At 71.1% G+C, this 55946-nt stretch carries 48 protein-coding genes and 1 tRNA gene (2 of these 49 only partly in view); 21 read left to right on the top strand and 28 right to left on the bottom strand.

The features are described 5' to 3' along the window. The 3 genes from CKCBHOJB_RS01005 to CKCBHOJB_RS00995 form a co-directional block, all read left to right on the top strand. Positions 1 to 951, top strand: the 3' end of a protein-coding gene (locus CKCBHOJB_RS01005) for a penicillin acylase family protein (protein ID WP_281050222.1). The gene continues 1551 nt to the left of window position 1, outside the view; the window shows 951 of its 2502 coding nt (coding positions 1552–2502); its start codon lies beyond the left edge, outside the window; the stop codon is at positions 949 to 951. Between the two features lie 271 nt (positions 952 to 1222). Next, positions 1223 to 2968: an arylsulfatase gene (locus tag CKCBHOJB_RS01000; RefSeq protein WP_281050221.1), complete on the top strand. Its 1746-nt coding sequence runs from the start codon at positions 1223 to 1225 to the stop codon at positions 2966 to 2968. An 8-nt stretch (positions 2969 to 2976) separates the two neighbouring features. After that, positions 2977 to 5037, top strand: coding sequence for a multiheme c-type cytochrome (locus CKCBHOJB_RS00995; protein WP_281050220.1), 2061 nt, complete (start codon positions 2977 to 2979; stop codon positions 5035 to 5037). 18 nt (positions 5038 to 5055) lie between these two features. On the opposite strand, the gene CKCBHOJB_RS00990 is transcribed toward CKCBHOJB_RS00995, so the two are convergent. Beyond that, positions 5056 to 5874 carry a helix-turn-helix domain-containing protein gene (locus CKCBHOJB_RS00990; RefSeq protein ID WP_281050219.1) on the bottom strand — a complete coding sequence of 273 codons (819 nt, stop codon included), beginning with the start codon at positions 5872 to 5874 and terminating at the stop codon, positions 5056 to 5058. Between the two features lie 122 nt (positions 5875 to 5996). Here CKCBHOJB_RS00990 and yegQ point away from each other — a divergent pair, with 122 nt between their 5' ends. From yegQ to CKCBHOJB_RS00975, 3 genes are all read left to right on the top strand, one after another. Then, positions 5997 to 7412, top strand: coding sequence for a tRNA 5-hydroxyuridine modification protein YegQ (gene yegQ, locus CKCBHOJB_RS00985; RefSeq protein ID WP_281050218.1), 1416 nt, complete (start codon positions 5997 to 5999; stop codon positions 7410 to 7412). Positions 7413 to 7471: 59 nt separating this feature from the next. Then, a complete protein-coding gene (locus tag CKCBHOJB_RS00980) occupies positions 7472 to 8140 on the top strand; it encodes a DsbA family oxidoreductase (protein ID WP_281050217.1) in 669 nt (222 codons plus the stop codon). 118 nt (positions 8141 to 8258) lie between these two features. Then, on the top strand, positions 8259 to 9107 hold the full coding sequence (locus CKCBHOJB_RS00975; RefSeq protein WP_281050216.1) for an EcsC family protein: 849 nt from the start codon (positions 8259 to 8261) through the stop codon (positions 9105 to 9107). A 24-nt stretch (positions 9108 to 9131) separates the two neighbouring features. Here the strand turns inward: CKCBHOJB_RS00975 and CKCBHOJB_RS00970 are convergent, their stop codons facing one another. Next, positions 9132 to 11699, bottom strand: a complete 2568-nt coding sequence (locus CKCBHOJB_RS00970; protein WP_281050215.1) for an EAL domain-containing protein — start codon at positions 11697 to 11699, stop codon at positions 9132 to 9134. 175 nt (positions 11700 to 11874) lie between these two features. Between CKCBHOJB_RS00970 and CKCBHOJB_RS00965 the strand changes: the two genes are divergently transcribed. From CKCBHOJB_RS00965 to CKCBHOJB_RS00950, 4 genes are all read left to right on the top strand, one after another. Then, positions 11875 to 13029, top strand: a complete 1155-nt coding sequence (locus CKCBHOJB_RS00965; protein WP_281050214.1) for a glycosyltransferase — start codon at positions 11875 to 11877, stop codon at positions 13027 to 13029. A gap of 84 nt (positions 13030 to 13113) precedes the next feature. Continuing rightward, on the top strand, positions 13114 to 14517 hold the full coding sequence (locus tag CKCBHOJB_RS00960; protein ID WP_281050213.1) for a 3'-5' exonuclease family protein: 1404 nt from the start codon (positions 13114 to 13116) through the stop codon (positions 14515 to 14517). A gap of 118 nt (positions 14518 to 14635) precedes the next feature. Continuing rightward, a complete protein-coding gene (locus CKCBHOJB_RS00955; protein ID WP_281050212.1) occupies positions 14636 to 15022 on the top strand; it encodes a group II truncated hemoglobin in 387 nt (128 codons plus the stop codon). A gap of 6 nt (positions 15023 to 15028) precedes the next feature. Beyond that, positions 15029 to 15952 carry a DMT family transporter gene (locus CKCBHOJB_RS00950; protein WP_281050211.1) on the top strand — a complete coding sequence of 308 codons (924 nt, stop codon included), beginning with the start codon at positions 15029 to 15031 and terminating at the stop codon, positions 15950 to 15952. Positions 15953 to 16025: 73 nt separating this feature from the next. Here the strand turns inward: CKCBHOJB_RS00950 and CKCBHOJB_RS00945 are convergent, their stop codons facing one another. Genes CKCBHOJB_RS00945 through CKCBHOJB_RS00930 form a run of 4 tightly spaced genes read right to left on the bottom strand, consistent with a single transcriptional unit; the run spans position 16026 to position 20139 of the window. Beyond that, entirely contained in the window at positions 16026 to 17390 is a 1365-nt protein-coding gene (locus CKCBHOJB_RS00945) for a DASH family cryptochrome (RefSeq protein ID WP_281050210.1), read from the bottom strand. Next, positions 17342 to 17497 (bottom strand): DUF2256 domain-containing protein, encoded by a 156-nt coding sequence (locus tag CKCBHOJB_RS00940; RefSeq protein WP_348634854.1) that lies wholly within the window; start codon positions 17495 to 17497, stop codon positions 17342 to 17344. The genes CKCBHOJB_RS00945 and CKCBHOJB_RS00940 overlap by 49 nt, the downstream gene beginning before the upstream one ends. A 12-nt stretch (positions 17498 to 17509) precedes the next feature. Next, positions 17510 to 19084, bottom strand: coding sequence for an FAD-binding domain-containing protein (locus CKCBHOJB_RS00935; RefSeq protein ID WP_281050208.1), 1575 nt, complete (start codon positions 19082 to 19084; stop codon positions 17510 to 17512). A gap of 50 nt (positions 19085 to 19134) precedes the next feature. Then, entirely contained in the window at positions 19135 to 20139 is a 1005-nt protein-coding gene (locus tag CKCBHOJB_RS00930) for an FAD-dependent oxidoreductase (protein WP_281050207.1), read from the bottom strand. 157 nt (positions 20140 to 20296) lie between these two features. On the opposite strand from CKCBHOJB_RS00930, the gene CKCBHOJB_RS00925 reads away from it, so the two are divergent. The 3 genes from CKCBHOJB_RS00925 (at position 20297) to CKCBHOJB_RS00915 (ending at position 24919) form a co-directional block, all read left to right on the top strand. Then, positions 20297 to 20812, top strand: coding sequence for a DUF3429 domain-containing protein (locus CKCBHOJB_RS00925; RefSeq protein ID WP_281050206.1), 516 nt, complete (start codon positions 20297 to 20299; stop codon positions 20810 to 20812). Positions 20813 to 20850: 38 nt separating this feature from the next. Further along, positions 20851 to 22176, top strand: coding sequence for an AarF/ABC1/UbiB kinase family protein (locus CKCBHOJB_RS00920; protein WP_281050205.1), 1326 nt, complete (start codon positions 20851 to 20853; stop codon positions 22174 to 22176). An 88-nt stretch (positions 22177 to 22264) separates the two neighbouring features. Then, entirely contained in the window at positions 22265 to 24919 is a 2655-nt protein-coding gene (locus CKCBHOJB_RS00915) for an EAL domain-containing protein (protein ID WP_281050204.1), read from the top strand. Positions 24920 to 24978: 59 nt separating this feature from the next. On the opposite strand, the gene CKCBHOJB_RS00910 is transcribed toward CKCBHOJB_RS00915, so the two are convergent. Together CKCBHOJB_RS00910 and CKCBHOJB_RS00905 are read right to left on the bottom strand one after the other, a co-directional pair. Further along, positions 24979 to 26175 carry an FIST N-terminal domain-containing protein gene (locus CKCBHOJB_RS00910; RefSeq protein ID WP_281050203.1) on the bottom strand — a complete coding sequence of 399 codons (1197 nt, stop codon included), beginning with the start codon at positions 26173 to 26175 and terminating at the stop codon, positions 24979 to 24981. After that, positions 26172 to 27077, bottom strand: a complete 906-nt coding sequence (locus CKCBHOJB_RS00905; RefSeq protein WP_281050202.1) for an alpha/beta hydrolase — start codon at positions 27075 to 27077, stop codon at positions 26172 to 26174. Before CKCBHOJB_RS00905 ends, CKCBHOJB_RS00910 begins: the two co-directional genes overlap by 4 nt. 114 nt (positions 27078 to 27191) lie before the next feature. Between CKCBHOJB_RS00905 and CKCBHOJB_RS00900 the strand changes: the two genes are divergently transcribed. From CKCBHOJB_RS00900 to CKCBHOJB_RS00890, 3 genes are read left to right on the top strand one after another with little or no spacing between them, the layout of a single operon-like run. After that, positions 27192 to 27905: a 2'-5' RNA ligase family protein gene (locus CKCBHOJB_RS00900; RefSeq protein ID WP_281050201.1), complete on the top strand. Its 714-nt coding sequence runs from the start codon at positions 27192 to 27194 to the stop codon at positions 27903 to 27905. Then, positions 27902 to 28525, top strand: a complete 624-nt coding sequence (locus tag CKCBHOJB_RS00895) for a chromate transporter (RefSeq protein WP_281050200.1) — start codon at positions 27902 to 27904, stop codon at positions 28523 to 28525. The genes CKCBHOJB_RS00900 and CKCBHOJB_RS00895 overlap by 4 nt, the downstream gene beginning before the upstream one ends. Beyond that, on the top strand, positions 28522 to 29070 hold the full coding sequence (locus CKCBHOJB_RS00890) for a chromate transporter (RefSeq protein WP_348634874.1): 549 nt from the start codon (positions 28522 to 28524) through the stop codon (positions 29068 to 29070). Before CKCBHOJB_RS00895 ends, CKCBHOJB_RS00890 begins: the two co-directional genes overlap by 4 nt. Positions 29071 to 29093: 23 nt before the next feature. On the opposite strand, the gene CKCBHOJB_RS00885 is transcribed toward CKCBHOJB_RS00890, so the two are convergent. The 5 genes from CKCBHOJB_RS00885 to CKCBHOJB_RS00865 form a co-directional block, all read right to left on the bottom strand. After that, the gene (locus CKCBHOJB_RS00885; protein ID WP_281050198.1) at positions 29094 to 30434 is read right to left on the bottom strand and encodes a sigma-54 dependent transcriptional regulator; all 1341 of its coding nucleotides are present in this window, start codon (positions 30432 to 30434) and stop codon (positions 29094 to 29096) included. Beyond that, positions 30431 to 32236 carry an ATP-binding protein gene (locus CKCBHOJB_RS00880; protein WP_281050197.1) on the bottom strand — a complete coding sequence of 602 codons (1806 nt, stop codon included), beginning with the start codon at positions 32234 to 32236 and terminating at the stop codon, positions 30431 to 30433. Before CKCBHOJB_RS00880 ends, CKCBHOJB_RS00885 begins: the two co-directional genes overlap by 4 nt. 10 nt (positions 32237 to 32246) lie before the next feature. Continuing rightward, on the bottom strand, positions 32247 to 32627 hold the full coding sequence (locus CKCBHOJB_RS00875; protein WP_281050196.1) for a DUF1850 domain-containing protein: 381 nt from the start codon (positions 32625 to 32627) through the stop codon (positions 32247 to 32249). Continuing rightward, positions 32627 to 34660: a TRAP transporter permease gene (locus tag CKCBHOJB_RS00870; protein ID WP_281050195.1), complete on the bottom strand. Its 2034-nt coding sequence runs from the start codon at positions 34658 to 34660 to the stop codon at positions 32627 to 32629. Before CKCBHOJB_RS00870 ends, CKCBHOJB_RS00875 begins: the two co-directional genes overlap by 1 nt. 75 nt (positions 34661 to 34735) lie before the next feature. Further along, complete coding sequence (locus tag CKCBHOJB_RS00865; RefSeq protein WP_281050194.1) at positions 34736 to 35686, bottom strand: TAXI family TRAP transporter solute-binding subunit; 951 nt, start codon at positions 35684 to 35686, stop codon at positions 34736 to 34738. Positions 35687 to 36045: 359 nt separating this feature from the next. Between CKCBHOJB_RS00865 and CKCBHOJB_RS00860 the strand changes: the two genes are divergently transcribed. Next, on the top strand, positions 36046 to 37158 hold the full coding sequence (locus tag CKCBHOJB_RS00860; RefSeq protein ID WP_281050193.1) for an NAD(P)/FAD-dependent oxidoreductase: 1113 nt from the start codon (positions 36046 to 36048) through the stop codon (positions 37156 to 37158). 61 nt (positions 37159 to 37219) lie between these two features. Here CKCBHOJB_RS00860 and CKCBHOJB_RS00855 read toward each other — a convergent pair whose 3' ends face one another. From CKCBHOJB_RS00855 to CKCBHOJB_RS00845, 3 genes are all read right to left on the bottom strand, one after another. Further along, positions 37220 to 37828 (bottom strand): MarC family protein, encoded by a 609-nt coding sequence (locus CKCBHOJB_RS00855; RefSeq protein WP_281050192.1) that lies wholly within the window; start codon positions 37826 to 37828, stop codon positions 37220 to 37222. A gap of 130 nt (positions 37829 to 37958) precedes the next feature. Next, entirely contained in the window at positions 37959 to 39182 is a 1224-nt protein-coding gene (locus tag CKCBHOJB_RS00850; protein ID WP_281050191.1) for a CaiB/BaiF CoA-transferase family protein, read from the bottom strand. Positions 39183 to 39198: 16 nt separating this feature from the next. Beyond that, on the bottom strand, positions 39199 to 40386 hold the full coding sequence (locus tag CKCBHOJB_RS00845; RefSeq protein ID WP_281050190.1) for an acyl-CoA dehydrogenase: 1188 nt from the start codon (positions 40384 to 40386) through the stop codon (positions 39199 to 39201). Positions 40387 to 40521: 135 nt separating this feature from the next. Here CKCBHOJB_RS00845 and CKCBHOJB_RS00840 point away from each other — a divergent pair, with 135 nt between their 5' ends. Further along, positions 40522 to 41415 carry a LysR family transcriptional regulator gene (locus CKCBHOJB_RS00840; protein ID WP_281050189.1) on the top strand — a complete coding sequence of 298 codons (894 nt, stop codon included), beginning with the start codon at positions 40522 to 40524 and terminating at the stop codon, positions 41413 to 41415. Between the two features lie 26 nt (positions 41416 to 41441). Here CKCBHOJB_RS00840 and CKCBHOJB_RS00835 read toward each other — a convergent pair whose 3' ends face one another. The 9 genes from CKCBHOJB_RS00835 to CKCBHOJB_RS00795 form a co-directional block, all read right to left on the bottom strand. Then, positions 41442 to 41810, bottom strand: a complete 369-nt coding sequence (locus tag CKCBHOJB_RS00835; protein ID WP_281050188.1) for a hemerythrin domain-containing protein — start codon at positions 41808 to 41810, stop codon at positions 41442 to 41444. Positions 41811 to 41830: 20 nt separating this feature from the next. Continuing rightward, on the bottom strand, positions 41831 to 42496 hold the full coding sequence (locus CKCBHOJB_RS00830) for an LUD domain-containing protein (RefSeq protein ID WP_281050187.1): 666 nt from the start codon (positions 42494 to 42496) through the stop codon (positions 41831 to 41833). Then, positions 42493 to 43902, bottom strand: coding sequence for a lactate utilization protein B (locus CKCBHOJB_RS00825; RefSeq protein ID WP_281050186.1), 1410 nt, complete (start codon positions 43900 to 43902; stop codon positions 42493 to 42495). Before CKCBHOJB_RS00825 ends, CKCBHOJB_RS00830 begins: the two co-directional genes overlap by 4 nt. 3 nt (positions 43903 to 43905) lie before the next feature. Next, the gene (locus CKCBHOJB_RS00820; RefSeq protein ID WP_281050185.1) at positions 43906 to 44694 is read right to left on the bottom strand and encodes a (Fe-S)-binding protein; all 789 of its coding nucleotides are present in this window, start codon (positions 44692 to 44694) and stop codon (positions 43906 to 43908) included. A 154-nt stretch (positions 44695 to 44848) separates the two neighbouring features. Then, entirely contained in the window at positions 44849 to 46264 is a 1416-nt protein-coding gene (pntB, locus tag CKCBHOJB_RS00815; RefSeq protein ID WP_281050184.1) for a Re/Si-specific NAD(P)(+) transhydrogenase subunit beta, read from the bottom strand. Between the two features lie 10 nt (positions 46265 to 46274). Continuing rightward, entirely contained in the window at positions 46275 to 47858 is a 1584-nt protein-coding gene (locus CKCBHOJB_RS00810) for a Re/Si-specific NAD(P)(+) transhydrogenase subunit alpha (protein WP_281050183.1), read from the bottom strand. Positions 47859 to 47878: 20 nt separating this feature from the next. After that, positions 47879 to 48208: a hypothetical protein gene (locus CKCBHOJB_RS00805; protein WP_281051732.1), complete on the bottom strand. Its 330-nt coding sequence runs from the start codon at positions 48206 to 48208 to the stop codon at positions 47879 to 47881. A gap of 108 nt (positions 48209 to 48316) precedes the next feature. After that, positions 48317 to 49228 (bottom strand): glutathione S-transferase C-terminal domain-containing protein, encoded by a 912-nt coding sequence (locus CKCBHOJB_RS00800; RefSeq protein WP_281050182.1) that lies wholly within the window; start codon positions 49226 to 49228, stop codon positions 48317 to 48319. A gap of 153 nt (positions 49229 to 49381) precedes the next feature. After that, a complete protein-coding gene (locus CKCBHOJB_RS00795; protein ID WP_281050181.1) occupies positions 49382 to 50281 on the bottom strand; it encodes a LysR family transcriptional regulator in 900 nt (299 codons plus the stop codon). Positions 50282 to 50425: 144 nt separating this feature from the next. Between CKCBHOJB_RS00795 and CKCBHOJB_RS00790 the strand changes: the two genes are divergently transcribed. Further along, positions 50426 to 51259, top strand: coding sequence for a class III extradiol ring-cleavage dioxygenase (locus CKCBHOJB_RS00790; RefSeq protein ID WP_281050180.1), 834 nt, complete (start codon positions 50426 to 50428; stop codon positions 51257 to 51259). A gap of 2 nt (positions 51260 to 51261) precedes the next feature. Then, a complete protein-coding gene (gene ypfH, locus CKCBHOJB_RS00785) occupies positions 51262 to 51882 on the top strand; it encodes an esterase (RefSeq protein WP_281050179.1) in 621 nt (206 codons plus the stop codon). A 1-nt stretch (position 51883) separates the two neighbouring features. Here ypfH and CKCBHOJB_RS00780 read toward each other — a convergent pair whose 3' ends face one another. The 3 genes from CKCBHOJB_RS00780 to CKCBHOJB_RS00770 form a co-directional block, all read right to left on the bottom strand. Further along, on the bottom strand, positions 51884 to 52957 hold the full coding sequence (locus tag CKCBHOJB_RS00780; protein ID WP_281050178.1) for a PepSY-associated TM helix domain-containing protein: 1074 nt from the start codon (positions 52955 to 52957) through the stop codon (positions 51884 to 51886). A gap of 7 nt (positions 52958 to 52964) precedes the next feature. Beyond that, a complete protein-coding gene (locus CKCBHOJB_RS00775; RefSeq protein WP_281050177.1) occupies positions 52965 to 55169 on the bottom strand; it encodes a TonB-dependent receptor in 2205 nt (734 codons plus the stop codon). Between the two features lie 283 nt (positions 55170 to 55452). Continuing rightward, a tRNA-Arg gene (locus tag CKCBHOJB_RS00770) sits at positions 55453 to 55529 on the bottom strand. 151 nt (positions 55530 to 55680) lie between these two features. On the opposite strand from CKCBHOJB_RS00770, the gene CKCBHOJB_RS00765 reads away from it, so the two are divergent. Continuing rightward, on the top strand, positions 55681 to 55946 hold the 5' portion of the coding sequence (locus CKCBHOJB_RS00765) for a c-type cytochrome (protein WP_281050176.1). It continues 184 nt past the right edge of the window; the window shows 266 of its 450 coding nt (coding positions 1–266); it begins with the start codon at positions 55681 to 55683; its stop codon lies beyond the right edge, outside the window.

Below are 55946 nucleotides of genomic sequence, written 5' to 3'. Positions count from 1 at the left end.
AACCCGGCACAAGACTACGTTGTGAACTGGAACAACCAGGCTGGCCCGGGCACGCTGACCGACTTCGGAAATTATTCCATTGTCGACCGGGTGAACGAGTTGTCCACCCGTATCGAGGCGAAGTCGAAACTCAGCCGTCAGGACGTGCTGGACCTGAACAAGTCGGGGTCGTTCGCTGACCTCAATGCGCGTTATGTTCTTCCGACGCTTCTGGACGCTACGACCGACCTCCCTGCCGGCTCCACTGCGCGTATCGTTCGCGATCATCTTGCCGCGTGGAATTGGGAGAGTGTCGATGCAAACGACGACGGCTACTACGATGATGTACCGGCTACCTTGATGCGCAAGTGGGTACCCTTGCTCATCGAGCGCGTACTCAAGGACGACCTGCCGGCCGAAGTCTTTGCGCTCTATGCTTCCGCGGGCTATCCGGCCGTTGGCAACGCTGGCAGCCCGCGCCCTGCAGCCGGCCTCAAACTGGTGTACAACGCGATGCTTGGTCCGCGGGCCGGAGTGCCACAGACAGTCGATTTCTTTAATGGCGAGGTCCCCGCCACGGTGCTGAAGGAGACCTTCCTCGCGGCCATCGCTGCACTGGAGAGCCAGTTCGGTAGCAATCCCGCAGAATGGAAGACTCCCGTCGCGACCCACCTGTTCAGGCCTCAGAATTTCCTCGGAATCCCGCAGGCAAACGCGGATGAGGGCATTACCCTCGCTCCATTCATGAATCGCGGGACCGAGAATAATCTCGTCGTCTTCAAGGGCGGAAAGGCCGTGAGCCTGTGTACCGTTGCACCTCCGGGTCAAAGCGGCTTCGTCAATCCGAATGGGGTGAAATCGCCGCATTACGCCGATCAGCTGGAACTCTACAAGTCCTTCGGCTGCAAGGAGGAGCATCTCGACCAGGGTGCCGTCCGCGCTGACGCCAAGAACGTCAAGGTGCTCAACTGACCCATCCGGCGGTGTGGGCGCTGTTGTAGATCGTTGCGACAGCGCCAGTCGGAGCGGGACATTGCACCCCGCTCCAAGTCAATTTCGCAGAAAGGCCAACCTCCGTCGGGTTGGCCTTTTTGTTTTTCAGCGTCTATCGGGGTTACCGAAACCGAACGCGCGCGCGACTCGTTCTGCAGAGTGGAACGAGTCGAGCTTGGCCAGATTTTCTCGAGATTTCGATTAGATTATTAGAACCTGCAACAAGCAGGACTAATCGAAGGAGACAGCAATGAAAGCACGCCTCGCGTCGCTGCTGGTGCCCCTGGCCGCGCTCGGCCTCGGCATCCAGCCCGGCCACGCCGCCGCGCCGGCCCAGCAGGACCGCCCCAACATCCTGCTCATCATGGCCGACGACCTCGGCTACACCGACCTCGGCAGCTACGGCAGCGAGATCGCCACCCCCAACCTCGACACGCTGGCCGACACCGGGGTCAAGATGACCCAGTTCTACGCCTCGCCGTTCTGCTCGCCGACGCGCGCGATGCTGATGTCGGGCAGCGACAACCACCTCGTCGGCTTCGGCGACATGGTCGAGCTGATGCTCCCCGAGCAGCGCGGCAAGCCCGGCTACGAGGGCTACCTCAACGAGCGCGTGGTGCCGATGGCGCAGGTGCTCAAGGACGCCGGCTACCGCACGCTGATGACCGGCAAGTGGCACCTCGGCGTGCCCGAGCAGTACAGCCCCGCCACCCGCGGCTTCGAGCAGTCCTACGCGCTGGTGCATGGCGGCTCCAGCCACTGGAGCGACCAGGCCGGCATCGTCGCGATCGATCCGGCCAAGCCGCCGAAGGCGATCTACCGCGAGAACGGCGCCGCGGTCGATGTGCCGAAGGACTTCTTCTCGTCCGACTTCTTCACCAGCAAGCTGATCGACTACATCGAGTCCGGCAAGGACTCGGGCAAGCCCTTCTTCGCCTACCTCGCCTTCACCGCGCCGCACTGGCCGCTCCACGCCCACGACGCCGACATCGCCAGGTACGAGGCGCGCTACAAGGCGGGCTACGACGCGCTGCGCAAGGAGCGCTTGGAGCGCATGAAGAAGCTCGGCCTGGTCGCCGCCGACACGCCGGTGTTCGAGGGCCACCCGTCGTGGCCGAAGTGGAAAAGCCTGAGCGAGGCGGAGAAGGCCTCCGAAGCCAGGCGCATGGCGGTGTATGCGGCCATGGTCGACAACATGGACCAGAACATCGGCCGCATGCTCGACTACCTGAAGAAGACCGGCCAGCTCGACAACACCTTCATCTTCTTCCTGTCCGACAACGGCGCCGACGGCAACTCGGTGTATGACGTGGCCCGCACCCGCGAGTGGATCCACAAGGACATGGACAACAGCATCGCCCACATCGGCAAGTCCGGCTCCTACGCCGAGTACGGGCCGGGCTGGGCGCAGGTGGGCTCGACGCCGTTCCGACTGTACAAGTCCTTCATGTACGAAGGGGGCATCGCGGTGCCGGCGATCGCCTGGGGTCCGGGCGTCAAGGGCGGCGCAGTCAAGCGCGCCATGGCGCATGTGACCGACATCGCGCCGACGCTGTTCGAGCTCGCCGGCACCCGCCACCCGGGCACCGAGTACCAGGGCAAGCCGGTGCTGCCGCTGCGCGGCAAGTCGATGCTGCCCTACCTGCAGGGCCAGGCCAAAGCGGTCCGTGGAGACAGCGACACCGTGGGCTGGGAGCTCGGCGGCCGCAAGGCGCTGCGCAAGGGCGACTGGAAGATCGTGTTCTCCAACGCGCCCTGGGGCACCAACGACTGGGAGCTGTACAACGTCGCCGAAGACCGCAGCGAGAGCCGCAACCTCGCCGCCGCCAACCCGCAGAAGCTGGGCGAGATGCTGGTGGCCTGGCGCGACTACGTGCGCGAAACCGGCACGCTGGAGATCCCCGGCCTCGCCGACCGCCCCGGCTACAGCAACGGCGCCAAGTACTACGAGGACCTGAAGTACGAGGCCACCCTCGAGCCGCGCGCCGCGCGCTGACGCAGACCATGCGCCTGCCCGCCTGCCTGGCGACCCTGTGCCTGACGGCGTCGGTGGCGTTCGCCACTCCGCCGCAGGCCGAGGCCCGCGCCGGGGCCGACCCCGGCGCTCGTGCTATCGCCGACCACATCGCCGATGGTGAATGCCTGGCCTGCCACACCGACCAGGCGCGGCTGTGGTCCGGCTCCAAGCACCAGCTGGCGATGCAGCCGGCGACGCCGGACAGCGCGCTCGGCGATTTCGCCGACGCGCGTTTCACCGGCAAGGGCGAGGCGGCGCACTTCCTGCGCCGCGGCGACGCCTTCTTCGTCGCCACCGAGGGCGCGGACGGGCAGCACGTGGAATTCCCCGTCACCCACACCTTCGGCATCCGGCCGCTGCAGCAGGTGCTGCTGCCGCAGCCGGGCGGCCGACTGCAGGCGTTCACGATCGCCTGGGATACCGAGCGCAAGACCTGGTTCTCGCTCTACCCCAAGGGCGCCAACGTCCCCGGCAGCACCCTGCACTGGAGCGGCCGCTATCAGAACTGGAACCTGATGTGTGGCGAGTGCCACACCACCGCCTACCGCAAGGGCTACGACGACGCGCAGGACAGCTATCGCACCACCTGGGCCGAGGCCAATGTGGGCTGCCAGGCCTGCCATGGCGGCGGTCGCGTCCACGCCGAGAGCGCACGCGCGGTTGCCGCCGCCGGCCAGGGCACGCCTAAGCCGACCGCGAACCGCGCGCTCGCCGGCGCCCACACCCAGGTCGACCAGTGCGCAGCCTGCCACGCGCGCCGCACCCGGCTGGTCGAGGACGCCGTCGCCGGCGCGCCGCTGCTCGACCAGTTCATGCCCGACAACCTGCGCGCCGACCTCCACCACGCCGACGGCCAGCAGCTCGAGGAGGTCTTCGAGTACGGCTCCTACCGCCAGAGCCGCATGTACCAGGCCGGCGTCGCCTGCACGGATTGCCACGACCCGCACAGCGGCAAGCGCCGCGCCGAGGGCAACGCGCTGTGCACCGCGTGCCACAATCCGTCGCCCGACCGCGCGCGCTTTCCCGGCCTGCTGGCGAAGGACTACGACGGCCCGGCCCACCACTTCCACAGCGCGGGCCAGGCCGGCAGCCAGTGCGTGGACTGCCACATGCCCAGCCGCGACTACATGGTGGTCCATGGCCGCCGCGACCATGCGATCCGCATCCCGCGCCCGGACCTGAGCGCGAAGCTCGGCACGCCCAACGCCTGCCAGGACTGCCACGCCGAGCGCACCGCCGAGTGGGCGGCCCAGGCGATCGGTCGCCACTTCGGCCCCCGCCAGCATCCGCCGCACTACGGCGAACTCCTCGCCGCCGCGCGCCGCGGCGAACCCGGCGCCGCGCAGCCCCTGCGCACCCTGACCACGGACCTGGCGCAGCCCGCCATCGTGCGCGCCACCGCGGTCGAGGCGCTCGCTGCACTGGGCAGCGTGCCGCCCGCGGCGCTGCAGGATCCCGACCCGGTGGTGCGCGCGACCGCCGCCGCCGCGCTCGCCGCACGCCCACCGGAAGAACGCCTCGCCCAGCTGCCCGCCCTGCTCTCCGACCCGCTGCGCGCGGTGCGCATCGCCGCCGCGCGCGGACTTGCCGACATCGACGAAGGGCGCCTGAACGCCGATCAGCGCACCCAACTGCACGCCGGCCTCGCCGCCTTCGTCGCCGCCCAGCAGGCCATGGCCGACATGCCGAGCGCGCAGCTCAACCTGGCCGGCCTCGCCGCCGCCCGCCGCGATCCGGCCGGCGCCGAACGCCACTACCGCCGCGCCCTGGCCCAGGACGCACAGGTGCAGGCGGCACGCCTGGGCCTCGCCACCCTGCTCGCCGGCAGCGCGCGCGAGGAGGAGGCCGAGCGCGTGCTGCGCGAGGGTCTTTCCGGCTCGGCGCAGCCCGGCGAGCTGCACTTCGCCCTCGGCCTGCTCGCGGGCCAGCGCAAGCAATGGGAAAAGGCCGCGCACGAGCTGCGCGCCGCCGCCGCGCTGATGCCCGATCACCCGCGGGTGCGCCGCAACCTCGACGCGGTCGAGCGCTACCTGCAGCAGCGCCGCTGAGCGCCCGCGCGCCGGCGCTCAGCCCGCCTGCGCGGCGTCGAAGGCCTGGCCGATCGCCTCGGCGGTGGCGATCAGTTCGTGGAGGTTGGCCTCGACCACCTTGGCGCGCAGGTCGTAGCGCCGCGGCCACACCAGGTTGATCGCCGCATGCACGCCGGTGGCCGTCGGCACCGGCACCGCGATCGCGTCGAGGCCGTCGTCGAACGCGCTCATCGCCTCTTCGGAGCCGCCGAAGATCGCGTCGCGCACCGCGTAGCCCTGGCGCCGGGTCTGCTCCAGGATGGCGCCGATCTCGTGCCGGAACACCGCCGCACTGCGCGGATTGGCGGGCGGGTGATCGCGAAAGTACGCCATCGCCGCCTCACGCTCGGCCTCGGTGCAGAACGCCAGCCAGGCCCGCCCGGGCGCGGACAGGAACAGCTCGACCCGGTAGCCGACATGGTAGCGGGGGTTCATCGCCAGGCCGGACAGCCGGCGCGAGCTCTCCACGAGCACCATCGCAAAGTCGCGATACACCAGCAGATCCGAAGGCCACAGCACGCTGCGCTGCAGCGCCACCAGCTTCGGCGCGGCGATTTCGGCCAGCTGCTGGTCGGCGACACTGGCCAATGGCGGCGGCGCCCATACGGCCGCGCGCCGCCATTGGCCGTCGAACATCGAGCGCCGCGCCAGGCCGCCGCGCTCCAGCGTGTGCAGGATGCGCAGCAGCGTGGGCTTGGGCAGCCCGGTGGCGGCATGCAGGGCGCGCAGCTCGGTCCCCTCGTGGGTGCGCAGCAGCCGCAGCACCTCGATGCCGCGCTCGAGCGCCCGGATCGACGGGCTGCTATCGCTGCTCATGGTTTCTCACGCTCCGGATCCGCTGTGGCCGCCCGCGACGGCGCCACGGGTGGTGGTCGCGCGCTCCGCTAGAATGCGGGCCTCGTCCGCTCGCCTCTTGCCTCTCGACCAAGCCGTATCGCATGCCTGCCTCCACTTCGCCCCCCCGCCCCGAACTCCTCGCCCCCGCCGGCACCCTCGACATGATGCGCACCGCCTTCGCCTACGGCGCGGACGCAGTGTATGCCGGCCAGCCGCGCTATTCGCTGCGCGTGCGCAACAACAGCTTCGGCCAGCTCGACACGCTCGCCGCCGGCATGGCCGAGGCTCACGCCGCCGGCAAGCTGTTCTACCTGGTCGCCAACATCACCCCGCACAACGCCAAGCTGCGCACCTTCGAGGAGGACATGGCGCCGGTCATCGCGCTGAAGCCGGACGCGCTGATCATGGCCGACCCGGGCCTGATCATGATGGTGCGCGAGCGCTGGCCCGAGGTGCCGATCCACCTCTCGGTGCAGGCCAACACCACCAACTACGCCTCGGTGCGCTTCTGGCAGTCGGTGGGGGTCAAGCGCATCATCCTGTCGCGCGAGCTGTCGCTGGACGAGGTCGCCGAGATCCGCGACGCCTGCCCGGACATGGAGCTCGAGGTCTTCGTGCACGGCGCGCTGTGCATTGCGTATTCGGGACGCTGCCTGCTGTCGGGCTATTTCAACCACCGCGACCCCAACCAGGGCAGCTGCACCAACAGCTGCCGCTGGGACTACAAGCTGCACGAGGCCGGAGAAAACGGCGCCGGCGACGTGCACGCCCGCGGCGCCATGCCGATCGGCAACCCGAAGGGCGCCGGCGCGGTCGGCACCGCCACCCGCAGCGCGCTCGACACCGCGCAGGGCCTGGCGCTCGGCGGCGGCCCGCGCCACATCGGCGGCAGCAAGGTGTGGCTGCTCGAGGAAGGCACGCGCCCCGGCGAGCTGATGCCGATCGAGGAAGACGAGCACGGCACCTACATCCTCAACTCCAGGGACCTGCGCGCGATCGAGCACGTGCAGCGCCTGGTGGACATCGGCGTCGATTCGCTGAAGATCGAGGGCCGCACCAAGAGCCCCTACTACGTCGCCCGCGCCGCCCAGGGCTACCGGCGCGCGATCGAGGACGCGGTCGCGGGGCGGCCCTTCGATACGCGCCTGCTCGGCGAGCTCGAAGGCCTCGCCAGCCGCGGCTACACCGACGGCTTCTACCAGCGCCACTCCACCCCCGAGCAGCAGAACTACCTGCGCGGCCATTCGGAGTCCGGGCGCAGCCTGCTGGTGGGCGAGGTGGTCGGCTTCGATGCCGCGCGCGGCCTGGCCGAGGTCGAGGTCAAGAACGGCTTCGGCGTCGGCGACCGCCTCGAGTTCGTGCAGCCGGGCGCCAACCACGAACTGCGGCTCGACCGCCTCTTCGCCGCCGACGGCAGCGCGCTGGAGCGCGTCCCCGGCAGCGGCCGGCGCGTGTGGCTGCCGCTGCCGGCGCAGGCCGACCCGGCGCACCCCTGCTTCATCGCACGCTTCCTCTGACCCGGCGCGGCAGAACGGCTACCCTGTCGCCTTCCGTCCGCCGCCTACGACCCCCCGCCATGATCCTGAACATCGACCTCGTTTCCGACTTCGTCTGCCCCTGGTGCTTCCTCGGCAAGGTCCGCCTCGACCGCGCCCTCGCCGACCTGAAGGCCTCGCGCCCCGACATCGACGTGCGCATCAACTGGCTGCCCTTCTTCCTCAACCCCGATACGCCGCCGGAAGGCGAGCCCTATCGCGCATTCCTGGAGGCCAAGTTCGGCGGCCCGATCAAGGCCGAGGCGGTGCTGGACACGGTGCGCGAGGCCGCGGCCGGCGACGGCCTGCAGTACGCCTTCGAACGCATCCAGACCCGCCCCAACACCCTCGCCGCCCACCGCCTGATGTACCGCGCCCAGGCCCAGGGGCAGAAGCCCGAGCGCATCCAGGCCCTGGCGCAGGCCCTGTTCGCCGCGCATTTCCAGGAAGGGCGCGACATCGGCGACCTCGACACCCTGGCCGACATCGCCGCCGCCTGCGGCGAGCGCCGCGAGGCGGTGCGCGAGTGGCTGGACGGTCGCGGCAGCATCGACGCGGTCGAGCGCATGGCCGAAGGCGTGCGCCGGCAGGGCATCCAGGGCGTGCCCTTCTTCATCCTCAACCGCAAGCTGGCGGTCTCGGGCGCGCAGTCGGCCGCCGTGCTGGGCGCGGCGATCCTGCAATCGCTGGAGGCGGACAAGCCGTCCTGAGCGCCGGACACCCTGTGGGAGCGGGCGTGCCCGCTCCCACCGCATCCTTGGGAACACCGGCAGCTGCTGCGGCGTCTGAGACCTCATCACGCCTGCCCACGACGGGAGCCCCATCGCCATGACCGAGCCCCTCATCCTCGCCGACACCGACCTGCGCGCGCTCGCCGAGGCGCGCCTGCTGCTCGAGCGCCCCAGCCTGGCCGCGCGCCTGTCGAGCTTCATCGGCAGCCCGCTGGAGAAGGGCATGGCCCGGCTGCCGGCGAGCTGGCGCGGCAAGGTCGGCGCACTGGCGCACGACGCGCTGTTGAAGGCGATGGAGACCGCGGCCAGGACGCTGCAGCCCGCCCCGCGCGAGGCCTCGCCGCGGCTGCACAAGCTGCTCGGCTCGGTCAGCGGCGCAGGCGGGGGCGCCTTCGGGCTGGCGGGACTGACGGTGGAAGTCCCGCTGTCGACGGTGCTGATCATGCGCGCCATCCTCGACATCGCGCGCGGCGAGGGCGAGGACGTCTCCGCGTCGCAGACCCGGCTGGCGGCGCTGGAGGTGTTCGCGCTCGGCGGCAACGCGAGTGCCGACGACGCCACCGAATCCGGCTACTACGCGGTGCGCGCGGCGCTGGCGAGCACGGTGAGCGAGGCCGCGCGCCACTTCGCGCAGCGCGGACTCAGCAGCGAGGGCGCACCGGCGCTGGCGCGGCTGATCACGCTGGTGGCGGCGCGCTACAAGGTGCAGCTCACCCAGAAGGCCGCCGGCATGCTGGTGCCGGGCATCGGCGCGGCGGCGGGGGCGACCATCAACCTCATGTTCATGAACCACTTCCAGGACGTCAGCCGCGGCCACTTCACCGTGCGCAGGCTCGAACGCCAGTACGGCGCCGACGCGGTGCACTCCGCCTGGCAGGCCCTGCAGGCGCAGGACGCGCGTGCGCGCGGCCGGGCGCGCGCCTTCCACACCGACACCACGCGCTGAACGCGCGTCGCGACGCAGGCGGGCTCAGGCCCCCGGCCCGTAGCCGGCGACGAACGCCGGCCACGGCAGCGGCGCGCTGAAGTGGAAGCCCTGGGCGAGATCGCAACCCTCGTGCTGCAACATCGCGAGCTGGCCCGGCGTCTCCACGCCCTCGGCCACCACCCGCAGGCCGAGGCTGTGGCCGAGCGAGATGATCGCCGCCACCAGCGCACCGTCGCGCGTCTCGCGGTCGATGCCGCGCACGAACAGGCGGTCGATCTTCAGTTCGTCGATCGGGAAGCGCTTGAGGTAGGCGAGCGAGGAATAGCCGGTGCCGAAGTCGTCGATCGCCAGGCCGACGCCGAGCGCGCGCAGCTGCTCGAGGCGGGCGATGGTGCGCTCGGTGCCGTCCATCAGCATGCTTTCGGTCAACTCCAGGGTCAGGCATGCGGGCGGCATCGCGGTCTCGGCGAGCACGCTGCCGACCATGGCGAGGAAGCCCTCGTCGCGGAACTGGCGCGCCGAGATGTTCACCATCATGCGCAGCGGCGTCCCGCCCGCCTCGCGCCAGGCGCGATGGTGCTCGCAGGCGCTGCGCAGCACCCATTCGCCGATCGGCACGATCAGCCCGGTTTCCTCGGCGAGCGGGATGAAGTCGGCCGGCGACACCAGGTCGAGGTCGGGATGCTGCCAGCGCAGCAGGGCCTCGGCGGCGACCAGGCGGCCGTCGGCGGCATCGACCAGGGGCTGGAAGTGGAGCAGCAGCTCCTTGCGCGGCAGCGCGCGATGGAGCGCGGTCTCCAGCGCGAGATGCTCCAGGCTGCGCGCGTTCATCGCCGGCTCGAAGAGCTGGAAGCTGTTGCGGCCCTCGTCCTTGGCGCGGTACATCGCCACGTCGGCGTGCTTGATCAGGGTGTCGGCGTCCTGCGAGTCGTCGGGGTAGATGCTGACGCCCAGGCTGGTGGTCACCACCAGCTCCCGCCCCTCGATGTGCACCGGACGGCGCAGCGCGCCCACCAGCCGGCGCGCGGTCATCGCCGCCTCGTCCGGCCCGGCGAGGTTGTTGAGGATGACCAGGAACTCGTCGCCGCCCATGCGCGCCACGGTGTCGTCCTCGCGCAGGCTGCCGCGCAGGCGGGCGGCGATCTCGACCAGCAGCTTGTCGCCGACCGAATGGCCGAGGCTGTCGTTGATGCGCTTGAAGCGGTCGAGGTCGACGAACAGCACCGCCAGCCGGCAGCGCAGGCGCGCGGCGTGCCCGATCTCGACCTGCAGGCGATCCTCGAGCAGGCGGCGGTTGGGCAGGCCGGTGAGCGGATCGTAGTAGGCGAGGTCGCGGATGCGCGCCTCGGTCTCCTTGAGCCGGCTGATGTCGGTGAACAGCGCGGCATAGTGGGTCAGCCTGCCGTCGCGGTCGCGGATCGCGGTGATGTGCAGCAGCTGCGGATACACCTCGCCCGACTTGCGCCGGTTCCACACCTCGCCCTGCCACTTGCCCTCCGCCACCAGGCCTTCCCACATGCGGGCGTAGAAAGCCGGGCTCTGGCGGCCGGAATTGAGCAGCGAGGGACTGCGGCCGATGACCTCCTCCGGGGTATAGCCGGTCATGTGGGTGAAGGCGGGATTCACCGACAGGATGCGGGCCTCGGCGTCGGTGACCATGATGCCCTCGAGCGAGCTCTCGATGACCTTCCCGGCGAGGTAGAGGTTGCGCTGCGAGGATTTCAGCGCCAGGTCGCGCGCCTGCAGCGCATGCTGCAGCTCGTGCACATAGGCCAGCTCCATGCCGCTGAGGATGTCCTTGAAGCTGATCAGGTCGATCAGCCCGCCGTCGGCGGCGAGCACGCCGATGTGGCGGATGTGGCGCTCGGCGAGCCGGGCGCGCACGCGGTAAAGGCTGTCGTGCTCGGCGCACACCACCAGCGGCCGGGTGGCGAGCGCGCCCAGCGCACGGTCGCCGGTGCGCTGCGCCACCAGGCGGGTGATGTCGCGCTCGGTGACGATGCCGTAGCGGCCCTCGACGGTCGTGGCCGCGTCGGCGCCATGGTCGACCACCACCGCGTCGAGCCCGGCCTCGCGCATGAGGAGCGCGGCCTCGCGGGCGCCGGCGGTCGCCGGCAGCACATGCAGCCCGCCCTTGACCAGCGAGCCGACCGTGCGCAGCTTCAGGTAGTGCTCGATGCCCTGGTTCAGCACCACGTCCGATTGCGACACGATGCCGATGCGCCGCCCGTCCGCGTCCACCACCAGGTAGTGGCGCAGGTGCTCCTCGCGCAGGCGCACCGCCATCTCGTGCAACCGCATCGTGCCGGGCACGGTGCGCACCGGCGCGCTCATCGCCGCGCGCACCGCGAGCGTGAAGGTGAGGGGATCGTCGAAATCGACCGCGAGCGCATCGCGTTCGGTCCAGATGCCGAGCACCACGTCGTCCTCGACCACCAGGATGGAGCTGACGCCGCGCTCGCTCATCCGCGCGGCGGCCTCGTGCAGCGGCACTTCGGGTCCGCATTCGAGCAGGTCGCGCGCGACGATCTCGCTGACGCAGACCTCCTCCGCGTGCGGAAAGGGGAGGATCTCGTCGACGAGCGGGAGGAGGGGTTCGGGGTGGTTCATGAGTGTACGGCGATGACTGACAGGCGGGCCCGGCATAAACGACGGCCGCCGCAAACCGCGACGACGCGGACGACCAACGCGCGCATTGTCGCACCCCGCGGCCGCGGACCAGGTCGAACACTTCACGCCGGCGCTGCTTCACCGTGCGGTAACAGGCGGCGCGCATGCTCGACCCATGATCCGCGTGCTGATGATCTCCGACGTCTACTTCCCGCGCGTGAATGGGGTGTCCACGTCGATCGCCACCTTCCGCCGCGCCCTGTCCGCCTGCGACGTGGACGTGCGCCTGATCGCGCCGCGCTACGGCGACGAGGCCGACGTCCCCGGCATCGTGCGCGTCCCCGGCCGGCGCCTGCCCTTCGACCCAGAAGACCGCCTGATGCGGCTGCGCGCGATGGACGAGGCGGTGCGGCGCGAGGCGGCGGAATGCGACCTGGTGCACATCCAGACCCCGTTCGCCGCCCATCGCTACGGCCTGCGCAGCGCGCGCGCCTGCGGCCGGCCGGTGCTGCTGACCTACCACACCTTCTTCGAGGAATACCTCCACCACTACGCCCCCTTCCTGCCCGCGACCGCGCTGCGCGGCCTGGCGCGGCGGGTGTCGCGCACGCAGTGCAACGCGGTCGACGCGGTGGTCGTGCCCTCGACCGCGATGCGCGACCGCCTGGCCGGCTACGGCGTGCGCACACCGATGGAGATCCTGCCCACCGGCATCCCGGTGCAGGACTTCGCCGGCGGCGACGGCCTGCATTTCCGCCGCCTGTACGACATCCCGGAACATGCGCCGATGGCGCTCTACATCGGCCGCGTCGCGCACGAGAAGAACATCGCCTTCCTGCTCGAGGTCGCCGCGCTGATGAAGGCGCAGCGGCCCGATTTCGTGCTCGTGCTCGCCGGCGAAGGCCCGGCCACGCCCAGCCTGCAGCGCCAGGTGCTGCGCAAGGGCCTCGCCGGCACGGTGCGCTTCGTCGGCTACCTGGAGCGCCGCAGGCGCCTGCCCGCGTGCTACGCCGCCGCCGACGTGTTCGTGTTCGCCTCGCGCACCGAGACCCAGGGCCTGGTGCTGCTCGAGGCCATGGCGGCCGGGCTGCCTGTGGTCGCACTGGCGGCGATGGGCACCACCGACATCCTCGCCTCCGAGCGCGGCGCGCGCATCGCCCCCGACTCGCCCGCCGGCTTCGCGGCGGTGGTCGAGGACGTGATCGCCAACGGCCGCCTGCGCAAGCAGCTCGCCGCCGAGGCCCGCGCGCACGCCGCCGAATGGGCCGACAACCTGATGGCCGAGCGCCTCGCCGCGCTCTACCGCCGCCAGCTCGAAGGCCGCGCCTGAGAACGGGCTGAGGCTGCCGGCGCGGGAACCCGCGTCGCGGGGACGCGATCGAAGCGCGCATCGCATCCGGCCACCCGCCCCATCTTGCCCCCCACCCTCCGCCACTTCCCCGGCGGCCTCGCCTTCGTCGACATCGAGACCACCGGCGGCCCCGCCCAGCGCGAATCGATCACCGAGATCGGCATCGTCCAGGTCGACGCGGACGGCGTGCGCGAGTGGTCCACGCTGGTCCGGCCCGAGTCGCGCATCCCCGACTACATCCAGCGCCTGACCGGCATCGACGACGCCATGGTCGCGGGCGCGCCGCGCTTCGCCGAGATCGCCGACGAGGTCTTCGACCGCCTCGACGGCCGCCTCTTCGTCGCCCACAACGCACGCTTCGACCACGGCCACCTGCGCGCCGCCTTCCGCCGCGCCGGACTCGACATCCGGCCGCAGGTGCTGTGTACCGTCAAGCTGTCGCGCCGGCTGTTTCCCGAGTACCGCCGCCACGGTCTCGACCACCTGATCGAGCGCCACGGCCTGGTGGTGGCCGACCGCCACCGCGCGCTCGGCGACGCCCAGCTGCTGTGGCAGTTCTGGCAGAAGCTGCATGAACGCTTCGCGCCCGGACACATCGAGGCCATGGTGCGCGAGCTGATCGGCCACCCCAGCCTGCCGCCCCACCTCGACCCCGAACACATCGCCGGCCTGCCCGACACACCCGGCGTGTATCTGTTCTACGGCGAGCGCGGCGATGCGACGGGTGGCGAGCTGCCGCTCTACATCGGCAAGAGCACCCGCCTGCGCAGCCGCGTGCTGTCGCACTTCGCCGCCGACCACACCAGCGACCGCGAGCTGAGCCTCAGCCAGCAGGTGCGCCACATCGAGTGGATAGCGACCGCCGGCGAGATCGGCGCCCTGCTGAAGGAGGCCGAACTCGTCAAGCGCCTGCAGCCCACCCACAATCGCCAGCTGCGCCGCAACCGCGAGCTGTGCACCTGGCGGCTGGCCACCGACATCGTCGGCGACCGGCGGCTCGAACTGGTGCACGCCGGCGACCTCGACTTCGGCCGCCGCGACGACCTCTACGGCTTCTTCCGCTCCCGCCGCGAAGCCACCAACCGCCTGCGCGCACTCGCCCGCGACCACGCCCTGTGCCCGCCCCTGCTCGGCCTGGACAAGCACCCCCAGGGCGCGCGCTGCTTCGACTTCCAGCTCAAGCGCTGCCGCGGTGCCTGCCACGGCGGCGAATCCCCCCAGGCCCACGCCCTGCGCCTGATCGAGGCCCTGCACGCGCTGAAGGTCGAGCACTGGACCTGGCCGGGCCCGATCGGCCTGCGCGAGGGCGAGGCCATCCACGTCGTCGACGCTTGGCGCTGGCTCGGCACCGCCACCGACGAGGCCATGCTCGCCGACCTCCTGGAAAGCGGCCGCCCCGCCTTCGATCTCGACATCTACAAGATCCTGGTCAAGGCGGCGAAACGGCTGCCGATCCTCCAGCTCTGACCGGTGGGACCGCAAGCGCCGCGACGCCGCGAACACCCAACGCCCAACCGCCGTCCGACTCTGCGACAATCTCGGCAAACGCGCCCGCCTCGAAGCGCCCCTCACCCCGCGACCCCCGATGGAACAACAGACCACCTACGACAGGATCGGCGGCGAACCCACCGTCGCCCGCCTCTGCGACCGCTTCTACGGCCTGATGGCCGAAACCCCGCAGTTCGCCGAACTGCGCGCCATGCACCCCGAAGACCTGCAGGGCTCGCGCGACAAGCTGTTCATGTTCCTGTCCGGCTGGCTCGGCGGGCCGGACCTATTCGTGCAGCAGTTCGGCCACCCGCGCCTGCGCGCGCGCCACATGCCGTTCGCGATCGGCACGCGCGAGCGCGACCAGTGGGTGGCCTGCATGCTGCTGGCGATGGAAGAAGTCGGTATCGAGGAAGGCATCCGCGAGCGCCTGCTGCAGAACTTCTTCAACACCGCAGACTTCATGCGCAACAAGGCAGGCTGAACCGAATTGACACAGAACCACCCCTCCCACTCCGACGCCGTCCGCGGCCTGCTCGCCGCGCTCGCCGTCGTGGTGTTCTGGTCCGGCTTCAACCTCGTGTCGCGCTTCGGCGCCACCACCAGCTTCACGCCCTTCGACATCGCCGCGATGCGCTACGGCGTCTCGGGCACGATCGCCCTGCCCTTCTTCCTGCGCTTCGTGCCCATGCGCGACTGGCCGCGCCACGCGGTGCTCGCCTGCGTCGGCGGGCTGGCCTACGGGCTGTGCGTGTACTGGGGCTTCGCCTTCGCCCCGAGCGCGCATGCCGGCGTGTTCGTCAATGGCGGCATCCCGTTCTGGACCATCGTCATCATGGCGGTGACCAGCGGCTTCCGCATCGCCCGCCCGACCGTCGTCGCGCTGCTGCTGTCGACCGCCGGCCTGCTGCTGATCGGCTTCGAGAGCCTGCTCGCCCCGGCGCGCGCCAACGAGTGGATCGGCGACCTGCTCTTCCTCACCGCCGCGCTGGCGTGGGCGATCTTCGGCCTGCTGATGCGGCGCTGGCAGGTCAAGCCGCAGTTCGGCATCCTCGGCATCGCGAGCTTCTCGGCGCTGGTGTTCATGCCGATCTACCTGCTGTGGCTGCCGTCCAGCATCGGCGCCGCGAGCTGGGGCGAGATCGCGCTGCAGTGCGTGTATCAGGGCGTGATCGCCTCCATGCTCGCCGCCGGCTTCTACAGCTACGCGGTGCAGAAGGTCGGCGCCGGCGAGGCGTCGATGATGCTGGCGCTGGTGCCCGCGTTCACCGCCATCGGCGCCTTCCTGATCCTCGACGAGGCGCTCGGCGCGACCACCATCGTCGGCATCGTCGTGGTGTCGGTCGGCGCCCTGCTCGGCGCGCTGCCGCCCGGTGCGATCGCCAGGCTGCGGGCCGCCGGCCCCCGGCGCTGAACGTCCGCTCGGCGCGCATCCGGCGCGCGAGCGGCGCGGGCGGGACCGGCGCCGGCCCGCACCGCCGCCCCGCTCAGCCGCCGGCGCCCCACAGCGCGCGGTAGCGGCCGTCCGCGTCGTGCATCGCCGCCTGCCGGTCGGGATCGAAACGCCGCCCGCCGCGCGGATCGGTGCCGCGGCCGGCGATGTAGAGCCAGTTGCCCTGGTTGCTGTACACGTCGTAGTCGACGAGCTGCGCCTCGAACCACGCCGCGCCGGCACGCCAGTCGCAGCCGAGGTCGTGGATCAGGTAGCTGGCGACCACCTGGCGCATGCGGTTGGACAGCCAGCCGCTGGCGGCGAGCTCGCGCATGCCGGCGTCGATGAAGGCGTGCCCGGTGCGCCCGCCACACCAGGCCGCGAACGCCGCCGGATCATGGGCAGGCGGCGGGGCACGATCGTCCAGCCCCCGCGCCCGGTACAGCCGGCGCCCGTGCTGCAGGTGCAGGAAGCGGAAGTAATCCCGCCACAGCAGCTCGAACCACAGCCAGTAACTGCCCTCGCTGACGCCGCGCTCGGCCTCGTGGCGGCGCAGCGCGGCGAAGGCGAGCCGCGCCGACAGCGCCCCCTGCGCCAGCCAGGGCGAGAACTTGCTCGAGAAGTCGATCCCGCTCAGGCCGTTGCGCGTCGCCTTGTAGCGCTGCGGTCGATCGCTGGCGAAATAGCGCACCAGATGGGCGCGCGCCGCCTGCTCGCCGCCTGCGAACGCAGGCCGCCACCACGGGAAGGCAGCCTCCGGGGAGGCTTCGGCGGCGCAATGATCGCGGCCACCGTCGCTCCCACCGTGCCGATCGATCGCCATCGCATCGATGGCCGGCAGGGGCGGCAGCGTCTCGGGCGCCGGCATCGGCGCCGCGGGCTGCACGCCCGCCGACTCCACCGCCTGGCGAAAGGCCGTGAATACCTTCGGCAGACGCTCCACCGCAAACGGCAACGCCGCCGGATCGAACAAGCTGGATTGCCACAGCGTCTTCACCTGCAGCCCCGCCGCACGCAAGGCCGCGACCTCGTCCTCTTCCTCGGGCGCAGCGATCGCCTCGCACACCACCCGGCCCGTGCCCAGCGCACGCGCCAGCGCCGGCAGCACCTCGGCCGGCGCACCGCGCAGCTGCAGCAGCCGACTGCCTCGCGCGCGCAAGGCCGCATCAAGATCATCCAGTGCCGCCGCCAGGAACGCGCGCCGGTGCGCACCCCGGCGCACGAAACCCCAGCGCGTCGGCGCATCGGCGGCGGGATCGTGGCAATAGACCGGAAGCAGGCGCGCGCCCGACGCACAGGCCTCGACCAGCGCGAGGTTGTCGCACAGGCGCAGATCGTTGCGAAACCAGTGGATGACGAGTTCCGAGGCCATCAGCACGCCCCCGCCCGGGCGCGACTCCGCCGGCAGCGCTCCGAGCAATAGCGCACCTCCTCCCACACCCGCGCCCACTTCTTCCGCCACGCGAATGGCCGCCCGCAGCCCGCGCACAGCTTCGTCGGCAGATCCGCCTTGCGCCGCATCCCCATCACCCTGCCCCCTCAGAAGCCCAAGTCCAGCTGTGCCGCACACCCCGCACTCGCCGCGGCCTTGCGCCGCCGCCCTTCCGGCGGCCTGCGCGAGCCATGGCGCTCGACGATCGCCGCCTTCGCCGCGCGCACCGCCGGCTGCGCGCGGAGCGCATGCACCCGCGCCTTCGCCGCCCGCGTCGCCGTCTCCAGATCCACCACCGGCAAGGCGATGTCCTCTCCCAGCCGCAAGCCATGGCGCGCCGCCAGCTCGGCCGGCATGCGCCAGGGCTCGAACAGCCACGCATCCGGCACTCGCCGCAGCGCCGGCAGCCAGCGGCGCACGAACACGCCCTGCGGATCGTGATCGCGCGCCTGCTTGAGCGGGTTGTAGACGCGGGTGGTGTTGATGCCCGTCGTCCCCGACTGCATCTGCATCTGGCTCCAGTGGATGCCCGGCTCGTAGTCGAGGAAGGCGCGCGCCAGCCACAGCCCGACCTCGCGCCAGTGCAGCCACAGCGGATAGGCCGCCACCGACACCAGCATCGCGCGCATGCGGAAGTTGAGCCAACCGGTCGCGCGCAGCATCGCCACGCAGGCGTCCACCAAGGGCCAGCCGGTGCGCCCGGCCACCAGCGCGTCGAAATGCGCCGGGTTCCACGCGTCCTCGCGCAGGCCGTCGTAGCCGCGATGCAGGTTGCGCAGTTCCAGCGCAGGCTCGCTCTCCAGCTTCTGGATGAAGTGGCAGTGCCAGTACAGGCGGCCGAGGAAGGCCGACAGCCCGGCGCGGCGGCGGTCGCCCTGGGGCAGGGCAGCAACGCGCGCACGAGTCGCCTGCACCACCTCGCGCAGGCTCAGGCAGCCCCAGGCCAGATACGGCGACAGTCGCGAGCAGGCGGTGGGCGCCTTCAGCGGCGAGGAGATGCCGCCGCGGTACCGGCCGCTGCGCGCATCGAGGAAATCGTGCAGCACCGCGAGCGCGGCGCGCCGCCCCCCGCGCTGGCGCCGCGGCGGCTGGAAGGCGTCGAGACCGAGCGCCATCGCCTCCGGCGCCCGCGCGGCCACGATCACCCCCTGCTCCGGCTCGGCCGCGCCCGGCTGCAGCGCTGCGGGCAGCGGCACGAAGTGCAGCCGCGCCGGCAGGGCGGCCTGCGGCGCGGCGACCTGCGCCTCCCACGCCGCCTGCCAGCGGTCGCGATCGTCCAGCCGGCGCACCACGCCGAACTGCGGCAGCTCATGCCAGCGCACGCCGTGCGCCCGGCACCAGGCCGCCACCGCGCGGTCGCGCGCGTAGCTCGCGCCGTTGCCGGTCTCCTGGTGCGAATACAGCGCGTCGAAGGGCGCGACGGCGTGCACGCGATCGAGCACCGCGACCGCCTCGCCCACCATCAGGTGCAGCCGCCCACCCAGCCGGCGCAGCTCGGCGTGCAGCTCGCGCGCGCTCTCGAGCATGAACTCGTAGTGCTGGCGCGCGGCGTCCGCCTGCGCCCACAGCGCGGGCTCGACGATCGCCACGCACAGCACCGGCCCGCGGCGCGCCGCCGCGGCGAGCGCGCCATGGTCGGCGAGGCGGAAATCGCGCTTGAACCAGACCAGTCCGTATCCCATCCGCTGCTCCTGCAGCCCGCGGGCAGTGCCGTCAGCCTCACCGACCCGAGTCAGGCCAGGGCCATCTCCGCCAGCACGCAGTGCGCAAGCGCATGGCCGCTGAGCCAGGCGCCCTCGACGCGGCCGCCGTGCAGCCAGTCGCCGCATAGCCCGATGCGGTCCTCGGCCCGCCAGACGTAGCCCTCCTCGACCGCGGACGCGGTGATCGCGTAGCGCCAGCGGTGCGCCGACCACACCACCGGCACCTCGCCGCCCAGCGCCCGGAAGGCGGCGATCAGCGCGCTCGCCACCCGCTCCGGCGTGTCCTCGATGTGGGCTTCGCTCCACTCGGCGCTCGCGTGCAGGGTCCAGGTCTCCATGCCCGCGCGCCCGGGCTTGCTGGTGTCGCGCGCGATCCAGCGCAAGGGGCCGCTGTTGACGAAGGCGGCGTCGAAATCGAGCGCGAGCGGCGCGTCGAAGCGCGCCATCAGCGTCCAGCAGCCCTGCATGCGCGCCGCACCCGCGATCGCGGCGAGCTCGGGCGCCAGCGGCTGCAGCAGCGGCACCGCCTGCGGCGCCGGCACCGCGAGCAGCACGCCGTCGAAGGCCTCGGGCAGCAGGCCGTGCTCGGCGGTGGCGAGCTCCCAGCCGTGCTCGTAGCTGTGGAGCGCATTGACCGTGGCCTGCAGGCGCAGGTCCAGGCCTTCGGCCAGATGGCGCGCCGGTGCGGTCATGCGCGGGGTGCCGACATGGCGGACCAGCGCCGCGCCCGCCTCGCCCACCGCCTCGCGGCGGCCGTCCGCCCCGAACACCGTCAGCCGCGGCTGCCAGCGCGCCGCCACCCCCGCCTCCAGCCAGCGCGCGACTTCGGCCTGGAAGCGCGGATCGCGCGCGGTGAAATACTGCGCGCCGTGATCGCAGGCCCAGCCTTCGCCGCGGCGAGTGCTCATGCGGCCGGCGGGGCCGCGGCTCTTGTCGAGGACGGTGACGCGCACGCCGGCTTCGGCGAGCGCCCGCGCGCAACTCAGGCCGGCGATGCCGGCACCGACGACGGCGTAGTGGAGAGGAGGATTCATGGCTGCATCCCTCGCAGGCAGGAGTCCGCAGCGCGGACGGGGATCGACTCGGATCGATCGGAATATACCTCTTTTGTCCTGGACAAAAAAGATTCGGATTACTAGCATTCAGCTTCAAGACAACATCTTGTCCAGCACACATGCCGAATGCCAGCGCATGGCGTCCTGGACATTCAACCCACCCGACACGCCGATCGACGCCGCCACCGCGATGAACCCCAGCCTGCCCGATCCCCTCCGCAATACCGCCCGCCGGCTCGGCTATGCCGGCCTGATCCCCTTCGTGGTGCTCGCCCCGGCCAGCCTGCTCGACGGCCACCATGGCTACACCTGGAGCGATGCGCTCTACGCCTACGGCGCGGTGATCCTCAGCTTCGTGTGCGCGCTGCACTGGGGCTTCGCGATGGCGCTGCCCGGCCTCGACGACGCCCGCCGTCGGCGCACGATGCTGTGGAGCGTGGTGCCCTCCCTGATCGCCTGGCCGGCGCTGCTGCTGGTGCCGATGGAAGCCGCCGCGCTGCTGGTGACCGGCTTCGTGCTGCACTACCTCCAGGACCGCCGCCTCGCCCGCCACGCCGAGCTGCCGGCCTGGTACCTGCCGCTGCGCCTGCGGCTGACGGCGGTCGCCTGCATCAGCCTGATCGCCGGTGCCTTCGTGACGCTGCCCTACTGAAGCGCACCTCCCACGACTCCATCCAGGAGCGCCGCCGCATGGACACCGAAGCCCGCGCCACCGCCGTCCCCGGCGGCCGCCTGTCCCGCCTCGCCCGCCTGGGCTCGCTCGCCACCGGGGTCGCCGGCGGCATGCTGGCCGAAGGCGCGCGCCAGCTCGCCGCCGGCAAGCGCCCCAGGGTCAGCGAGCTGGTGCTGACCCCGGCCAACGCCCGCCGCGTCGCCGACCAGCTCGCGCAGCTGCGCGGCGCGGCGATGAAGGTCGGCCAGCTGATGTCGATGGACGCCGGCAGCCTGCTGCCGCCCGAGCTCGCCGACATCCTCGCCCGCCTGCGCGCGGACGCGCGCTCGATGCCGATGAGCCAGGTGGTGGAGGTGCTGCAGACGCACTGGGGCCCGGGCTGGGAGCAGGGCTTCGAGCGCTTCTCCTTCACCCCCTGCGCGGCGGCCTCGATCGGCCAGGTGCATCGGGCGCGCACCGGCGACGGCCAGGAGCTGGCGATCAAGCTGCAATATCCCGGCGTGCGCCGCAGCATCGACAGCGACGTGGACAACGTGGCCACCCTGCTGCGCGTCTCCGGCCTGCTGCCGAAGGGGCTGGATCTGGCGCCCTTGCTCGACGAGGCCAAGCGCCAGCTGCACGAGGAGGCCGACTACCGGCGCGAGGCCGACAACCTGCAGCGCTTCGCCACCCTGCTCGCCGGCGCCGGGGACTTCGTGCTGCCGCAGCCGGTGGCGGCGCTGACCCGCAGCGACATCCTGGCGATGAGCTGGGTGGAGGGCGTGGCGGTGGAATCGCTCGCCGACCCGCAGGCGGCCGACCAGGCGCTGCGCGACCGCGTGGCGAGCCTGCTGATCGGCCTGCTGTTCCGCGAGCTGTTCGAGTTCCGCCTGGTCCAGACCGACCCCAACTTCGCCAACTACCGCTTCGAGCCGGAGACGGGCCGCCTGGTGCTGCTCGACTTCGGCGCCACCCGCGCCTATCCGGACGCCGTGGTCGAGGCCTACCGCCGCCTGATGGCCGCCAGCATCCGCGGCGACCGCACGGCGATGGGCGAGGCCGCGCAGGCGATCGGCTACTTCCGCGACGACATCCACGCCCACCAGCGCGAGGCGGTGATCGACCTGTTCCGGATCGCCTGCGAGCCCCTGCGCCACCCCGGCGCCTACGACTTCGGCGCCAGCGACCTCGCCGTGCGCCTGCGCGACGCCGGGCTGAAGCTCGGCATGGAGCGCGATTTCCGGCACACGCCGCCGGCCGACGCGCTGTTCCTGCACCGCAAGCTGGGCGGACTGTACCTGCTCGCGGCGCGCCTGCGCGCACGCGTGGACGTCGGCGCCCGGGTGGCGCGCTGGCTCGGCTGAGCAGGCGCCGGGGACAAGGGCAAGGATGTGCAGGGCAGGATGATCGTGGCAGCATGAGGGTCCTCCAGAAGAACCCAGAGTCATACGCATGCCCCTCGCCCAGAGCGCGCGCCTGCAGCAGCGGATTCAGTCCTTCGCCCTCATCGGCATCCTGCTGACCGGCCTCCTCGTCGCGCTCGCGACCGCGGTGCCGATGTACCGCCATGCGCACGCGCTCGCCGAACGTGCGCTCGCCGACGCCGCGCGCGGCGAGGCGCGCGCGGCGGGACAGTTCCTCGCCAAGAGTGCCGACATCGCACGCCAGATCGCCAGCCGCAGCGCGGTGCGCGACAAGCTCGAAGCCTACAATCGCCGGGAAATCGACCTCGTCGAGCTGGTGGACTTTTGCGCGCCGCGCATCCGCGATGCCCTCGACCATGCAGGCCAGATTGCCGGCATGGTGCGCTTCGATCGCGATGGCAAGCCGGTGCTCGAGCTCGGCCTGCCCCTGCCACGGGCGTCCGCGGCATTGCCCGCCAACGGCAGCAGCGGCGTACGCTTCGTCGGCCCCTTCGCCACCGAGCATGGGCATCACCTGCTGGTCGGCGCACCGATCCTGTCGCGCGAGGGCGAGTGGATCGGCAGCGACGTGCTCGCCTTCGACCTCCAGCCGCTGGAGGACATGCTGTCGATGGACCCGGTGCGGACGGCCTACCCCGCAGCGAGCCAGGTGCTCCACCACCAGCCCACCGGCATCGCGATGGCGTGGCTGGCGCAGGCGGGGACGGTCGCGATCCTGCCCTCGGTTGCCGCGCTCCCGGCATCGATGCGCCTCGCGCTGGAGGGTGAGCCGGGGCGGGTGCGCCGCGACGGCGCGGCGGGCGAGCACGTCGTCTTCGCGCTCGAGCTCGAGGAAGCGCCGGGCTGGGTCTATGCGCTGGTCACGCCGGCGGGCGAGTTCGCCCAGCCGGTCCGCACCCAGCTGCTGTTTCCGCTCGCCACCATCGCCGCGCTGGTGCTGCTCGGTGCGCTGCTCACCGCGCGCGCCATGCGACCGCTCACGCAGCGCGCGCTGGAGCAGTCGCGGCACCTGCTCGAACTCAGCGAGAAGCAGCGTCTCGCCGCCAGCGTGTTCGAGGGCAGCCCGCAAGGCATCGTGATCATGGACACCGCGCACCGCATCGTCGATGCCAACCGCGCGTGCACCACGATGACCGGCTTTCCGCTCGCCACCCTGCGCGGACGCAGCTTCTGCGAAGCACTCCACGGCCCGGAGCAGGCCGACCGGATCGGCGCCGAGATCCGCGCCGGCATCGGGCGCAGCGGCGAGTGGCAGGGGGAAGGCGAGCTGTTGCGTGCCGACGGCGGACGCTTTCCGGCCTGGCAGAGCATCACCGCGGTGCGCGCCGCCGACGGCGGCGTCCGTCACTACATCGGCATGTTCAGCGACATCAGCGCGCAGCGCGTGGCCGAGGAACGCATCCGCCACCTCGCCCACCACGACGCGCTCACCAATCTGCCCAATCGCACCCTGCTCAACGACCGCCTCGGCGTGGCGATGGATCGTGCGCGCCGCAGCGGCCAGCCCCTGGCGCTGCTGTTCATCGACCTCGATCGCTTCAAGTACGTCAACGACACCCTCGGGCACCCGCTGGGCGACCGTCTGCTGCAGGCGGTCGCCCAGCGCCTGCACACGGTACTGCGCGAAGGCGACACGCTCGCCCGCCTCGGCGGCGACGAGTTCGTCGTGCTGGTCGAGGGCCTCGCCGGCCCCGAGGACGCCGAGCGCGTCGCGCGCAAGCTGCTGCAGGCGATGCAGCAGCCGGTGCTACTGGACGGACACGAGCTCTTCATCGGCGGCAGCATCGGCATCAGCCTGTTCCCGCAGGACGGCGACACCATCGAAGCCCTGGTGCGCTGTGCGGACTCGGCGATGTACCGCGCCAAGGACGCCGGTCGCAACACCTTCCGCTTCCACACCCGCGAACAGGCCAGCCGCAGTCGCGAGCGCTTCGAGCTCGAACACGGCCTGCGCCACGCCGTCGAGCGCGGCGAGCTGCGCCTGCTCTACCAGCCGCAGGCCGCCTGCCGCAGCGGTGCGCTCGTCGGCGTGGAGGCGCTGGTGCGCTGGGAGCACCCCGGGCGCGGCACGATCATGCCGGACCGCTTCATCCCGCTCGCCGAGGAGATCGGCCTCATCCGCCCGATCGGGGAATGGGTGCTGAACACCGCCTGCGCCCAGGCGCGCGCCTGGGAGCGCGAGGGCCGGCCGGTGCGCGTGGCGGTGAACCTGTCGGGCCAGCAGATCTCCACCGACGGCCTGGTGGACGCGGTGCGCGATGCGCTCGACCGCTCCGGCCTGTCGCCGCGGCTGCTCGAGCTCGAGATCACCGAGGGGCACATCCTCAAGCGCGTCGACCACTGCATCGACACCCTGCGCAAACTCAAGGGGCTCGGCGTCACGCTGGCGATCGACGATTTCGGCACCGGCTATTCCTCGCTGAGCTACCTCAAGCGCCTGCCGGTGGACCGCCTCAAGATCGACCGCAGCTTCGTCGAGGGCGTACCGGCCGACCATGACGACACCGCGATCGTCGCCACCATCCTCGCCATGGCGCGCAACCTGGGGCTGGCCGTGATCGCCGAGGGCGTGGAGACCGAGGACCAGCTCCGCCATCTGAGCGCCGCGCACTGCGACGAATACCAGGGCTACCTGCTCGGCCGCCCGGTGCCGGCCGACGCGATCCGCGCCCGCCTCGGCTGAGCGCGCACCCTTCGACCGGAACGCGCGCGGCGCCTCGGCGCGGGCACCGCCGCGGCCGCTCAGCGCGGCGCGGCGAACACGGTCAGCACGCCGGTGTAGCCGTACAGCCGGCTGTGCGCGATCTCGCCGCCGGCGAAGAAGCCGACCAGCGGCACGTCGCCGATCACGTCGCGGATGGTCGCGAGCTCGGCCGCCGGCCGGCCGAAATGGGCGCCGCCGCGGCCGGAGCAGCTCACATACACCGCGCCGAGCGCCACGCCGCCGCTCGCTGCCAGCTCGTCGCGGATCTCGCGTGCGATGCGGCGCAGGTCGGCGAGCGCGGCCTCGGGGTCGCGGCGGCAGAAGATCAGCCACGCGCCCTGGTCGACCGTATCGCCGATCGCCACCACGCCGGCGCGCGGATCGAGGCCGATGATGTTGCGCACCAGCATGTCGGCGCCGAAAGCCGCAGGCGCGACGATGTCGAAGTCCTCGCCCGGATGCAGCCCGACCAGCGTGCTCGACAGCGCCTCGGCCAGCGGCTCCAGCGCCATGTCCGGCGGCAGGCCGAGGTCTTCGAGCGCGCAGTCGAGCGCGGGCAGGCCGTCGAGCGTGACGACGATGTTGTCCTGCGCACGGCTGACGATGCGCCGCGGCCCGATCGGCTGGCAGCCCTGGGTGACGCGCGACAGGATGCCGACCTCGGCGGAGAAGGCGACGCCCGACAGCCCGCCGCCGTCGAACACCGCGTCGGCGATCTGCACGCTGCGCCCGCGCGAGGCGCTGAGGCCGCCGAACAGGTAGCCGCTGGCGGTGCGCGCGGCCAGCTCCGGCAGCAGCTCCTGCAGGTCGGGGGTGCGCCCGTCGGCATGCACCAGCGCGGCATGGGGATGGAAGTCCTCGCTGTCGGCGCGCAGCGGCTGGCGGCCGGAGAACACGCGGAACGCGCCGCGCGGCAGCGGCGCCAGCATCAGCGCGAGCGCGGGCTGGTCGAAATGCTCGGCACCGGTGGCGGCAACGCCGACGCCCACCGTGCCCACCCAGTGCACGCCCGGCAGGCGGTGCCGGAGCTCGGCGAGGATCGCCTCGGCCTCGTCGGCGAAGGCGTCGGTCAGGTAGCACAGGCCGAGCGTGTACTCCGCCGGCACCTCGCCGCTGCCGGCGGCATGGGCGGTGGCGACGCGTGCGTCGTGCAGCATGTCGTCGAGCGCACGGTGCAGCGCCACCCGCCAGTCGCGGTGGGCGGCGTGGGCGGCGGCGAAGCGGATCGGGTTCATGCCGCCCCCGTGCGCAGGAAATCCTCCAGCGCGGCCGCCACCTGCTCGGGCTGGTCGTGCTGCAGGTTGTGGCCGGCATCGGCGATCGTCACCACGCGCCGCTCGACGAAGCAGTCCAGCCGGCGCTGCAGCGCGTGCGCATCGTCGCCGAAGCGCTCGTTCACGTAGCCGTGCTCGGCGAACAACATCAGCGTCGGCGCCCGCACCTGGCGCCAGCACGCCATCACGTCCTCGATGCGATAGACGAAGGGCGAGGGCACCTTGTGCCAGGGATCGCAGGCCATCTCCACCCGGCCGTCGGCGCCGACGCGGCCGACGTGGCGGGCGAGGAAGTCGGCGCGCGCCGGCGTCAGGCGGGGGTTCACCGTGCGCAGCCGGCGCGCGAAGGCGGCGTGGTCGGCGTGTGTGGGAAGGCGGGGCGGCGTGGCCTGGGCGTCCAGCCACTTGCGCAGCAGCATGGGCGAGTCCGCCTCGGCCGGTGGCTTGAGGCCGAGGAAATCCATCATCACCAGGTGCGAGACGCGTTCGGGACGCAGCCCGGCATAGACCCCGGCCACCGCCGCCCCCATGCTGTGGCCGACCAGGCGCACCGGCCCATGCGGGGCGTAATGGTCGAGCAGCACCTCGAGGTCGGCGTAGTAGTCGGGGAACCAGTAGGGATGGCCGAACCAGGTGCTGCCGCCGAAACCGCGCCAATCGGGGGCGATCACCTGCCAGTCGCCGCGCAGCGCGTCGACGACGAACTGGAAGGTGGGCGAGGAATCCATCCAGCCGTGCAGCAGGAACAGCGCCGGCGCATCGGCCGGCCCCCAGCGGCGCACGGTGTAGCTCAGGCCGCACACCGGCAGCTGCTCGGTCAAGGAGGGTTTGTGGACAGGGGCGGAGGCGGTCTGGGCGGACATGCGGGCAGCGGCTTTTTACGTGACAATCACACCTTCATTCTAGCTGCCGGCAACGCTCCGCCGCCTCCCCTCCACCTTCTCCCGACTGCCTCCGTCCGCCTGGCGCCCTGCCGCATGACCGACTCCGCCCTGCTGCGCCGACGCTTTCTCGCCGAAGTCCGCACCCTGCGCAACGAGCGCCGCGATTTCCACGAATGGCATCGCGGCCGCCCGCACTACCTGCTGTGGGCGCTCGACGTGGACACGCCGCCGCTGCGCGCGCGCCTGGCCGCGGCGCAGCGCGCGCTCGACGGCCTGCTGCTCGACGGCTACCGGCGCCAGCCCCACGTCACGCTGGCGCTGTGCGGCTTCCCGGCGACCGGGCCGAGCACGGCCACGGACGAATTCGACCAGCGCCTGATCGCCGCCCAGCTCGCCGCGCTGCAGGCCGCCGCACCCGCCCCCTTCGCGCTCGAGATCGGCGGGCTGGAAAGCTTCTCGTCCGCGCCCTTCCTCAGCGTGCACGACGCCGGCGGCGCGCTCGCGACCATCCGGCGCTGCCTGCACGCCGACGCCCCCCACCCGCAGGGCGACTACGTGCCGCACGTCACCGTCGGCCTGTATGCCGACGTCTGGCCCACCGCCGAGGTCGCCCGCCGCTTCCAGGCCCTCGCCGCCGCGCCCCGGCTCCCCTGCCGCATCACCCGCCTGAGCCTGATGGGCTACGCGGCGGCCGACATCGGCGGCGCGCTGTTCACGCTCGCCGACTACGAACTCGCCGAGCGCGAGTTGCGCTGGCGCAGCGCGGCATCCGTGCTCGATCAGGCCCTGCACGCGGAAACGCCATGAACACGCCCCCTCCGGCCACCGCCACGGATCGCCCGGCCTCGCCGTTGGCCGTCTTCATCGCCTTCAGCCTGCTCGCGCTGCAGGGCTTCGGCGGCGTGCTCGCGGTGGCGCAGCGCGAGCTGGTCGACCGCCGCAACTGGCTCAGCCGGGCGGAGTTCGTCGAGCTGTACGCGGTGGCGCAGCTGCTGCCCGGACCCAACGTGGTCAACCTGTCGCTGATGATCGGCGACCGCTACTTCGGCTGGCGCGGCGCGTTCGCCGCGATCGGCGGCATGCTGCTGGCGCCGATGCTGGTGGTGCTGGCGCTGGCCGCGAGCTACCGGCAGCTGGCGCAGTATCCGGCGGTGGCCGGCGCGCTGCGCGGCATGGGTGCGGTCGCCGCCGGGCTGATCCTGGCGATGGCGCTGAAGATGCTCGCCACCCTGCGCGGCAACGTGCTCGGCCCCGCGCTGTGCACCGCGCTCGGGCTGCTGACGCTGGCCGCGATCGCGGTGTTCCGGGTACCGCTGGCCTGGGTGGTGATCGGCCTCGGCCTCGGCGGCTGGGGCCTGGCGCGCTGGCGCATCGCGCTGCTCGATGCGCGCAAGGCCCGCTCGCGTAAGGAGGACGAGTCATGCTGAGCACGCTGCCCGCGGCCGACCTGCTCGAGCTCTTCCTGCGCTTCCTGATGCTGTCGCTGCTGTCGATCGGTGGCGCGATGTCCACCGCGCCCGAGATGCACCGCTACCTGGTGGTCGAGCGCGGCTGGCTGGGCGAGGCCGACTTCACCACCGCGATCGCCCTCGCCCAGGCCGCGCCCGGGCCCAACGTGCTGTTCGTGCCGGTGCTCGGCTTCCAGGTCGCGGGCCTGGCGGGCGCCGCCGCCGCCCTGCTCGGCATCCTGCTGCCGTCGACGCTGCTCTCGCTCGGCGTCAGCCGCTGGGGCGCCACGCGCCGCGACACGCCGCTGGTACGCGCCTTCACCGCCGGCCTGGCGCCGGTCACCGTCGGCCTGACCTTCGCCACCGGCTGGCTGCTCGCGCTGCCCTTCCTCGCCGACCCGGCGCAGCGCGGCGGCGCGCTGCTGCTGATCGCGCTGACCGCGCTGGTAACGCTGAAGACGAAGCTGGCGCCGATGTGGATGATCGCGGTCGGCGCGGCGCTGGGCGCGGCCGGGTTCGTGTAGACCGCGACCCTCCCGCCGCGACCCTAGGACGCGCGGTAGGCGCCGATGGCGATGCCGAAACGGGCGATCTTGTCGTACAAGGTCTTGCGCGGCACTTGCAGGCGCTCGGCAGCCGCACCGACGTCGCCGCCGCATTCGCGCAGGGCGTTGTCGATCAGCACCTGCTCGAAGGCGGCGACGCGCTGCGCCATGCCGGCGCCGGCCTCGGCGGCGATCTCCGCCCCCGGCCGCCACACCCCGAGCACGAAGCGGTCGGCGACGTGCTGCAGCTCGCGCACGTTGCCCGGCCAGTCCTGCGCCATCAGCCACTCGAACAGCGCCGGGGTACGCTCGGGCAACGGACGGCGGAAGCGCTCCGCGGCCTGCAGGCAGAAGGCGTTGAACAGCAGCGGGATGTCCTCGCGGCGCGCGCGCAGCGGCGGCAGCGGGATCGTCACCACGTTGAGCCGCCAGTAGAGGTCGGCACGGAAGCGCCCGGCCTCCGCCTCGGCCTTGAGGTCGAGCTTGGTGGCGGCCACCACCCGGCAGTCCACCGGCAGCAGGCGGTTGGAGCCCAGACGCTCGACCACGCGCTCCTGCAGCACGCGCAGCAGCTTGGCCTGCAGCGGCAGGGCCATGCCCTCGATCTCGTCGAGGAACAGGGTGCCGCCGTCGGCGTGCTCGATCTTGCCCGCGCGGCTGCGGGTGGCGCCGGTGTAGGCGCCGGGCTCGACGCCGAACATCTCGCTCTCGAACACGCTCTCGGGCAGCGCGGCGCAGTTGATGGCGACGAAATGGCCGCCGCGCCGCCGCCCGCCGGCGTGCAGCGCGCGCGCCACGCATTCCTTGCCGGTACCGGTCTCGCCCTCGATCAGCACGTCGACGTCGGTGTCGGCGAGCTCGGCGATCAGCCGCCGCACCCCGGCCATCGCCGCGCTGTCGCCGATCAGGCCGTCGCCGCCGTCGGCCCGCGCCAGGCGCGCGCGCAGCGCGCGGTTCTCCAGCACCAGGCGGCGCTTCTCGATCGCGCGCCCGACGACCTCGACCAGGTGCTCGGGGGCGAAGGGCTTTTCGATGAAGTCGTAGGCGCCGGCGCGCATCGCCTCCACCGCCATCGCCACGTCGCCGTGGCCGGTGACCAGGATCACCGGCAGGTCGGGGTCGATCTCGCGCGCGCGGCGCAGCAGGCCGATGCCGTCGAGCCCGGGCAGGCGCACGTCGGTGACCAGCACCACCGGCCGCCCCGTGCCGAGTTCGGCGAGCACCGGCTCGGCGCGATCGAAGTCGCGCACGCCGATGTCGGCGAGCGCGAAGGTCTGGCAGCCCGCGGCGCGGACCGCGTCGTCGTCCTCGACATAGAGGACGTGGATGGTGTCGTGGCTCATGTTTCCTGCGCTTCTTCGGATTCGGATGCCGCCGGCCAGCACGCGCGCACCAGCGCGCCGCCGCCCGGGCGCTCGGTGATCTCCAGCCGCCCGCCGGCGGATTCGACGAGGTCGGCGACGATCGACAGGCCCAGGCCCAGCCCGTGGCCGAGCGGCTTGGTCGAGTAGAAGGGCTGCAGGATACGCGCGCGCAGCTCGGGCGCGATGCCCGGGCCGTCGTCGGCGACCTCGAGGCAGAGCAGGCCGTCGCGTGCGCAGGTGCGCAGCTCGATGCGCCCCGCGCCGCGGCCGGCGAGCGCATCGAGCGCATTGCCGACGAGGTTGGACAGCACCTGCTCGAGGGCCTCGGGGGGCAGCGGCAGGCTGAGCCCGGCGTCGTCGAACGTCAGCTCGACGCCGGCCGCCGCCAGGCGCTCGCGGAACCAGCCCGCCACCACCTGCATCGACTGCGCCGCCGGCGCCTGGCCGCCCGCACCGCGGCGGCGCGAGGCGAAGACCTTGAGCTGGGCGGTGAGCCGCGCCATGCGCTCGACCAGGCCGATGATCTGGCCGAGATTGTCCTTGAGCGGCTCCAGCCGGCCGCGCTCGAGGAAGGTCAGGGCGTTGCCGGCGAAGCTGCGCATCGCCGCCAGCGGCTGGTTGATCTCGTGGGCCACGCCGGCCGCCATCTGGCCGAGCGCGGCGAGGCGGTTAGCCTCGATCAGCGCGCGCTGGGCGCCGCGCAGCTTGTGCTCGGCGGCCACGCGCTCGACGACCTCCTGCTGCAGGCGGCGGTTGCTCGCCGCGAGATCGGCGGTGCGCTCGGCCACCGTACGCTCGAGCGCGGCTTGGGCGCCAAGGCGCTCGCGCAGCCGGCGCGCGCGCTGCGCCCAGTACAGCGCCACCGCGGCGACCACGCACAGCAGCAGGCCGGCGCCGGTGGCGGACCACACCGCGGCGGCATGGGCCGGCGTGGTGTCGAGCAGCATCAGCATGCGCCAGTCCAGCCAGTCGAGGGCGCGGCTGCCGACCACGAACTCGCGGTCGCCGATCGTCGCCCGCCCCGCCTCGTGCCAGACCAGCGGCAATGGGGCCAGGGCCTCGGTGTCGTACTGCCGCGTCTGCACCAGTTCGGCACGCGAGGCGGCGGAAAGCGCCGACAGCGCCCCGAACTTCCACGCCGGATTCGAGGACAGCGCCACCACGCCGTGGCGATCCACCACCATCACCGATTCGCCGCTCTCGGCCCAGGTGCGTTCGAGCTGGGTGAGCTCGACCTTGACCGCGAGCACCCCGGCCACCGCTGCCGCATTGCGCACCGGATGGGCGATGAAGAAGCCGGGCACGCGGGTGGTGGCGCCGACGGCGAAGAACTTGCCCGCGCCGCCTGCGAGCGCGGCGCGGAAATAAGGGCGGAAGGCGTAGTTCTCGCCGACGAAGGAATCCGCGCGCCGCCAGTTGCTCGCCGCCAGCGTGTCGCCGTCGGGGCCGATCAGGTACAGCATGGCCGCGCCGGTGCGCGCATTGACGTCCTCGAGCAGGGCGTTTGCCTGCGCGCGCAGGCCGGCATCGTCGGGATCGGCGAGCAGCGCCGGCAGCACCGGATGGCGGGCGAGCACCGCAGGCAGGCTCTCGAAGCGCAGCAGCTCGGCATCGAGGCTGGCCGACAGCAGGGCGAGGCGCTGGCCGGCGTGACGCGCGATGTCGTCGACGCCGGCGGCGAGCCGCCACGCGTGCACCGCCCACAGCAGGGCGACGGCGAGCGCGAGCGGCACCAGCACGCGCAGGGCGCGAAGCACGGGACGGCGCGATTCGCGGTTCATCGTGTCGCGCTCAGTGCGCCACCGCCGTGGGACACACGCGCAGCTCGGTGACGCCGCCGTCGGAAGGCAGCAGCGCGGACAGCGGCACGCATGGCCGGCCGGCCTCGCACCACTCGTAGTCGGCGGTGTGCTCCGAGCGCGTCAGGCGCAGCAGCGCATGGCGGGTGCGCGGATGCCAGGTCCACGCCCCGTCACGCAGCACCGCGCCCGCGGCCGGCTCCATGCCGGCGCCGTGGCCGCGCACGCGCACGGTGTCGAGCACCAGCTCCCGGCCCTCCACCCGCCACGCCTCCTCCCAGCGCACACGCTCGATCGAATGCGTCCACGCCAGCGTGAAGCTGCTGGCGGCGACGGTCGCCGTGGCGAGGGCGGTGGCAAGGCAGAGTGCCATCAGACGGTGAGCGCCTGCACGTTGCGCGAGCGCCAGATGTGCCAGCCCATGACCAGCGCGGCGAGGCCGAAGCCGATCTCGTCGGTGATCGGCAGCGCGATCACCAGCATCGACGCGGCGACGAAGGCGAGCACGCGCTCGAGCGGGTTCATCGGCGAGCGGAAGTGGCCGACCACCGCGGTGCCCCACAGCGTCACCGCGAGCAGGGCCTTGAACACCACGTACAGGGTCGCGGCCACGCCCTTGTCCCCCTGCAGCATCAGCTCGGGCGCATACACCGCCATGTAGGGCACGACGAAGCCGGCGATGGCGATCTGCACCGCGCGCACGCCGATCTTGAGCCCGCTCTCCTTGGCGATCGGCGCCGCGGCGAAGGCGGCGAGCGCGACCGGCGGGGTGAGGTCGGCCATGATCCCGAAATAGAACACGAACATGTGCGAGACGATCAGCGGCACGCCGAGCTCGAGCAGCGCGGGTGCGGCGATCGAGCTGGTGATGATGTAGTTGGGGATGGTCGGGATGCCCATGCCGAGCACCAGGCAGGTGAGCATGGTCAGCAGCAGCGACACGAACAGGCTGTCGTCGCCGATCTGGATGATGTAGCCGGCGAAGGCGGTGGCACCGCCGGTCAGGGTCAGCGAGCCGATGATGACGCCCACCAGCGCGCACGCCACGCCCACCGGCAGCGCGTGCAGCGCGCCCTCGACCAGCGCCTTCACCGCCAGGCGCAGCGTGCTGCGGCCGTCGGCGCGCGGCGCCAGCAGCACCGCGAGCACGGCAACGACCGCCACCACCGCGATGATGCCGACCTTGGCGAAGGCCGAGCACGCCAGGCCGAGCGCGATCCAGAACAGCAGGCGCAGCGAGGTGCCGTTGAGATGGCGCGCGAGCGCGCTGCCGAACAGCAGCACCACGGTCAGCGCGAGGCCGACCATGCCGGCGAACATCGGCGTGAAGCCGGCGAACAGCAGGTACACCAGCCCGGCCAGCGGCAGCAGCAGGTACCAGCGTTCGCGGATCGCCACCCACGGGTCGGGGCACTCGGACTTCGGCAGCCCCTTCAGGCCGGCACGCCCGGCCTCCAGATGCACCATCCAGAACACGGTGAAGAAGTACAGCAGGGCCGGGATGGCCGCGGCCTTGGCGATCTCGACGTAGGGCACGTTGATCGTCTCGGCCATGATGAAGGCCACGGCGCCCATCACCGGCGGCATGATCTGGCCGCCCATCGAGCTGGTGGCCTCGACCGCGCCGGCGAAGGCCGGCGTGTAGCCGAACTTCTTCATCAGCGGGATGGTGAACTGGCCGGTGGTGACGACGTTGGCCACGCCCGAGCCGTTGATCGTGCCCATCAGGCCGGAGGACACCACCGCGACCTTGGCCGGACCGCCCTTGGTGTGGCCGACGGTGCCGAGCGCGAAGTTGGTGAACAGGTCGATCATGCCCGCCTGCTCGAGGAAGGCGCCGAACAGGATGAACAGGAAGATGTAGGACGAGGACACATAGGTCGGCGTGCCGTAGATGCCCTCGGTGCCGAAGGCGAGCTGGCTCACCACCTGGTCGAGGCCGTAGCCGCGGTGGGCGAGGTCGCCCGGGAGGTACTCGCCGAACAGGGCGTAGGCGAGGAAGCCGAGGCAGATCATCGGCAGCGCCAGCCCCATGATGCGGCGCGCGGCCTCGAACACCAGCACCAGCGTGATCACGCCGACCACCATGTCGGCCTGCGTCAGCTCGCCGGCGCGCTGCACCAGGTCGGCCTCGTAGATCCAGTGGTAGCCCGACAGCAGCAGCGCGCCGAAACCGATCGCCTTGGTCAGCACGCTGGTGCGCCCCTGCCCGCCCTGCCAGGGATGGAGCAGGAAGGTCAGCAGCAGCAGGAAGCCGACGTGCAGCGCACGCACGACGGTGCTCGACAGCGGGCTGAAGGCCGAAGTGACGAGCTGGAAGACCGAGAACAGGATCGCGCTGTAGAAGACGACGCGCAGCATGCCCTTGCCGGCTTCGGCGGCAGGCGAATGGACGGAGGAGCTCATGGCGGTTCCGGAACGGGGACGGCGGCTGGGCCGCCCGGGCGGACGAAGGCGCGCCCGGGCGAGGGGGTGAAGGGCTTACTTGACCAGGCCCTTCTCGCGGTAGAACTTCTCCGCGCCCGGATGGAGCGGGATCGGCAGGCCGTCGGTGGCCTTCTCAAGCTTGATCTGGCGGCCGGCGGAGTGCGAATTGCCCAGACGCTCGAGGTTCTCGAAGATGCCCTTGGTCATCTGGTAGGCGACCTCGTCGGACACCTTCGCGTGGGTCACCAGCAGGTTGTTGATCGCCACCGTCGGCACCTCGGCGCTCTGGCCCTCGTAGGTGCTGGCCGGCACCACCGCCGGACGGTAGGCCGGATCACCGACCTTGGCCACGACCTCGGCCGGCACCGGGACGAAGTTCACCTTGACCGCGGCCGACAGGTCGCGCAGCGCCGCCACGCCGAGGCCGGCCGACTGCAGCGTGACGTCGATCTGGCGGTTCTTCATCAGCTCGACCGACTCGCCGAAGGGCAGGTACTCGACCTTGGCGAAATCCTCGTACGACAGGCCGGCGGCCTTGAGGATCGCGCGCGCGTTGATCTCGGTGCCCGAGCGCGGCGCGCCCACCGAGATGCGCTTGCCCTTGAGGTCGGCGAGCGTCTTCACGTTGGCGTCGGCCAGGGCGACGATCTGGATGTAGTTCGGATACACCGAGGCGATCGCGCGCAGCTTGTCGAGCGGCTTGGTGAAGCCGGCGTCGGCGTTGCCCTTCCAGGCGTCGGAGACGGAGTCGGCGAGCGAGAAGCCGATCTCGCCACGGCCGGCCTGCAGCAGGTTGAGGTTCTCCGCCGAGGCCTTGGTGGCCTGCACCTGGACCTTGCTGTCGGGGATGATATCGCCATAGACCTGCGACAGGGTGACGCCGAGCGGGTAATACACCCCGCTGGTGCCGCCGGTCAGCACGTTGACGAAGGTGGCGGCGGATGCCGCGCCGGTCATCGCCACGAAGGCGGTGCCGAGTGCGCATTTGCGGATCAGGGATTTCATCGAACGCTCCTCCACTTAATAAGTCTTGATTATTTGCCCATCAGCGGACCAACGAACTTTAGCAACTGCCGTGCCACCTGCGCACCACCCTGGTGCTCAGCGTTTTCCCTGATCCTGCGGGCCTTCCCGGGCACATGCCGGCGACTGGCAAGCACCGGCGGCGCGACATCCCGGAACGCATCGCCCACCCTCGTCCGGAAATCCGCACGCTGGCCGACAGCCCGTCCGCGCTGGCTCGCGCAGGTCCCTGCGTGCGCGGCCGCCGCCCCTTCCCGGACGGCCCGGCGATCTGCTACAACCGGAACCCCTCACTCCCGCCGGCAGCCGCGTACCCTCACGCGCCGGGCCGGCTCGCAAAGATGGAAACAGTCGATACCGTGGTGATCGGCGCCGGCGTGGTCGGCCTGGCCTGCGCGCACAGCCTCGCCCGCGCCGGGCATGAGGTCGTGATCGTCGAGCGCGAGACCGCCTTCGGCACCGGCATCAGCGCGCGCAACAGCGAGGTCATCCACGCCGGGCTGTACTACCCGCCCGGTTCGCTCAAGGCGCGGCTGTGCGTGGACGGCCGCCAGCGCCTGTACGCGTGGTGCGTCGAACACGGCGTGAGCCATGCGCGCTGCGGCAAGCTGGTCGTCGCCAGTTCCGCGGCGCAGGCGCCGGCGCTGCAGGCGATCGCCGAACGCGCGCGCGCCAACGGCGTGCATGACCTGCGCCTGATCGAGGCCGACGAACTCGCCGCGCTCGAACCGGCGCTCGCCGCCCACAGCGCGCTGCTGTCGCCCTCGACCGGCATCGTCGACAGCCACGGCCTGATGCTGTCGCTGCTGGGCGAGGCCGAGCGCCACGGCGCCATGCTCGCGCTCGCCAGCCCGGTGCTGGATGGACGGGCGGAGGCCGACGGCATCGTGCTGCGCACAGGCGGCGAGGCCGCGGCCGAGCTCAAGGCGAAATGGGTGATCAACGCCGCCGGCCTGGACGCCCCGGGGCTCGGCCGCGCGATCCGCGCCCCGGCCGCGGCGCAGGCGCCGCAGGCGCATTACGCGCGCGGGGTGTATTTCGGCTATGCGGGCCGGGCGCCGTTCTCGCGCCTGATCTACCCGATCCCGGAACCCGGCGGCCTGGGCGTGCACCTGACCCTGGACCTGGGCGGCCAGGCCAAGTTCGGCCCCGACGTGGAGTGGATCGCCGCCCCCGACTACACGGTGGATGCAGCGCGCGCGCAGGGCTTCGCCCGCGCGATCCGGCGCTGGTGGCCGGCGCTCGACGCCACCCGGCTGCAGCCCGGCTATGCCGGCGTGCGCCCGAAGATCGTCGGCCCGGGCGAGGCCGACGCCGACTTCCGCATCGACGGCCCGGCGGCGCACGGCACGCCGGGCCTGGTGCACCTGTACGGCATCGAGTCGCCCGGCCTCACCGCGGCGCTGGCGATCGGCGAGCAGGTGGCGGCGATCGTCGCCGACGGCGCGCGCTGAACAGGCAGCCGCCGCGATGCGGGGCGGCCGCCGGCAAGGCCTCGGTCGCGTCCTGCCCCGCTCAGGCCGTCACGTAGGCGCGGATGCCCGCGGCGATGAACTCGACGGCCAGCGCCGCGACCACCAGGCCCATCAGCCGGGTCATGATGTTCAGCCCGGTGCGCCCGGCGAGCCGGCTGATCGGCCCGGCCAGGCTGAAGGCCAGCCACACCACGCCGCCCATCAGCACGCCGGCGCCGAGCAGCATCAGCACCGTGCCCGTGCCCTGGTCGGCGTAGATGATCACCGTGCTCACCGCCCCCGGACCGGTGAGCAGCGGGATGGTCAGCGGCACCACCGCGATGTTGGCGCGCTCCGCGGCCTCGTCGGCTTCCTCCGGCGTGCTGCGGCTAGGCGCCGGCTGGGCGTTGAACATCGAGATCGCGACGATGAACAGCAGCACGCCGCCGCCGACCTGCAGCGAGGGCACGGTGATGCCGAAGCCGGCCAGCAGGTACTGGCCGGCGATCGCGGTGACCGCGATCACGATGAAACTCGCCACCGCCGCGGTGCGCGCGGTGCGCCGGCGCTCGAGCGCCGACTGGCCCTGAGTCAGGCCGATGAAGGCCGGGATCGCGCCGAAGGGGTTGATCAGCGCAGCCAGGGTGATGAAGATTTTCGCGAATTCCATCCGTTGTCCTCCCGTCGAGCCGGGAGGATACGCCCCGCCGTCGTCTCGCGTCGCTCAGACTACGTCGCCAGGCCCGCCGGCCGCAAATCGGCATGCGAACCGGGTGGGGGGAACGCGCATCGGCGCAGGCTCAGACCACCCCGTCCGCACGCAGGCGGGCGATCGCCGCCGCGTCCAGACCGAGGGTGGCGGCGAGGATGTCGTCGGTGTGCTCGCCCAGCATCGGCGGCGGCAGGCGGTAGTCGACCGGGGTGGCCGACAGCTTCATCGGACTGGCCACCAGCGGCACCTGGCCGGCGACCGGATGCGGCATCGTCACCTTCAGCCCGCGCGCCTGCACCTGCGGATCGGCGAACACGTCGGCCAGGGTGTTGATCGGGCCGCAGGGCACGGCGAGCGCCTCCAGGGTCGCGATCCACGCCGCGGTAGTGCGCTCGACGGTGAGCTTCTTCAGCAGCGGGATCAGCGTCGTGCGATTGAGCACGCGCGCGCGGTTGGTGGCGAAGCGTTCGTCGGCCGCGAGCTGCGGTGCGCCGGCGGCCGCGCAGAAGCGCGCGAACTGCCCGTCGTTGCCGATGGCGAGGATCATGTAGCCGTCGGCGGTGGGGAAATCCTGGTAGGGCACGATGTTGGGATGGGCGTTGCCCAGCCGCTTCGGGCTCTGCCCGGTGGCGAGGTAGTTGCCGGCCTGGTTGGCGAGGCAGGCCACCTGCACGTCGAGCAGCGCCAGGTCGATGTACTGGCCCTCGCCGCTCTGCTCGCGCCAGGCGAGCGCGGCGAGCACCGCGTTGGTGGCGTACAGCCCGGTGAGGATGTCGGTGAGCGCCACGCCCACCTTCATCGGCCCGCCGCCCTCCTCGCCGTCGGGCCGGCCGGTGAGGCTCATCAGCCCGCCCAGGCCCTGGATCAGGAAGTCGTAGCCGGCGCGCGGCGCGTACGGCCCGTCCTGGCCGAAGCCGGTGATCGAGCAGTAAACCAGGCGCGGATTGACCGCCTTCAGGCTGTCGTAGTCGAGGCCGTACTGGGCGAGGCCGCCGACCTTGAAGTTCTCCAGCACCACGTCCGACTCGGCGGCGAGCCGGCGCACCAGCGCCTGGCCCTCGGCCTGGGTGATGTCGATGGTGATCGAGCGCTTGTTGCGGTTGGCGCACAGGTAGTACGCCGCCACCTCGGTGTCGGCGCCGTGCTCGTCCTTGAGCCAGGGCGGCCCCCAGCCGCGGGTGTCGTCGCCGGCGCCGGGGCGCTCGACCTTGATGACGTCCGCGCCGAGGTCGGCCAGCATCTGCCCGGCCCAGGGGCCGGCGAGGATGCGCGAGAGGTCGAGGACGCGGATGTGCGACAGGGCGCCGGCCATGGCGGTCTCCGGGCGATCAGTTGCTGAACGCGGCGATGCCGGTGATGGCGCGGCCGAGGATCAGGGCATGGACGTCGTGGGTGCCCTCGTAGGTGTTCACCACCTCGAGGTTCACCAGGTGGCGGGCGACGCAGTATTCGTCCGAGATGCCGTTGCCGCCGAGCATGTCGCGCGCGGTGCGGGCGATGTCGAGCGCCTTGCCGCAGGAGTTGCGCTTGACGATCGAGGTGATCTCGACCGGCGCGATGCCCTCGTCCTTCATGCGGCCCACGCGCAGCACCGCCTGCAGGCCGAGGGTGATCTCGGTCAGCATGTCGGCGAGCTTCTTCTGCACCAGCTGGTTGGCGGCGAGCGGACGGCCGAACTGGATGCGGTCCATCGTGTACTGGCGCGCGGTCTCGTAGCAGGCCTCGGCGGCGCCGAGCGCGCCCCAGGCGATGCCGAAGCGCGCCGAGTTGAGGCAGGTGAACGGGCCCTTGAGGCCGCGCACGGTGGGGAAGGCGTTCTCTTCCGGCACGAAGACCTCGTCCATGACGATCTCGCCGGTGATCGAGGCGCGCAGGCCGACCTTGCCGTGGATCGCGGGTGCCGACAGCCCCTTCCAGCCCTTCTCGAGGATGAAGCCGCGGATCTGGCCCTCGTCGTCCTTGGCCCACACCACGAACACGTCGGCGATCGGGCTGTTGCTGATCCACATCTTGCTGCCCGACAGGCTGAAGCCGCCCGGCACGCTGCGCGCGCGGGTGATCATCGAGCCCGGGTCGGAGCCGTGGTTCGGTTCGGTCAGGCCGAAGCAGCCGATCCATTCGCCGCTGGCGAGCCTGGGCAGGTATTTCTGCTTCTGCGCCTCGGTGCCGAACTCGTTGATCGGCACCATCACCAGCGAACTCTGCACGCTCATCATAGAGCGGTAGCCGGAATCGACGCGCTCGACCTCGCGCGCGATCAGGCCGTAGGAGACGTAGTTCATGCCCGCGCCGCCGTACTGCTCGGGGATGGTCGGGCCGAGCAGGCCGAGTTCGCCCATCTCGCGGAAGATCGCGGGGTCGGTCTTCTCGTGGCGGAAGGCCTCCTGCACCCGCGGCAGCAGCTTGTCCTGGCAGTAGGCGCGCGCGGCGTCGCGCACCATGCGCTCGGTCTCGGTGAGCTGCAGGTCGAGCAGCAGCGGATCTTCCCAGTTGAAGCTAGCCTTCGTCGAAGCCATGTCGTGTCTCCTGTCGCGATCGGTTCCGCAGGCGACGGCCTGCGCATGAATCGCATCCTATGAACTCCGAGACCGCCGCTCAAGCGATATTTCTGCAGTAACCTGTGCGCTTCCGGAACTCCGAGGCAGCACTCGATGCGCAAGAAGATCCCCAGCACTGCCGCCCTGCTCGCCTTCGAGGCCGCCGCGCGCCACCAGAGCTTCACCCGCGCCGCCGACGAACTGGCGCTGACGCAGAGCGCGATCTGCCGCCAGATCGCCGGGCTGGAGGACTTCCTCGGCGTGGCGCTGTTCCGCCGCACCCGGCGTGGCGTGCAGCTCACCGAGGCAGGGGTGAGCTACGGCCGCCAGATCGGCCCGCGCCTGGATGCGATCGAACGCGACACGCTGGCGGTGATGGCGCACCACGGCGCCGCAAGCGTGCTCGAACTGGCGGTGGTGCCGACCTTCGCGACGCGCTGGCTGCTGCCGCGGCTGGCCGGTTTCCAGGCGCAGAATCCGGAAGTGGTGGTGAACATGAGCACGCAGACCCGCCCCTTCCTGTTCGACCAGACCGAGTTCGACGCCGCGATCTACTTCGGCGACGCCGGCTGGCCCGGCACCGAGGCCCACTTCCTGATGCGCGAATACCCGGTACCGGTGTGCAGCCCCGCGCTGCCGGGCGTGCGCGCGCAGATGAGTGCGGACGAGATCGCGAGCCTGCCCCTGCTGCAGCAGTCCACCCGCCCCTATGCATGGCGGCATTGGTTCGAGGCCGCGGGGGTGGAGGCGGCGCGCGACATGGCCGGCATGCGCCTGGAGCTGTTCTCGATGCTCGCCCAGGCGGCGATCGAGCGCATGGGCGTAGCGCTGATCCCGCCCTTCCTGATCCAGCACGAGCTGGCCGCCGGCGTGCTGATCACCCCCTGCCCACGCAGCTCCCCGAGCACGCGCGCCTATTACCTGATCGTGCCCGAGCACAAGGCCGAGCGCCCCGCGCTCACGCGCTTCCGCGAGTGGCTAGTGGAGGCGGCGAAGGCGGAGGCCTGAGGGTCTGCGGCGGACGCAGGCCGCGCTCACGAGTTGGCTTCGGGTGGCGGCTGCTCGAACAGGGTCTCGACCACCGGGAACAGCTCGCGCTCCTCGAAGCGCACGTGGTCGATCAGGGCCTGCCCGGCTTCGGCCTCGCGCCGACCCTGCAGCGCCGCCACAAACAGGTCCCGCAGCTGCGCGTGCTCGGCGTTCAGGCGCTGCGCCAGCGCGGCGTGGCCGTGCGCCTCGAGCAGTGGCAGCAGGCCGCGCTCTTCCTCGGCGAAGTGGGCGGCGAGCGCATCGTGCTCGGCGCCCAGCTTGGCCGCGGCACCGCCGGCGAGCAGCTGGCGGCCGAGACGGAGGGCGACGTGGTGTTCGCGCGACAACTGGACGAGACGGGGATGGCGTTTCATGGCGGCTCCTGAACGGGAGACTAGGCCGCCTCGCCCGGATGGCGGCCGACGATCACCACGTGCAGGTAGCGCGGGCCATGGGCGCCGAGCACCAGGCTGCCCTCGATGTCGGTGGTGCCGCTCGCCCCGGTGATGATGTTGACGTTGCGCGGCGGACGCTGGCCGGCGGTGGCCGCGGCGTAGTCGTCGAGATAGGCGAGGATGGCGTCCGCCCGCACCATGACGAGGTGATGGAGCGGCAGGAAGTTGGCGAGGATCGGCGTCTCGGCGTCCGAATGGAAGACGAGCGAGCCGGTCTCGGCGATGCCCCAGCGCGCGGCGCCGACCGCGATGGTCTCGTCCGGCGCCACCCGGTCGTGGAGCTCGAAGCCCGACCAGTCGAGCGCCTGCAACACCGCAGCGGGCTGCAGGGCGACGACCGCCGGCAGCCCGCGCGCCTCGAGGTAGCGCGCGACCGCCGCCGGCAGCGCGGCCGCGTCGGCGATGCGTTCCGCGGTCGCGGCGACCTTGGGGGTCACGAGGCGGGCGACGAAGGCGTCCACCAGATCCTCGGCGAGCAGGGGCGGCCGGATCGCGTCGAGGTCCTGCAGCAGGGCGTCGGCCTCGCGCCGCGCCGCCGCCGGGTCGGTCCTGATGTGGCCGAGGCCCGTCCGTACCGCGTCGAGAATGCTGTCGCGTGCGCTCATCGCCCGCCCTCCTGATCCTTGTACATCTCCATGAAACTGCGCTTGGCCGGTGCGGGGAACTCGCGGTAGGCGGTCCACGCGCCGAGCCCGGGCATGCCGCGCACGACGCCGCCGCGGCTGAACAGGCGCATGACGCGGATCGCCATCGCGGTCGCCAGCCGGTACAGGCGCGGCCGCAGCGCGAAGAAGGTGTGCACGCCGAGGCCGAAGCGGACCACGCCCGGCTCCAGGCCCTCGCGCCAGGAGCGGTCGCGCCAGCCGCGCAGCAGGGTCGGTAGCGGAATGGCCACCGGGCACACCTCCTGGCACTTGCCGTTCATCGTGCACGCGTGCGGCAGGTCGCGTGACTTCTCCAGGCCGTCGAACACCGGGGTCAGCACCGCCCCCATCGGCCCGGGATAGGTGCCGCCATAGACGTGGCCGCCGAGCTGGCGGAACACCACGCAGTGGTTCATGCACGCGCCGCAGCGGATGCAGCGCAGCATCTCCTTCATGCCCTCGCGCAGCATGCGGGTGCGGCCGTTGTCGACCAGCACGATGTGGAATTCCTCCGGGCCGTCGCGGTCGCCCGCCTGCTTCGGGCCGCAGTGGAAGGTGGTGTATTGGGTGACGTCGGCCCCGGTCGCCGAGCGCACCAGCACGCGCAGCATGGCGATCGCGTGGCCCATGCTGGGGACGAGCTTCTCGATGCCGGCGGTGACGATGTGCACCCGCGGCGGCGTGGTGGTGAGCTCGGCGTTGCCCTCGTTGGTGACGGTGCAGGTGGCGCCGGTGTCGGCGAGCAGGAAGTTGGCGCCCGAGATGGCGACGTCGGCGGACAGGAACTTGTCGCGCAGCTCGCGGCGCGCGCTGTCGACCATCGCCTCGATGGTCTCTTCCTGGTGCGGCGCGCGGTGCTGGCGCTTGAACATCTCCGAGACCTGCTCGCGGGTGCGGTGCATCGACGGCCACACGATGTGCGAGGGACGGTCGCCGCCGAGCTGCACGATGTGCTCGGCGAGGTCGGTCTCGACGCGGTCGATGCCGGCTTCGTCGAGCGCATGCGGCAGGCCGATCTCCTCGCCCAGCATCGACTTGACCCGGGTGACGCGCTTCGCGCCCGCTTCCTTGCACAGCCGCACGACGATCTGCGAGGCTTCGTCGGCGGTCGCGGCCCAGTACACCTTGGCGCCGGAGGCGATGGCGTTGCGCTCGAACTCGAGCAGGTAGTGCTCGAGGTTGGCGATGACATGGTCCTTGATGCGCTTGGCGCGGTCGCGCGCGGCCTCGAACTCCGGGAACTGCGTCATCGCCAGCGCACGCTTGCGCTCGGCGGTGCCGGTGGTGCGGTCGATCGCGATCTTCAGCGTCGGATCGGCCAGCGCGCGTTCGGCGCGCGCCTTGAACGACAGCGTGGCCTGCTCCATGGCTCAGCCCTCCTCGCCGATGGCCGGACCATCGGCCATGCCGGCCAGCACCTCGGCGGCATGGTAGGCGCGCACGGCGGAGCCCTTGCGCTTGAGCTTGCCGGCCATGTTCATCAGGCAGCCGAGGTCGCCGCCGAGCAGCAGCTGCGCGCCGCTGCGCTCGATCGCATCGGCCTTCTCGCCCACCACCGCGTTGGAGATCGCCGCGTACTTGACGCAGAAGGTGCCGCCGAAGCCGCAGCACACGTCGTTGCCCTCCAGCGGCTCGAGGGTGAGCCCGGACACCTTGCCGAGCAGGGCGCGCGGCTGGTCGTGCACGCCGAGCTCCCTGAGGCCGGAACAGCTGTCGTGGTAGGTGAAGCTGCCGTCGAGCTTCACGTCGGCGGGCGCGAAGCGCATCACGTCGACCAGGAAGCTCGTCAGCTCGTAGGTCCGTTCGCCAAGCCGGCGCGCGCGCTCGGCCCACGCGGGGTCGTCGGCGAGGGCTTCGGCGTAGTGCGCGCGGGTCATGCCGACGCAGGACCCGGAAGGCGCGACGACGTAGTCGTAGCCTTCGAAGGTCTCGATGAAATGGCGCGCGAGCCTGGCGGCATCGGCGGTGTCGCCGCTGTTGAAGGCGGGCTGGCCGCAACAGGTCTGCGCTGCGGGGACCTCGACCCTGCACCCGGCCGCGCGCAGCAGCTTCAGCGCGGCGAAGCCGATGCTCGGACGCATCGCATCGACCAGGCAGGTGACGAAGAGGGCGACTCGGGGAGACGACGGAGGGCTCGATACGCTTCGATCAGTGCTCATGGGAGTCAATCCTGTGAAATTGTCCTTCCGGTTGTCCAAGCGCGATCCATGCACTTCGCAGTCCGCCCCCGGCGGGGCGGCAGTGGCCGCGGACGACATCCGCGGCCACCGGCTGCACTACGCGGGGGCGCTGCGCACGGACCTGCCCTCCATCTCAGTCGTTCAGCGCACCCAGCACCTCGTCGAGCATCTTGCGCGCGTCGCCGAACAGCATGCGGTTGTTCTCCTTGTAGAACAGCGGGTTGTCCACCCCGGCATAGCCCGAAGCCATGCTGCGCTTCATGACGATGGAGGTGCGCGCCTTCCACACTTCGAGCACCGGCATGCCGGCGATCGGGCTGCCCGGGTCTTCCTGGGCGGCCGGGTTCACGATGTCGTTGGCGCCGATGACGATGGCGACGTCGGTGTCCGGGAAGTCCTCGTTGATCTCGTCCATCTCGAGCACGATGTCGTAGGGCACCTTGGCTTCGGCGAGCAGCACGTTCATGTGTCCGGGCATGCGGCCCGCCACCGGGTGGATGGCGAAGCGCACGGTCACGCCCTTGTCGCGCAGGATCTTGACGATCTCGCACACCACGTGCTGGGCCTGCGCCACCGCCATGCCGTAGCCCGGCACGATGACGACGCTCTTGGCCTCGCGCAGCAGCTCGGCGGTCTCGACCGCGCTGATCGGCTGCACCTCGCCGGCCGGCTCGGCGCCCGCCGCCGCGGCCGAGGGCGCGCCGCCGCCGGTGCCGAAGCCGCCGGCGATGACGCTGATGAAGTTGCGGTTCATCGCCCGGCACATGATGTAGGACAGGATCGCGCCGGAGGAACCCACCAGCGCGCCGACCACGATCAGCAGGTCGTTGCTGAGCATGAAGCCGGTGGCCGCAGCCGCCCACCCGGAGTAGCTGTTGAGCATCGACACCACCACCGGCATGTCCGCGCCGCCGATCGCCATCACCATGTGCACCCCGAAGGCGAGCGCGATCACGGTCATCACCAGCAGCAGCGTCATGCCGGCGCCGGTCGAGTGCGTGTTCAGGAACCAGTTGCCGAACAGGATCACCAGCACGAGGCCGATCAGGTTGAGGATGTGGCGCGCCGGCAGCAGCAGCGGCTTGCCGCCGATCTTGCCCGAGAGCTTGCCGAACGCGATCAGCGAGCCGGAGAAGGTGACCGCACCGATGAAGATGCCGATGTAGATCTCCACCTCGTGGATGGTCTTCTCGGCGGCGGTGGGGAACACGATCGAGGTGTCGATGTAGCTGGCGAAGCCCACGAGGCAGGCGGCCAGGCCCACCAGGCTGTGCATCAGCGCGACGAGCTCGGGCATCTGCGTCATCTGCACCGTCTTGGCGGCGTAGAGGCCGACGCCGGCGCCGATCAGGAGCGCGACGATGATCCACGGGACGCCGCTCAGGGAGACCTGCGGGCCGAACACGGTGGCGAGCACCGCGAGCGCCATGCCGATCATGCCGAACAGGTTGCCGCGGCGTGCGGTCTCGGGGTGGGCGAGCCCGCCCAGGCTGAGGATGAAGAGGATGGTGGCGCCGATATACGAGACAGTGGCCATGCTTGAGGTCATTGTCGTCTCCTTACTTGCGGAACATCGCCAGCATGCGACGCGTCACCGCGAAGCCGCCGAACATGTTGACGGCCGTGAGCGCGAGCGCGAAGAAGGCCAGGAACAGGATCAGCCCGTCGGGGCGGTCGGCCGCGCCATCGCCCAGCGGCGGCGCCACCTGCACCAGCGCGCCGATCGCGATGATCGACGAGATCGCGTTGGTCACGCTCATCAGCGGCGTGTGCAGCGAGGGCGTGACGTTCCACACCACCATGTAGCCGACGAAGCAGGCCAGCACGAACACCGTGAAGTGCGACAGGAAGCTGGCCGGCGCGTACAGGCCGACGAGCAGGAACAGCAGCGCACCGACACCGAACACGATGGCCAGCGACTTCACCGACATCGGCTCGCCGGCGCCGTGGCCGTGGCCCTTGGGCGCGGCGATCGGCGTGGCGGCGGCCTTGGGCTTGGCCGGCGCGGCCGGCAGCTTGGGCGGCGGCGCCGGCCAGGTGAGCTCGCCGTCCCGGATCACGGTGAGGCCGCGGATCGCGTCGTCCTCGAAATTGACGAGGATGTTGCCGTCCTTGGCCTTGCACAGTTCCTCGGCCAGGCGCAGCAGGTTGTTCGAATACAGCGTGGACGACTGCTTGGCCAGGCGGCTGAGCAGGTCGGTGTAGCCGATGATGGTCACGCCGTGGCGCACCACCGCCTCGCCGGGCACGGTGAGTTCGCAGTTGCCACCCTGCTCGGCCGCGAGGTCGACGATCACGCTGCCCGGCTTCATGCTCTGCACCATCTCGGCGGTGATCAGCTTGGGGGCCGGCTTGCCCGGGATCAGCGCGGTGGTGATGATGATGTCGACTTCCCGCGCCTGCTGCGCGTACATGGCGCGCTGCGCCGCCTGGAAGCCCTCGCTCATCACCTTGGCGTAGCCGCCGCCGCCCGAACCCTCTTCCTCGTAATCGACCTTGACGAACTCGCCACCGAGCGAGACCACCTGGTCGGCGACTTCGGCGCGGGTGTCGTTGGCGCGCACGATGGCGCCCAGGTTGGCCGCGGTGCCGATGGCGGCGAGACCGGCCACGCCGGCGCCGGCGATGAAGACCTTGGCCGGCGGGATCTTGCCGGCGGCGGTGACCTGGCCGTTGAGGAAGCGGCCGAAGGCGTTGGCGGCCTCGATCACCGCCCGATAGCCGCTGATGCCGGCCATCGAGGTCAGCGCGTCCATCTTCTGCGCACGGCTCAGCTGGCGCGGCAGACAGTCGATGGCGAGCACGGTGGCGCGCCTGGCCTGCAGCGCCTGCATCAGTTCGGGGTTCTGCGCGGGCCACACGAAGCCGATCAGCGTGGCGCCTTCGCGCAGCAGGCCGACCTCTTCCAGGGTGGGCGGACGCACCTTGAACACGATGTCCGCACGCCCCCACACCTCGGCCGCACTCGGCAGCACCTCGGCCCCGGCAGCGCGGTAGTCGTCGTCGGCGAAGTTCGCCGCCTCGCCCGCACCGCTCTCGACCGCCACCTCGAAACCGAGCTTGGCGAGCTTCTGCACCACCTCAGGCACGGTGGCGACGCGCTTCTCGCCTGCCGCACTCTCGCGCGGAACTCCAATCAACATCTGATGTTCTCCTTCATTGGTTATCCCTGTGACGGGGCGCGGCGCTCGAACGCCCCTGCCCCGTGCATGCCACAAGCGATGCACGGCGAGGCCGGGCCCCGGCGTGCATCACGGCAAATCGTTTCGTGGATCAGCGTGACCAGCATACGGCATCCGGATGCTCCGACCGGATGGCCGATCGCGCCGCCAGTGACGTTGATCGTGCCGGCACCCCGGCACGGGTCCTTGCTGACCGCGCATTGCGGCGCGGCGAAGGCTTCATTGATCTCCGTCAAAGCGAGATCGTCTCCGGTCCACCCCGCTTTCTGCAAGCACAACTTGGAAGCGGGCACCAAATTGGTGCCCGGGATGGCCGGCGCGAGCGCGGCGAAAGCATGGGTGGCGATGCCGGCGCGCGGGGTCGGGCCGAGCGCCTGCGCCCTGCCCGCACACCGCAGTTGCCGCGGTCGGCGCGCGGCTCAGGGGTAGTCGAGCTCGGGGCCGGCCGGCACGATGCCGCTGGGATTCAGCGCCCTGATCGAGTAATACCCGGCCTTGATGTGGTATGCACGCACACTCCCGGCGAATGCGGGGATCGCCAGCAGGCGGCGGAAATAGGCCATCACGTTGCCGTAGGCCGAGAGCGGGCGCAGGTTGCACTTGAAGAGCGCGTAGTACGCCAGGTCGAAACGGGCCAGGGTGACGAAGGCGCGGATGTCGGTCTCGGTGAGTCGGTCGCCCGCCAGCCACTGGGCGCTAGCCAGCCGGGCGTCCATCCATGCCAGGCAGTCGAAGACACGCTGGACCGCCTCGTCGTAGGCGGCCTGGGTGGTGGCGAATCCGGCCTGATAGACGCCGTTGTTGAAGTCCGCGTACAGGCGCGCGTTGGCGGCCTCGATCGCGTCGACGTGCGCGGCCGGCCGCAGGTCGATCGGGTTTCGCGCCAGGGTGCCGAAATCGGCATTCAGGATCTGCAGGATGTCGGCCGACTCGTTGTTCACGATGGTGCGCCGCGACCGGTCCCAGAGGACAGGTACCGTGGCCCGCCCGCTGTAGGCGGGATCGGCGCGGGTATAGAGCTCGTGCATGTAGCCCGCACCATTGAGGTCGTCGACATCGGAGCCGAGTTCGCCGCTGAAGGCCCAGCCCTGCTCGGTGAGGCGCGGGTCGAGGACGCGGACCTCGATCACGTCCTCGAGCCCCTTCAGCCGCCGCGCGATCAGCGTCCGGCACGCCCATGGGCAGATGTAGGCCACGTACAGCACGTAGCGCCCGCGCTCCGGCGTGAAGCCTTCGGGGCTATCCGCCGCGATCCGGTGCCGGAAGCCCGAGGCCTGGCGGATGAAGCGGCCTTCGTCATCGCTCGCCTGCACCGGTTGCCACTTTTCCACCCATCGTCCATTGACCAGCATGCTGCGCTCCTCGTGCTTCGATCGACCCTTGCGTGGGCGACAAGGTAGCCGCGCGCGCGATGCGGAAAAAGGCCCTCGCCGGGGATGCAGTGTTCCACCCGCCGCAACGAAGGGGCGGCGGGGCGGTGCGCGTCACCAGCCGGGGCGCGGGCGGGCGAAGTGCTCGGCGAGGAACTCGACCAGCGCGCGCACCTTGGGCGGGACGAACTTGCGCGTGGGGTAGAGGGCATAGATGCCCAGGGTGACGGAGCGATACGCGGGCATCAGCTCCACGAGGGTACCGGCGGCCAGATCGTCGGCGACCAGGAAACCGGGCTGCAGGATGACGCCCTGGTCGGCGAGCGCCATCGCCCGGCAGGTGTCGCCGCTGTTGGTGTGCATCGATGGCTTCGTGCGCACGCTCACCCGCCCGTCCGGCCCCTCGAACTGCCACTCGTCGCCGCCCGACCAGTAGCTGTAGGCGATGACGGCGTGGCGGGCGAGCTCGGCCGGCGCGCTCGGCGTGCCATGCGCCGCCAGGTACCGGGGCGAGGCGCACAGCACGATGCGGGTGCGGGCGAGCTGGCGGCACACGAGGGTCGAGCTCGGCAGCGCGGCGATCCGGATCGCCATGTCGAAGCCTTCCTCGACGAGATCGACGGTGCGGTCGGAGAGCGTGATCTCGAGCCTTACCTGCGGATGAAGCTCGCAGAACGCGCCCCAGAGCTGGGCGAGATGGCGGATGCCGAAGGTCACCGGCGCATTGACGCGCAGCAGCCCGCGTGCCGCGCCGCTGCGCGAATGCAGTTCGGCCTCGGCCTCCTCGAGGCCCGCGAGCAGCTCCCGGCTGCGCGCGTAGAAGCGCTCGCCGTCCTCGGTCAGCGACAGGCGTCGGGTCGTGCGATGCAGCAGGCGGACGCCCAGCCGCCTCTCCAGCTCGCTCACATAGCGCGAGGCTGCCGCCTTCGACATCCCGAGCGCGTCGGCGGCACTGACGAAGCTGCCGGCATCGACCACCGCACAGAAGGTCTGCATCTCGACGAAGCGGTCCATTGTCTCTCTGTATGGAACAGTGTCTGGTTCAGAAGCCTGTTTATCCCAAGCCGGGCGCGCCGTAAAGTGCCATCCATGCTCAGCCGGTCGCCACCGAAAGTGAAGCACCCGATCGATGACGGCCCGAGATTGCGGAGAATTCACATGCACACCCTTCCCACCCTTTTCGTCTCGCATGGCGCGCCGACCTTCGCGCTCGAACCCGGCCTCGCCGGCGCCGGGCTCGCCGCGCTCGGCCGCCGGCTGCCGCGCCCGGCCGCGGTGCTGGTGGTGTCGCCGCACTGGATGACGCGGCAGCCGCAGGCGACGCTGTCGCTGCGCCCGGAGACGATCCACGATTTCGGCGGCTTCGATCCCGCGCTCTACCGCCTGCGTTATCCGGCCCCCGGCGCGCACCTGGCGGCGCGGCGGGCGCTGGAGCTGCTGCAGGCGGCGGGCCTTCCCGCCACGGCCGATGCCGAGCGCGGGCTGGACCACGGCGCCTGGGTGCCGCTGATGCATCTGTACCCTCAGGCGGACGTGCCGGTGTTCCAGGTTTCGCTGCCGGTGTGGCTGGACGCCGACGGCGCCTACGACTACGGCCGCGCGCTCGCGCCGCTGGCGGACGAAGGCGTGCTGATCGTCGGCTCGGGCAGCCTCACCCACAACCTGTACGAATTCCGCCTCGGCGATCCGCACGCGGAGGCGTATGCGGCGGAGTTCGCACACTGGGTGCGCGATGCCGTGCAGGCAGGCGACCACGAACGGCTGCGTCGCGCGCTGGCGAGCGCGCCGCATGCGCGCCGGGCGCACCCCACCGCCGAGCATTACCTGCCGCTGCTGGTGGCGGCCGGCGCGGCGGCGCAAGCCCTGCCCGCGAGCCTCGTCGAGGGCGGCATCGTGCATGGGGTGCTGTCGATGGACTCCTTCGTCTTCGGCAGCGACCTCGCCCCGGACGCGGACGCCGCCGCGAACGCCCCGTCATCGAATCGAGCCTGAACATGTCCGCCCAAGACCTCGTCGTCCATACGCCCTCGGCCCCCGCCGCCCGCCTGATCCTGCTGTTCCACGGCGTGGGCTCGCGCCCCGAGGACCTCGTGCCGCTGGGCCGCATCCTCGCCGCGGCGGACCCGGCCGCCTGGGTGGTGAGCGTGCGCTCGCCCGACGCCTGCGACCTCGGCAGCGGCTGGCAATGGTTCTCGGTACGCGGCGTCACCGAGGACAGCCGCCCCGCCCGCATCGCCGCCGCCATGCCGGCCTTCGTGCGCTGCGTGCGCGACTGGCAGGCGCGAACCGGCGTGGATGCGGCAGCCACCACGCTGCTCGGCTTCTCCCAGGGGGCGATCATGGCGCTCGAGTCCACCCAGTTGCCCGAAAGCTTGGCTGCGCGCGTGATCTCGCTCGCCGGCCGCTTCGCGACGCCGCCGCGCGTGGCGCCGGCAGCGACACGGGTCCACCTGCTGCATGGCGAGCAGGACCCGGTGATCGATCCCCGCTACAGCCTCATCGCCGCCGAGACCCTGCGGGCGCTCGGCGCAGCGGTCACCCTCGAGCTTTTCCCCGACCTCGGACATGGCGTCGACGCCCGCGTCGCCGCCGCGGTGAAGACCCTGGCGAGCTGACTCACCGCCGTCGCCACCACAGGAGCAGGCCCGTCACCGCATGGGTGGCCAGGACGACCCCGGCAACGAAGACCAGGATCATCCACGGCAGACCCCATAGTTCGCCCGTGTGCAGGGGATAGACGTACGCATAGGCGCGCGTTCCCGGATCCAGCTCCGACCACCGGTCCGTCCGGATGTGCTCCCCGCTGTCCGGGTGGAGCCACATCGATGTCAGCCCGTTCGGATGGGGATCGTCCGGCAGCCGCAGCCGGACGCGGAGCGGCCGGTCCGGCCGCGCCGGCACCTGGACGTAACCGACCACTGCATCCGGGAAGGCGGCCCGCGCCCGCGCCACGACCCGCTCGACCACTTCCGCCACAGGCGGCCCCCCGGTTACGGCCGGCGGCAGGGCGGGTGCGGCATCGCCCAGGATGCTTACCGTCCGCGCGAGCGGCGGCCATGCCATGTAGGCACCGGACGCGACCGCACCGAGGACCACCGCCGCGAACACGATGCCGGTGACGCGGTGCCAGTCGAAGACGGCACGATAGGCGCCCGCCGACCACCGGATGGACAGTGCCCGATGCCATCGTTTCGGCCACCACAGGCAGACGCCCGAGACCAGCATCAGCAGATAGGCGAAGGCAGCCAGAGTGAGCGCCGCCCTGCCCGTCTCGCCCGCAAGCAGGTTGCTGTGCAGTGCGAAAAGCACGCCCATCACCCCCTCCGCCTCGTCGCGACGGCCGAGGATCTCGCCCGACGCGGGGTGCAGATAGACGGTTCCCTTCCAGCTTCCCCTCACGTGAGCCTGGAAGGACTCCTGCTCCTCGCGGGGAGGGCGTAGCGTGATGTCCGCATCCGGACCCAGCTCGGCCTTGAGGCGCTCCACCACCGCCCGGTAGTCGACCGAGGAAGCGTCGGGGACGTGGAACAGCGCCCGATCGAGCGCTTCGTCGAGCGGCTCCGCGAGCAGCATGGCGCTGCCGCTCAGGGCCGCGACCAGCAGCACGATGCCGAGACTGAGGCCGAGCCAGCGATGCACCTTCAGCCACAGCCTCCGCGGCCGCTGACGCGGTGCGAAGGCCGATCGCATGCCGGGCTTACCAGGCATGCTTGTAGGTGGCGTGCAGCGTGGCGCCCGATGCGGCGGCATAGGCGACGTTGCCGTACACCCCGGGCGTCACGACGGTCTGGGCGAAGGTGTTGTGATACTGCTTGTCGAGCAGGTTGTTGATGCCGAAGGCGAGCGTCCCCTGCTTGCTGACTTTGTACTGGCTTGCCCAGTCCAGGATGGCGTAATCGTCGATCCGGTTCTGGTACGGGGATGTGCTGGAGGCGGGGAAGCGATCCCGTTCCGCGCTGTAGGCCAGTTGCAGGCGGTTGAACCACTTCGGCGTGGTCTGGTGTTCCAGATACAGGGTCAGCTTGGGCGGGGCGATCGCATCGTTGCCCAGGTAGCCGATCTCGGTACCGGTCGCGGTGTACTTCTTGCCCTCCACCCACGAGAAGGTTCCGCCGCTACGCCAGGTGTCGGAGAAGCGGTGGTCCAGCGTCGCCTCGAAGCCGTAGATCTTCTCCGGAGCGCGAACGATCGGCGCGTTCATGCCGCCCGAGCGCGCGCCGAGATCGTTCTCGCTCCAGAACACGGCCAGGCTCGCTTCCGTGCTGCCCCAGTAGGTGCGCACGCCGATCTCGTAGTTGTCGACCACCTGCGGCTGCGTGTTCAGCGTGGCGAAGGAACTGCCGGCAGGCGCGTTGCGCAGGGTCAGCCCCATGTCGGGCAGGGAGAAGCCCTGGTTGTAGCTGGCGTACAGGTTGATGTGCTCGTCGAGGTCGAACACGGCGCCGATGTTGTAGAGCGTGTCGCTGTAGCGCTTCTCCCCGCCGCCCACCGCGCCGCCGTTGAGGTTCGTGTAGTCGCCGACTTCGACGTCGAACTTCTCGTGGCGCAAACCGCCGCGCAGGATCAGGCGGTCGGTGGCCTGCCACTCGAGCTGGCCGAACACGCCGGTGCTGACGATGTCGTACTCCGGTACCCAGGTCCGTACTTCCCCGGTGCTCTGGAACGTGCGCCCGCCCGAGGCGGCGTAGATCGCAGGGTCGTGGACATAGCCGGACTGGGACGTCGATTCGCGGATATGGTCCGCCCCCCAGCTCATCGTGAGGCCGTGGCGTTCTGAGAGCAGGGTGTCGAACTCCAGGCGGCCGCCGTTCTTCGACGAGTCGATGAAGGACTGGAACAGTTCCGGGCCCGGCTTGGTGCCGTCATGGCGCCGGAACGGGGCGTAGACCGTCTTGTAGTCGCGCGTGAACAGCTGGGCGTGCATCCTGCTGCCCCAGACATCCTCGTTGCGGTAGTCGAGCGAGAGGAGGCTGTTCTCGGTGCCTTCGTTCTTGTCCAGCTCCAGGCCGGAGATGGCACGGGACTTGTGCCCGCGCAAGGGAACCGACGGAACGCCTGGATCGGTGGTGTAGTTGGTGTCCTGGTCGGCCTTGTACGCCTGCGCCGTGAGCTGGATGTGCTGGTCCGCATCGAGCTTGTAGCCGAGCTTGCCGAGCACGCTGTAGCTGCGCGTCTCCGCCAGGCTGCCCTGGTTGGCGCCCGAGGGCGGGATGCGGTCGCCGTCGGCGTCGAAGAACGCACCGGTCTGCTCGGCCGCGACGTTGGCAAGAAACTCCAGATCGTCCTTCGACCCGGAACTGGTGTGGCGAATCGTCGTCCCGAGACTCTCCGAGGGATGAGACAGCGACAGGTTGCCGCCGACCTCGGTGACGTGCGCGACGGGGCCGCTGCCCTTGCGGGTGATGATGTTGACCACGCCGCCGGTGGCGCCGTCGCCATAGATCGCCGTGGCGCCACGGATGACCTCGATGCGCTCCACCGCCGACGGGTCGATCAGCGTGAGGATGCGCGCGCCGTTGCGGTTGGTGCTTTGCGGCACGCCGTCGATGAGGACGTTGATGTTGCGGCCGCGAATGGTCTGCGTGAAGGTGCTCGGCGACTCCCGTCCCAGCCCGAAACCGGGCACCAGCTTGCCGAGGATGTCGCCAAGCCCGCTGCCCGCGCTCACCTGCTGTTCGATCTCTTCACGCCGGACCACGGTGATCGACTGCGGGACGGTATCGATCGTGGCCTCGGAGCGGGTGGCGGTGACCGTCACCGCAGACAGGGAGGTCTCCGGTGCTGGATCCTGCGCGTAGCCCAGCGAGGCGCAGGCGCTCGTGAGCGCAGCGGCGAGGATCTGGTAGGGGAGGTGCGTCGTTCTCGACGCGCACGGCTGCGCCAGCAGAATGGTGCTGTTCATTGTGTCTCTGCACGAAGTAGGTCCTGAGCCAGGCCCTGCGGGCGAATTCCCACAAGACCCATGGAAGACCTGAAGCCGTGCCTTGCAGCCTGCGTGGCCGCTGGGTATGACGATCCAGCTGCCGGCGTCACCCGATGGGTGATCGCCGAGTCGGGGGGCTTCCCCTCTTCAGGTGCGGAGATTGTATATTAATGCGAATGATTTGTATTTGCTCGCCTTACTCAAGGCGGGAGCACAAAAGAAAATGGGCCAAGTCCGTGAAGACCTGACCCATTGAATTCTTTGGCGCGCCCGAGACGATTCGAACGTCCGACCCCTGCCTTCGGAGGGCAGTACTCTATCCAGCTGAGCTACGGGCGCGAAGCCGTCCGGGAAAGCTCCCGAACGAGGCCGGCAAGCATAGCCGCGTTCGGACCCAAAGTCCATGCCGCACTGCCACAATGGTTATTAGCCCGCTATAATCCGGGCTTTAGACCCAGTCTTGCGCCACTTTCCGTCAAAGGATCCAAGCATGTCGAACAACCGCCCCCTGCGCCCCGCCCGCCTTGCCATGCCTGCCGTCGCCCTGGTCGCAGCTGCGCTGCTGTCCGGCTGTGGCGAGCAGTCCAAGGTCGATCCGGAACTCACCGCCTCGCTGATCCAGCCGGTCGCGCGTGTCGAGATCCAGGCCGTCAAGGTTGCCCCGGGCAGCCGTACCGGCGAACAGATCGTCAAGGCCATCTGCGCGGGCTGCCACGACTCGGGCGCCGTCGGCGCACCGAAGACGGGGGATGCCGG

This window comes from Thauera sp. GDN1 (assembly GCF_029223545.1).
Classification (GTDB): Bacteria; Pseudomonadota; Gammaproteobacteria; order Burkholderiales; family Rhodocyclaceae; genus Thauera.
This window is presented reverse-complemented; position numbering and strand designations above follow the sequence as displayed.

Excerpts from the sequence above, each read along its gene's own strand:
- CKCBHOJB_RS01000 (WP_281050221.1), top strand. The coding sequence starts at position 1,223 with ATGAAAGCACGCCTCGCGTCGCTGCTGGTGCCCCTGGCCGCGCTCGGC.
- CKCBHOJB_RS00995 (WP_281050220.1), top strand. The coding sequence starts at position 2,977 with ATGCGCCTGCCCGCCTGCCTGGCGACCCTGTGCCTGACGGCGTCGGTG.
- CKCBHOJB_RS00990 (WP_281050219.1), bottom strand. The coding sequence starts at position 5,874 with ATGAGCAGCGATAGCAGCCCGTCGATCCGGGCGCTCGAGCGCGGCATC.
- yegQ (WP_281050218.1), top strand. The coding sequence starts at position 5,997 with ATGCCTGCCTCCACTTCGCCCCCCCGCCCCGAACTCCTCGCCCCCGCC.
- CKCBHOJB_RS00980 (WP_281050217.1), top strand. The coding sequence starts at position 7,472 with ATGATCCTGAACATCGACCTCGTTTCCGACTTCGTCTGCCCCTGGTGC.
- CKCBHOJB_RS00975 (WP_281050216.1), top strand. The coding sequence starts at position 8,259 with ATGACCGAGCCCCTCATCCTCGCCGACACCGACCTGCGCGCGCTCGCC.
- CKCBHOJB_RS00970 (WP_281050215.1), bottom strand. The coding sequence starts at position 11,699 with ATGAACCACCCCGAACCCCTCCTCCCGCTCGTCGACGAGATCCTCCCC.
- CKCBHOJB_RS00965 (WP_281050214.1), top strand. The coding sequence starts at position 11,875 with ATGATCCGCGTGCTGATGATCTCCGACGTCTACTTCCCGCGCGTGAAT.
- CKCBHOJB_RS00955 (WP_281050212.1), top strand. The coding sequence starts at position 14,636 with ATGGAACAACAGACCACCTACGACAGGATCGGCGGCGAACCCACCGTC.
- CKCBHOJB_RS00940 (WP_348634854.1), bottom strand. The coding sequence starts at position 17,497 with ATGGGGATGCGGCGCAAGGCGGATCTGCCGACGAAGCTGTGCGCGGGC.
- CKCBHOJB_RS00935 (WP_281050208.1), bottom strand. The coding sequence starts at position 19,084 with ATGGGATACGGACTGGTCTGGTTCAAGCGCGATTTCCGCCTCGCCGAC.
- CKCBHOJB_RS00930 (WP_281050207.1), bottom strand. The coding sequence starts at position 20,139 with ATGAATCCTCCTCTCCACTACGCCGTCGTCGGTGCCGGCATCGCCGGC.
- CKCBHOJB_RS00925 (WP_281050206.1), top strand. The coding sequence starts at position 20,297 with ATGGCGTCCTGGACATTCAACCCACCCGACACGCCGATCGACGCCGCC.
- CKCBHOJB_RS00920 (WP_281050205.1), top strand. The coding sequence starts at position 20,851 with ATGGACACCGAAGCCCGCGCCACCGCCGTCCCCGGCGGCCGCCTGTCC.
- CKCBHOJB_RS00915 (WP_281050204.1), top strand. The coding sequence starts at position 22,265 with ATGCCCCTCGCCCAGAGCGCGCGCCTGCAGCAGCGGATTCAGTCCTTC.
- CKCBHOJB_RS00910 (WP_281050203.1), bottom strand. The coding sequence starts at position 26,175 with ATGAACCCGATCCGCTTCGCCGCCGCCCACGCCGCCCACCGCGACTGG.
- CKCBHOJB_RS00905 (WP_281050202.1), bottom strand. The coding sequence starts at position 27,077 with ATGTCCGCCCAGACCGCCTCCGCCCCTGTCCACAAACCCTCCTTGACC.
- CKCBHOJB_RS00900 (WP_281050201.1), top strand. The coding sequence starts at position 27,192 with ATGACCGACTCCGCCCTGCTGCGCCGACGCTTTCTCGCCGAAGTCCGC.
- CKCBHOJB_RS00895 (WP_281050200.1), top strand. The coding sequence starts at position 27,902 with ATGAACACGCCCCCTCCGGCCACCGCCACGGATCGCCCGGCCTCGCCG.
- CKCBHOJB_RS00885 (WP_281050198.1), bottom strand. The coding sequence starts at position 30,434 with ATGAGCCACGACACCATCCACGTCCTCTATGTCGAGGACGACGACGCG.
- CKCBHOJB_RS00880 (WP_281050197.1), bottom strand. The coding sequence starts at position 32,236 with ATGAACCGCGAATCGCGCCGTCCCGTGCTTCGCGCCCTGCGCGTGCTG.
- CKCBHOJB_RS00875 (WP_281050196.1), bottom strand. The coding sequence starts at position 32,627 with ATGGCACTCTGCCTTGCCACCGCCCTCGCCACGGCGACCGTCGCCGCC.
- CKCBHOJB_RS00870 (WP_281050195.1), bottom strand. The coding sequence starts at position 34,660 with ATGAGCTCCTCCGTCCATTCGCCTGCCGCCGAAGCCGGCAAGGGCATG.
- CKCBHOJB_RS00865 (WP_281050194.1), bottom strand. The coding sequence starts at position 35,686 with ATGAAATCCCTGATCCGCAAATGCGCACTCGGCACCGCCTTCGTGGCG.
- CKCBHOJB_RS00860 (WP_281050193.1), top strand. The coding sequence starts at position 36,046 with ATGGAAACAGTCGATACCGTGGTGATCGGCGCCGGCGTGGTCGGCCTG.
- CKCBHOJB_RS00855 (WP_281050192.1), bottom strand. The coding sequence starts at position 37,828 with ATGGAATTCGCGAAAATCTTCATCACCCTGGCTGCGCTGATCAACCCC.
- CKCBHOJB_RS00850 (WP_281050191.1), bottom strand. The coding sequence starts at position 39,182 with ATGGCCGGCGCCCTGTCGCACATCCGCGTCCTCGACCTCTCGCGCATC.
- CKCBHOJB_RS00845 (WP_281050190.1), bottom strand. The coding sequence starts at position 40,386 with ATGGCTTCGACGAAGGCTAGCTTCAACTGGGAAGATCCGCTGCTGCTC.
- CKCBHOJB_RS00840 (WP_281050189.1), top strand. The coding sequence starts at position 40,522 with ATGCGCAAGAAGATCCCCAGCACTGCCGCCCTGCTCGCCTTCGAGGCC.
- CKCBHOJB_RS00835 (WP_281050188.1), bottom strand. The coding sequence starts at position 41,810 with ATGAAACGCCATCCCCGTCTCGTCCAGTTGTCGCGCGAACACCACGTC.
- CKCBHOJB_RS00830 (WP_281050187.1), bottom strand. The coding sequence starts at position 42,496 with ATGAGCGCACGCGACAGCATTCTCGACGCGGTACGGACGGGCCTCGGC.
- CKCBHOJB_RS00825 (WP_281050186.1), bottom strand. The coding sequence starts at position 43,902 with ATGGAGCAGGCCACGCTGTCGTTCAAGGCGCGCGCCGAACGCGCGCTG.
- CKCBHOJB_RS00820 (WP_281050185.1), bottom strand. The coding sequence starts at position 44,694 with ATGAGCACTGATCGAAGCGTATCGAGCCCTCCGTCGTCTCCCCGAGTC.
- pntB (WP_281050184.1), bottom strand. The coding sequence starts at position 46,264 with ATGACCTCAAGCATGGCCACTGTCTCGTATATCGGCGCCACCATCCTC.
- CKCBHOJB_RS00810 (WP_281050183.1), bottom strand. The coding sequence starts at position 47,858 with ATGTTGATTGGAGTTCCGCGCGAGAGTGCGGCAGGCGAGAAGCGCGTC.
- CKCBHOJB_RS00795 (WP_281050181.1), bottom strand. The coding sequence starts at position 50,281 with ATGGACCGCTTCGTCGAGATGCAGACCTTCTGTGCGGTGGTCGATGCC.
- CKCBHOJB_RS00790 (WP_281050180.1), top strand. The coding sequence starts at position 50,426 with ATGCACACCCTTCCCACCCTTTTCGTCTCGCATGGCGCGCCGACCTTC.
- ypfH (WP_281050179.1), top strand. The coding sequence starts at position 51,262 with ATGTCCGCCCAAGACCTCGTCGTCCATACGCCCTCGGCCCCCGCCGCC.
- CKCBHOJB_RS00780 (WP_281050178.1), bottom strand. The coding sequence starts at position 52,957 with ATGCGATCGGCCTTCGCACCGCGTCAGCGGCCGCGGAGGCTGTGGCTG.
- CKCBHOJB_RS00775 (WP_281050177.1), bottom strand. The coding sequence starts at position 55,169 with ATGAACAGCACCATTCTGCTGGCGCAGCCGTGCGCGTCGAGAACGACG.